The organism is Rhodococcus sp. NPDC060084 (assembly GCF_042730335.1).
Taxonomy (GTDB): domain Bacteria; phylum Actinomycetota; class Actinomycetes; order Mycobacteriales; family Mycobacteriaceae; genus Rhodococcus.
In genome coordinates this window covers 1-56,453 of record NZ_JBHWWX010000013.1, presented here as the reverse complement: position 1 = coordinate 56,453, position 56,453 = coordinate 1, and the positions used below count along the sequence as shown (strand labels likewise).

General features: G+C 66.7%; 55 protein-coding genes and 1 tRNA gene (1 of these 56 running past the window's edge). 28 read left to right on the top strand and 28 right to left on the bottom strand.

The window, feature by feature from the left end; genetic code table 11:
* Positions 1–470 carry the 3' portion of a DUF1206 domain-containing protein gene (locus tag ACFWBU_RS09995; protein WP_346765192.1) on the top strand. It extends 361 nt beyond the left edge of the window, so 470 of the gene's 831 nt are visible here — the last part of the coding sequence; its start codon lies beyond the left edge, outside the window; its stop codon occupies positions 468–470.
* A 117-nt stretch (positions 471–587) separates the two neighbouring features.
* Here ACFWBU_RS09995 and ACFWBU_RS09990 read toward each other — a convergent pair whose 3' ends face one another.
* The gene (locus tag ACFWBU_RS09990; protein ID WP_169622171.1) at positions 588–1,043 is read right to left on the bottom strand and encodes a tellurite resistance TerB family protein; all 456 of its coding nucleotides are present in this window, start codon (positions 1,041–1,043) and stop codon (positions 588–590) included.
* A 136-nt stretch (positions 1,044–1,179) separates the two neighbouring features.
* On the opposite strand from ACFWBU_RS09990, the gene ACFWBU_RS09985 reads away from it, so the two are divergent.
* Complete coding sequence (locus ACFWBU_RS09985) at positions 1,180–2,118, top strand: zinc-binding dehydrogenase (protein ID WP_296550466.1); 939 nt, start codon at positions 1,180–1,182, stop codon at positions 2,116–2,118.
* Between the two features lie 39 nt (positions 2,119–2,157).
* On the opposite strand, the gene ACFWBU_RS09980 is transcribed toward ACFWBU_RS09985, so the two are convergent.
* Positions 2,158–2,853, bottom strand: coding sequence for a GAF and ANTAR domain-containing protein (locus ACFWBU_RS09980; RefSeq protein ID WP_296550467.1), 696 nt, complete (start codon positions 2,851–2,853; stop codon positions 2,158–2,160).
* A 228-nt stretch (positions 2,854–3,081) separates the two neighbouring features.
* On the opposite strand from ACFWBU_RS09980, the gene ACFWBU_RS09975 reads away from it, so the two are divergent.
* From ACFWBU_RS09975 to ACFWBU_RS09945, 7 genes are all read left to right on the top strand, one after another.
* Positions 3,082–3,423 (top strand): helix-turn-helix transcriptional regulator, encoded by a 342-nt coding sequence (locus ACFWBU_RS09975; RefSeq protein WP_169622174.1) that lies wholly within the window; start codon positions 3,082–3,084, stop codon positions 3,421–3,423.
* A 3-nt stretch (positions 3,424–3,426) separates the two neighbouring features.
* A complete protein-coding gene (locus ACFWBU_RS09970) occupies positions 3,427–3,912 on the top strand; it encodes an SRPBCC domain-containing protein (protein WP_296550468.1) in 486 nt (161 codons plus the stop codon).
* Between the two features lie 208 nt (positions 3,913–4,120).
* Positions 4,121–5,494 (top strand): bifunctional lysylphosphatidylglycerol flippase/synthetase MprF, encoded by a 1,374-nt coding sequence (locus ACFWBU_RS09965; protein ID WP_378528161.1) that lies wholly within the window; start codon positions 4,121–4,123, stop codon positions 5,492–5,494.
* Between the two features lie 133 nt (positions 5,495–5,627).
* The gene (locus ACFWBU_RS09960; RefSeq protein WP_378528160.1) at positions 5,628–6,479 is read left to right on the top strand and encodes a formate/nitrite transporter family protein; all 852 of its coding nucleotides are present in this window, start codon (positions 5,628–5,630) and stop codon (positions 6,477–6,479) included.
* A 71-nt stretch (positions 6,480–6,550) separates the two neighbouring features.
* Positions 6,551–7,000, top strand: a complete 450-nt coding sequence (gene cynS, locus ACFWBU_RS09955) for a cyanase (protein WP_169651459.1) — start codon at positions 6,551–6,553, stop codon at positions 6,998–7,000.
* Between the two features lie 229 nt (positions 7,001–7,229).
* Positions 7,230–8,645, top strand: a complete 1,416-nt coding sequence (locus ACFWBU_RS09950; RefSeq protein WP_169622178.1) for a glutamate decarboxylase — start codon at positions 7,230–7,232, stop codon at positions 8,643–8,645.
* 247 nt (positions 8,646–8,892) lie between these two features.
* Entirely contained in the window at positions 8,893–9,906 is a 1,014-nt protein-coding gene (locus ACFWBU_RS09945; RefSeq protein ID WP_169622179.1) for a zinc-dependent alcohol dehydrogenase, read from the top strand.
* Positions 9,907–10,004: 98 nt separating this feature from the next.
* On the opposite strand, the gene ACFWBU_RS09940 is transcribed toward ACFWBU_RS09945, so the two are convergent.
* Both ACFWBU_RS09940 and ACFWBU_RS09935 read right to left on the bottom strand, forming a co-directional pair.
* Positions 10,005–10,075 (bottom strand) — tRNA-Gly (locus ACFWBU_RS09940).
* Between the two features lie 83 nt (positions 10,076–10,158).
* Entirely contained in the window at positions 10,159–10,980 is an 822-nt protein-coding gene (locus ACFWBU_RS09935; protein WP_296550472.1) for an oxygenase MpaB family protein, read from the bottom strand.
* Positions 10,981–11,063: 83 nt separating this feature from the next.
* Here ACFWBU_RS09935 and ACFWBU_RS09930 point away from each other — a divergent pair, with 83 nt between their 5' ends.
* The 10 genes from ACFWBU_RS09930 to ACFWBU_RS09885 all read left to right on the top strand — a co-directional run bounded on the left by ACFWBU_RS09930 (position 11,064) and on the right by ACFWBU_RS09885 (position 21,992).
* Positions 11,064–11,699, top strand: a complete 636-nt coding sequence (locus ACFWBU_RS09930; RefSeq protein ID WP_169618871.1) for a TetR/AcrR family transcriptional regulator — start codon at positions 11,064–11,066, stop codon at positions 11,697–11,699.
* Positions 11,700–11,744: 45 nt separating this feature from the next.
* Positions 11,745–12,335 carry a dCTP deaminase gene (dcd, locus tag ACFWBU_RS09925; protein WP_378528159.1) on the top strand — a complete coding sequence of 197 codons (591 nt, stop codon included), beginning with the start codon at positions 11,745–11,747 and terminating at the stop codon, positions 12,333–12,335.
* A 171-nt stretch (positions 12,336–12,506) separates the two neighbouring features.
* Positions 12,507–13,652: a glycosyltransferase family 4 protein gene (locus ACFWBU_RS09920; protein WP_378528158.1), complete on the top strand. Its 1,146-nt coding sequence runs from the start codon at positions 12,507–12,509 to the stop codon at positions 13,650–13,652.
* Positions 13,649–14,740, top strand: a complete 1,092-nt coding sequence (locus ACFWBU_RS09915; RefSeq protein WP_378528157.1) for a glycosyltransferase family 4 protein — start codon at positions 13,649–13,651, stop codon at positions 14,738–14,740. Before ACFWBU_RS09920 ends, ACFWBU_RS09915 begins: the two co-directional genes overlap by 4 nt.
* Positions 14,741–15,423: 683 nt before the next feature.
* Positions 15,424–16,167 carry an N-acetyltransferase gene (locus ACFWBU_RS09910; RefSeq protein ID WP_378528156.1) on the top strand — a complete coding sequence of 248 codons (744 nt, stop codon included), beginning with the start codon at positions 15,424–15,426 and terminating at the stop codon, positions 16,165–16,167.
* Between the two features lie 96 nt (positions 16,168–16,263).
* Positions 16,264–17,940 (top strand): hypothetical protein, encoded by a 1,677-nt coding sequence (locus tag ACFWBU_RS09905; RefSeq protein ID WP_378528155.1) that lies wholly within the window; start codon positions 16,264–16,266, stop codon positions 17,938–17,940.
* A 348-nt stretch (positions 17,941–18,288) separates the two neighbouring features.
* Complete coding sequence (locus tag ACFWBU_RS09900; protein WP_169618883.1) at positions 18,289–18,942, top strand: PhoU domain-containing protein; 654 nt, start codon at positions 18,289–18,291, stop codon at positions 18,940–18,942.
* A gap of 74 nt (positions 18,943–19,016) precedes the next feature.
* Positions 19,017–19,481, top strand: a complete 465-nt coding sequence (locus ACFWBU_RS09895; RefSeq protein WP_378528154.1) for a DinB family protein — start codon at positions 19,017–19,019, stop codon at positions 19,479–19,481.
* Positions 19,478–20,695, top strand: a complete 1,218-nt coding sequence (locus tag ACFWBU_RS09890; protein ID WP_378528153.1) for a MalY/PatB family protein — start codon at positions 19,478–19,480, stop codon at positions 20,693–20,695. The genes ACFWBU_RS09895 and ACFWBU_RS09890 overlap by 4 nt, the downstream gene beginning before the upstream one ends.
* 214 nt (positions 20,696–20,909) lie before the next feature.
* Positions 20,910–21,992: a GNAT family N-acetyltransferase gene (locus tag ACFWBU_RS09885; RefSeq protein WP_169651448.1), complete on the top strand. Its 1,083-nt coding sequence runs from the start codon at positions 20,910–20,912 to the stop codon at positions 21,990–21,992.
* On the opposite strand, the gene ACFWBU_RS09880 is transcribed toward ACFWBU_RS09885, so the two are convergent.
* Genes ACFWBU_RS09880 through ACFWBU_RS09860 form a run of 5 tightly spaced genes read right to left on the bottom strand, consistent with a single transcriptional unit; the run spans position 21,993 to position 28,910 of the window.
* Positions 21,993–23,078: a cellulase family glycosylhydrolase gene (locus ACFWBU_RS09880; RefSeq protein ID WP_378528152.1), complete on the bottom strand. Its 1,086-nt coding sequence runs from the start codon at positions 23,076–23,078 to the stop codon at positions 21,993–21,995.
* A 32-nt stretch (positions 23,079–23,110) separates the two neighbouring features.
* Positions 23,111–24,802, bottom strand: coding sequence for an oligosaccharide flippase family protein (locus tag ACFWBU_RS09875; RefSeq protein WP_296550479.1), 1,692 nt, complete (start codon positions 24,800–24,802; stop codon positions 23,111–23,113).
* 12 nt (positions 24,803–24,814) lie between these two features.
* Positions 24,815–25,834 carry a glycosyltransferase family 1 protein gene (locus tag ACFWBU_RS09870; RefSeq protein ID WP_240954836.1) on the bottom strand — a complete coding sequence of 340 codons (1,020 nt, stop codon included), beginning with the start codon at positions 25,832–25,834 and terminating at the stop codon, positions 24,815–24,817.
* Positions 25,780–27,177, bottom strand: coding sequence for an O-antigen ligase family protein (locus tag ACFWBU_RS09865; RefSeq protein WP_169651446.1), 1,398 nt, complete (start codon positions 27,175–27,177; stop codon positions 25,780–25,782). The genes ACFWBU_RS09870 and ACFWBU_RS09865 overlap by 55 nt, the downstream gene beginning before the upstream one ends.
* A complete protein-coding gene (locus ACFWBU_RS09860) occupies positions 27,174–28,910 on the bottom strand; it encodes an alpha/beta hydrolase (RefSeq protein WP_378528151.1) in 1,737 nt (578 codons plus the stop codon). Before ACFWBU_RS09860 ends, ACFWBU_RS09865 begins: the two co-directional genes overlap by 4 nt.
* Positions 28,911–29,091: 181 nt before the next feature.
* Between ACFWBU_RS09860 and ACFWBU_RS09855 the strand changes: the two genes are divergently transcribed.
* Both ACFWBU_RS09855 and ACFWBU_RS09850 read left to right on the top strand, forming a co-directional pair.
* Positions 29,092–30,186, top strand: a complete 1,095-nt coding sequence (locus tag ACFWBU_RS09855; protein WP_240951833.1) for a glycosyltransferase — start codon at positions 29,092–29,094, stop codon at positions 30,184–30,186.
* Between the two features lie 518 nt (positions 30,187–30,704).
* Positions 30,705–32,237, top strand: coding sequence for a sugar transferase (locus tag ACFWBU_RS09850; RefSeq protein WP_378528150.1), 1,533 nt, complete (start codon positions 30,705–30,707; stop codon positions 32,235–32,237).
* 21 nt (positions 32,238–32,258) lie between these two features.
* Here the strand turns inward: ACFWBU_RS09850 and ACFWBU_RS09845 are convergent, their stop codons facing one another.
* From ACFWBU_RS09845 to ACFWBU_RS09790, 12 genes are all read right to left on the bottom strand, one after another.
* Positions 32,259–32,855: a phosphoribosylanthranilate isomerase gene (locus tag ACFWBU_RS09845; RefSeq protein WP_169618900.1), complete on the bottom strand. Its 597-nt coding sequence runs from the start codon at positions 32,853–32,855 to the stop codon at positions 32,259–32,261.
* Between the two features lie 63 nt (positions 32,856–32,918).
* Positions 32,919–33,173, bottom strand: a complete 255-nt coding sequence (locus tag ACFWBU_RS09840) for a hypothetical protein (RefSeq protein ID WP_206036410.1) — start codon at positions 33,171–33,173, stop codon at positions 32,919–32,921.
* Between the two features lie 98 nt (positions 33,174–33,271).
* Positions 33,272–34,597 (bottom strand): glycosyltransferase 87 family protein, encoded by a 1,326-nt coding sequence (locus ACFWBU_RS09835; RefSeq protein ID WP_378528149.1) that lies wholly within the window; start codon positions 34,595–34,597, stop codon positions 33,272–33,274.
* A 40-nt stretch (positions 34,598–34,637) separates the two neighbouring features.
* Complete coding sequence (locus ACFWBU_RS09830; RefSeq protein ID WP_169618902.1) at positions 34,638–35,309, bottom strand: pentapeptide repeat-containing protein; 672 nt, start codon at positions 35,307–35,309, stop codon at positions 34,638–34,640.
* 760 nt (positions 35,310–36,069) lie between these two features.
* Positions 36,070–36,516: a hypothetical protein gene (locus ACFWBU_RS09825; protein WP_378528148.1), complete on the bottom strand. Its 447-nt coding sequence runs from the start codon at positions 36,514–36,516 to the stop codon at positions 36,070–36,072.
* Positions 36,517–36,612: 96 nt separating this feature from the next.
* Entirely contained in the window at positions 36,613–37,137 is a 525-nt protein-coding gene (locus ACFWBU_RS09820) for a hypothetical protein (RefSeq protein ID WP_378528147.1), read from the bottom strand.
* Between the two features lie 135 nt (positions 37,138–37,272).
* Positions 37,273–37,626 (bottom strand): hypothetical protein, encoded by a 354-nt coding sequence (locus ACFWBU_RS09815; RefSeq protein WP_169651441.1) that lies wholly within the window; start codon positions 37,624–37,626, stop codon positions 37,273–37,275.
* The gene (locus ACFWBU_RS09810) at positions 37,623–38,327 is read right to left on the bottom strand and encodes an ABC transporter ATP-binding protein (protein WP_296550485.1); all 705 of its coding nucleotides are present in this window, start codon (positions 38,325–38,327) and stop codon (positions 37,623–37,625) included. Before ACFWBU_RS09810 ends, ACFWBU_RS09815 begins: the two co-directional genes overlap by 4 nt.
* Entirely contained in the window at positions 38,324–39,037 is a 714-nt protein-coding gene (locus ACFWBU_RS09805) for an ABC transporter ATP-binding protein (RefSeq protein ID WP_378528146.1), read from the bottom strand. Before ACFWBU_RS09805 ends, ACFWBU_RS09810 begins: the two co-directional genes overlap by 4 nt.
* Positions 39,015–41,138, bottom strand: a complete 2,124-nt coding sequence (locus ACFWBU_RS09800; protein WP_378528145.1) for an ABC transporter permease — start codon at positions 41,136–41,138, stop codon at positions 39,015–39,017. The genes ACFWBU_RS09805 and ACFWBU_RS09800 overlap by 23 nt, the downstream gene beginning before the upstream one ends.
* Positions 41,138–42,523: an ABC transporter substrate-binding protein gene (locus ACFWBU_RS09795; RefSeq protein WP_378528144.1), complete on the bottom strand. Its 1,386-nt coding sequence runs from the start codon at positions 42,521–42,523 to the stop codon at positions 41,138–41,140. The genes ACFWBU_RS09800 and ACFWBU_RS09795 overlap by 1 nt, the downstream gene beginning before the upstream one ends.
* A 338-nt stretch (positions 42,524–42,861) precedes the next feature.
* Entirely contained in the window at positions 42,862–43,536 is a 675-nt protein-coding gene (locus ACFWBU_RS09790) for a hotdog domain-containing protein (protein WP_169618916.1), read from the bottom strand.
* Between the two features lie 447 nt (positions 43,537–43,983).
* Here ACFWBU_RS09790 and ACFWBU_RS09785 point away from each other — a divergent pair, with 447 nt between their 5' ends.
* Positions 43,984–44,268, top strand: a complete 285-nt coding sequence (locus ACFWBU_RS09785; protein ID WP_169618918.1) for a hypothetical protein — start codon at positions 43,984–43,986, stop codon at positions 44,266–44,268.
* Here ACFWBU_RS09785 and ACFWBU_RS09780 read toward each other — a convergent pair.
* Entirely contained in the window at positions 44,253–45,179 is a 927-nt protein-coding gene (locus ACFWBU_RS09780; RefSeq protein ID WP_240951836.1) for a PaaI family thioesterase, read from the bottom strand. The two genes, ACFWBU_RS09785 and ACFWBU_RS09780, sit on opposite strands and share 16 nt — an antisense overlap.
* Positions 45,180–45,286: 107 nt before the next feature.
* Here ACFWBU_RS09780 and ACFWBU_RS09775 point away from each other — a divergent pair, with 107 nt between their 5' ends.
* Together ACFWBU_RS09775 and ACFWBU_RS09770 are read left to right on the top strand one after the other, a co-directional pair.
* Positions 45,287–46,354 (top strand): potassium channel family protein, encoded by a 1,068-nt coding sequence (locus ACFWBU_RS09775; RefSeq protein WP_378528143.1) that lies wholly within the window; start codon positions 45,287–45,289, stop codon positions 46,352–46,354.
* Positions 46,341–48,326, top strand: a complete 1,986-nt coding sequence (locus ACFWBU_RS09770; RefSeq protein ID WP_378528142.1) for an APC family permease — start codon at positions 46,341–46,343, stop codon at positions 48,324–48,326. Before ACFWBU_RS09775 ends, ACFWBU_RS09770 begins: the two co-directional genes overlap by 14 nt.
* A 10-nt stretch (positions 48,327–48,336) precedes the next feature.
* On the opposite strand, the gene ACFWBU_RS09765 is transcribed toward ACFWBU_RS09770, so the two are convergent.
* Complete coding sequence (locus ACFWBU_RS09765; protein WP_169618924.1) at positions 48,337–49,215, bottom strand: alpha/beta fold hydrolase; 879 nt, start codon at positions 49,213–49,215, stop codon at positions 48,337–48,339.
* Between the two features lie 54 nt (positions 49,216–49,269).
* Positions 49,270–50,046 carry an alpha/beta fold hydrolase gene (locus ACFWBU_RS09760; protein ID WP_378528141.1) on the bottom strand — a complete coding sequence of 259 codons (777 nt, stop codon included), beginning with the start codon at positions 50,044–50,046 and terminating at the stop codon, positions 49,270–49,272.
* Positions 50,047–50,119: 73 nt separating this feature from the next.
* On the opposite strand from ACFWBU_RS09760, the gene ACFWBU_RS09755 reads away from it, so the two are divergent.
* The gene (locus tag ACFWBU_RS09755; RefSeq protein WP_378528140.1) at positions 50,120–50,845 is read left to right on the top strand and encodes a helix-turn-helix transcriptional regulator; all 726 of its coding nucleotides are present in this window, start codon (positions 50,120–50,122) and stop codon (positions 50,843–50,845) included.
* On the opposite strand, the gene ACFWBU_RS09750 is transcribed toward ACFWBU_RS09755, so the two are convergent.
* The gene (locus ACFWBU_RS09750) at positions 50,842–51,624 is read right to left on the bottom strand and encodes an enoyl-CoA hydratase (protein WP_378528139.1); all 783 of its coding nucleotides are present in this window, start codon (positions 51,622–51,624) and stop codon (positions 50,842–50,844) included. The genes ACFWBU_RS09755 and ACFWBU_RS09750 overlap by 4 nt on opposite strands.
* Before the next feature lie 174 nt (positions 51,625–51,798).
* Between ACFWBU_RS09750 and ACFWBU_RS09745 the strand changes: the two genes are divergently transcribed.
* Entirely contained in the window at positions 51,799–52,077 is a 279-nt protein-coding gene (locus tag ACFWBU_RS09745; protein ID WP_169651430.1) for a hypothetical protein, read from the top strand.
* A gap of 55 nt (positions 52,078–52,132) precedes the next feature.
* Positions 52,133–53,269: a Rieske 2Fe-2S domain-containing protein gene (locus tag ACFWBU_RS09740; protein ID WP_169618934.1), complete on the top strand. Its 1,137-nt coding sequence runs from the start codon at positions 52,133–52,135 to the stop codon at positions 53,267–53,269.
* 35 nt (positions 53,270–53,304) lie between these two features.
* Here ACFWBU_RS09740 and ACFWBU_RS09735 read toward each other — a convergent pair whose 3' ends face one another.
* Positions 53,305–53,892, bottom strand: coding sequence for a TetR/AcrR family transcriptional regulator (locus ACFWBU_RS09735; RefSeq protein ID WP_169618936.1), 588 nt, complete (start codon positions 53,890–53,892; stop codon positions 53,305–53,307).
* A 110-nt stretch (positions 53,893–54,002) separates the two neighbouring features.
* Between ACFWBU_RS09735 and ACFWBU_RS09730 the strand changes: the two genes are divergently transcribed.
* Entirely contained in the window at positions 54,003–54,791 is a 789-nt protein-coding gene (locus ACFWBU_RS09730) for an SDR family NAD(P)-dependent oxidoreductase (RefSeq protein ID WP_169618938.1), read from the top strand.
* 20 nt (positions 54,792–54,811) lie between these two features.
* Here the strand turns inward: ACFWBU_RS09730 and ACFWBU_RS09725 are convergent, their stop codons facing one another.
* Entirely contained in the window at positions 54,812–55,570 is a 759-nt protein-coding gene (locus ACFWBU_RS09725) for an IclR family transcriptional regulator (RefSeq protein WP_378528138.1), read from the bottom strand.
* A 106-nt stretch (positions 55,571–55,676) separates the two neighbouring features.
* Entirely contained in the window at positions 55,677–56,342 is a 666-nt protein-coding gene (locus ACFWBU_RS09720; RefSeq protein WP_169618942.1) for an IclR family transcriptional regulator, read from the bottom strand.
* Positions 56,343–56,453: the final 111 nt, after the last annotated feature.

Genomic DNA, 56,453 nt, shown 5'->3' with positions numbered 1-56,453 from the left:
TCGCTCTCGTGTACTTCGGTCTGGCCTTCACGGCATTCGGGTATGCGCGTGGTAGCGGCAAGTCGAGCGGTGAACAGAGCTCCGGTATCACCGCGCGTCTCCTCGAGTCCGGCGGCGGAAAGTTCCTGCTCGTCGTTGCTGCTCTCGTGATCATCGGTGTCGGCCTCTACCACATCTACAAGGGCGCGACGAAGAAGTTCGTCGAAGACCTGAAGGGCAACACGAGTTCGTTCGTCCGCGGACTCGGGATGGCCGGTTACATCGCCAAGGGTGTCGCCGTCACGCTGATCGGCGGTCTCGTGATCGCCGCGGTCTTCCAGGCCGATCCGGAGAAGGCTTCCGGTCTCGACGCCGCGTTGAAGACGCTGGGTGCGCAGCCGTTCGGGGTGTTCCTGCTCATCGCGGTGGGCCTCGGGCTGATCATGTACGGCATCTACAGCTTCGTCCGGGCACGCGACGCGAAGATGTGATGCGTGCGGCGGCCGAAGCCGCCACGAACGAGAACGCTCGACCGGGTCGGCCCGGTCGAGCGTTCTTTTATGCGTGCGCCCGGATCGAAGGGCGGCGGATCCGCAGGTGTACTGCGGTCAGAGGTCGAATTCTGCCGGGTTGATGCCGACCGCATGCGCAGCGCCCCGCACCGCGGCCTTCTCATGATCGTCGAAGAATCCGTCGGCACCGCCGATGATGATTCCGATCTGGATCACGGCACGCGCTTGATCCTGCTTGGCCTTGAGCTTCGCGATGGTGGCTGTGGCCTCCACCTTCCCGAAGTCGAAGTCGGACTCGAGCTTGCTGCAGTACCAGTCGAACTTCTCACGAAGTTCGGAGGGCGGGAAGACCGACAGGACGTCGTTGCTCATGATGAGCGCGGCGGTCTTCTGCCGCTCGCTCGGATCGATACTGCCGTCGGCAGCCGCGATCAGCGCGCACATGGCCATGCTCGCGTTCGCGAATTCCTTGTTCCGGAACTGATCGCTCTTGGTCTTGAGCTGACCGCTCAGTTCGGTGGTCTTGGCTTTGAGTTGATCCCAGAACGCCATCGTTGCCTTTCATAGATGAAACCGTCGAAGTCCACTCTGCCATCACGGCGAACGCCCCTGCTCCAACGAGCGGATGTCTACGGTGGAAAGAAGTCGGGCGCACAGCTTCGGCCCGATCCGACGGAAAGGTGCAGCAATGAGGGCATGGCAGTTCGAAGGATCCGGTAAACCGATCGCATTGAACGAGGTACCGGAACCGACGCCGGGTCCCGGAGAGGTCGTCATCGACGTCAAGGCTGCGGGCTTGTGCCACAGCGACATCATGTACATGGAGGTCGGGGAAGGGACCATGCCGTTCCTGCCGATGACCCAGGGGCATGAGAATGCCGGGGTCATCAGCGCCGTCGGTGACGGGGTCGAGGGCTGGAAGGTCGGCGACGTCGTGGGCGTCTGTTCCTCCGGAGTGCGCCCGCCGCTCGGGATGTTCACGCCCGGTGGGTTCGCCGACAAACTCGTCGCCGATGCCCCTGATCTTGCCCGTGTGCCGGAGGGGCTCGACCTGTCGCTGGCGGCCCTCGCGACCGATGCGGGAATGACGTCCTATCACGCGATGATCAAGGTCGGCCACGCCAGCACCGGAATGAAGGTCGGTGTCATCGGGTACGGAGGACTGGGCCAGATCGGTACTCGCGCTGCGGTACTCGCGGGCGCCGAGGTGCATGTCGCCGAAACCAAGGAATCCGTGTGGGATCTGGCCCGGGCGGCAGGCGTCGCCGATGTCGTGGGCGATGCCTCCGAATGGGCCGGCAAGGGTTTCGATCTCGTGGTCGACTACGCGGGCTTCGACACTACGCAGAAAGCTGTCGACGCCGTGAAACGAGGGACCGGAACAGTCGTCCAGGTCGGCCTTGGGCTCCCGACCTTCACCATCCAGTCGGCGTCGATTCTCGGCAAGACCCTTGTCGGCTCGCTGGGAGGAACCGTTCAGGACATCGAAGAGGTGTTCGGCCTGTTGCTCGATCGTGAAATCGAACCGGCCTACACGGACATCGCGTTCGAGGAGATCGGCGCGGGCCTGGAACGGCTGCGTCGCAACGAGGTTTCCGGCCGCCTGGTCGCACGTTTCGGCGACTGAACCACTCCGTGACGGCCGATGCGGCCGGGTCGGGGAATGTCAGCGGGGCTCGGGGCCGAGATCTACTATGCGCTGGGAGATCTCGGCCACGGGTACGTTGGATTCCTGCGACAGCGCAACCATCATGTCGAATGCACGCTCGGCGTCGACGGCGTAGCGCTCCATGAGCATCCCCTTCGCTTGACCGATCAGATCTCGTGATGCGATCGCCGAGTGCAGTTGCTGCCGACGCTGGGCTCCGACGATCGCGATGGCGGCATGAGCGGCAAGTACCTCACCGAGGTAGATCGACTCGGCGCCGAAGACGTGCGGGCGTCCGGCGAAGAGGTTCAGAGCACCGGCTTGATCGTTGCCGGTGTAGAGCTTGAACGACAGGACGCTCGATACACCGGCTTCCACTGCGGCAGGAGCAAACTTCGGCCATCGCGAGTCGACGGCCAGATCGTCGGCCCGAGTGAGCAGTGCATCGTGCGCGGCGTCGACGCACGGCCCCTCACCCAGTTGCGCTTGGAGCGAGTCCATTTCGGCTGGCATCCCCGACGTGGCAGCCCGCGATTCGAACTTCTTGCGACCGGTGATCGTCAGAATGTCGGCGCTGTCGGCGCCTGGGACCAACTCCACCGCGGCCGTGGTGACGTGTCGCAAAGTGCTGTCGAGGTCGGTACCTCCGGTGTCGAGTGATCGCGCGAACTCTGCCATCGCCCGGCCGAGGCTGTCGTGATCGAACGCGTTCATCTCAATGCCCCTGCCCGATCGGCGGCCTCGGTGTGCACGGATGCGCATCGAGACGCCGCAGCGCCCGCGCAGCGCGCGTCGTCAGGTCCACACTAGCCCCGCTCTTCGGCTGCGACCCTCGAGTTCCTGTATCCCTTTCTGCCGAAAGAGAGAAACTGCTGGCAGTGGCCGCAAGAAAATCGCGCCGACCCATTGCACCTACAACCAGATGGTTGTACGTTTGGAGTCGTGAACGGAGACGACGAGGACCGGGCCGACGCCCTGTTCCACGCGCTCGCAGACCGCACCCGCCGCGACATCATGCGCCGGGTGCTGGCAGGAGAGCGCTCGGTCTCCGCACTCGCGGCGCACTACGACATGAGTTTCGCCGCGGTCCAGAAGCATGTCGCCGTGCTGGAGAGAGCCGGTCTGCTGACCAAGCGTCGCAGCGGCCGGGAGCAGCTTGCCAGAGGCGACGTGGAAGCGGTGCGGTCGGTGGCCTCGATGCTCACCGAGCTGGAACAGATCTGGCGTGGCCGTATCGCGCGCATCGACGAACTGATCGCGTCCGACTCGACCCAGGAGGAATGAGTCATGCCTGTGACAGACATTCGCAAGGACACCGAGAACCTGAGCCTGACGATCACCGCGGACTTCGCCGCACCGGTGGAGCGCGTCTGGCAGATCTACGCGGACCCGCGTCAACTGGAAAAGGTCTGGGGGCCTCCGGAATATCCCGCGACATTCGTGGACCACGACCTCTCGCCCGGGGGACGCATCACCTACTTCATGTCCGGCCCGGAAGGGGAGAAGTACCCGGGATACTGGGAGGTCACCGCGGTCGACGAACCGACGAGTTTCTCCTTTTCCGACGGATTCGCCGACGCGGATTTCAATCCCGATCCCACCCTGCCGGTGTCGGTGAACGTGTACACCTTCACCGAGCACGACGGAGGCACCCGGGCGACGTACGTGAGCACCTACGAGTCGGCGGAAGCACTCGAGAAGGTTGTGGACATGGGGATCATCGAGGGCTCCTCGTCGGCGATCGGCCAGATCGACGATCTGATAGCTGCCTGAACCAGCGAAAGGCAGTGCGCCCGCTCGAACCGGATCCGGTTCGAGCGGGCTGCTGCCGTGCTGAGCGAGCACAACCCCCGGCGTCGCGCCGGATACGCCGTGTCGGCGCTGTCGAGCGCTCCCTCTTCATCCGAAACCGCGGAGCGGGGGATTCATCCGGCATACGGTCGTAGGGGCGCCCGATGTCCCGGAGAATCGAGAGACACCCATGACGACCCTGCAATCCGCCGCTTCTTCTGCGACACCCGGCGCGCAGCGTGTCGGACTCCGTTTGTACCTACTCGCGATGATCCTGGTCGAGATCTCGGCGTATCGGACAGGTAGGGGCACAGCGCTGATCGTCGCCCTCGCGGTGGCGATCGCGTTCGTCGCACGCGGGGTCTGGCTGCGCCGTCCCGTGACCCGTATGCACGCGGCAGCGGCCTTGCTCTGTCTGCTGGTGGCGGGTCTCGCGTATGCCTGGGGACACAGTCATGTCGCGTTCGTCGCTATCGCGGTGTCGGGGCCCGTGCTGGTGCTTCCCGTGGCGAGCAAGCCGGAGCCGGAGGAGGAGGGTCGGATCGCCTCGCTCGTGCGGGAGTCCAGCGGCGACCCTTTGGCGCCGTTCGCGCTCAATTCGACCAAGTCGTACTTCTACAATTCCGGCCGCACCGCCGCGATCGGGTATCGGACCCGCGCCGGCATCGCGGTGGTGTCGGGCGACCCGGTGGGCCACGCGCCGGCGTTCGACAACCTGCTGTCGGATTTCTCGCGCTTCGCTGCCGACCGGGGATGGCGGGTGGCTGTTCTCGGGGCCAGTGAGACCACCGCCCGGTTGTGGCAGGCGGGCGGTCGGGGTCGCCCGCGCCTGAGGTCGGTGTGTATCGGGTGCGACGTGGTCGTCGACGTCGGACACTTTTCCCTCGTCGGCAGGCGTTTCCGCAATCTGCGCCAAGCGGTACACCGCAGCGAAAACGCGGGAGTCACCACCGAGATCGTCGCGGAGAGAGACCTCTCTCCGGAAGTGCGCAGTCAACTGCTCGAGATCGTGTCCCACGCTCGCTCCGGTCACCAGCGCCGGGGCTTTTCCATGATCCTCGACCATCTTCTCGACGGGACGTACCCGGACATGATGATCGTCATCGCACGCGACCGGGACATGGTTCCCGTCGGGTTTCAGCGCTACGGTCTTGCGCATCACGGTGACGAATGGAGCCTGGACGTACCGTGGCGCAGTCCGCGGGCACCGAACGGCACAGACGAGCGGATGGCCGTCGAGGTCATCGACCACGTCCGGAGCGCTGGCGGAACGTCGGTGTCGCTGGCATTCGCCCCGTTCCCGGACTTGCTCGGCCCGAACGGCACGGGCCGGTGGCGGGCGGCGGTGCGCATGGTGCTCCGCCTCGGAGACTCGGTCATCGCACTCGAGTCGCTGTATCGGTATCTGGACAAGTTCCACGCAGGAGCGGACCGGCGGTTCGTCCTGTTCAAACTGCGGTACCTCCTGCCGGCAGCGTTCGCGATGCTGACCTTCGAATTCGTTCCTCACCGCGAATACAGCGCCCCCGCGACACCCGGCCGTAGTCCCGGCCTACCGCGCTAGCGGACACGCACGGGCTCACGCTGTGCCGGACACCCGTGCGAGGAAAACGTAACGCCGCGTTTCTCCGATCGGCACCATGCCGGACACACACTGCCGACACGCTTGCCCGGCACTGTCCGACCAGGAGGTTGATGTGTCCTACGTTCCCCCCGCCGAACTCGCTCGCTCGATGGTCGACGCCGGCCAGAGCAAGGTCCTCATGTCCACTCGGGACACGCTCATCCGTTCCTACATGGGCGGTGCGATCCTCGCGCTCGCGGCCGCCTTCGCTGTCACGGTCACCGTGCAGACCGGCAACGCACTGCTCGGCGCGGTTCTCTTCCCGGTCGGCTTCTGCATGCTGTATCTGCTCGGATTCGACCTGCTCACCGGGGTATTCACGCTTGCTCCGGTCGCCTACATCGACAAGCGTCCCGGCGTGACGGCAGGTGCGGTCCTCAGCAACTGGGGTCTGGTGTTCCTCGGTAATTTCGCGGGCGCGTTCACGGTCGCCGTGATGATCACCTACATCCTCACCTACGGGTATTCCATCCCGCCGAACGATGTGGCCCAGCAACTCATGCACATCGGTGAAGCGCGCACCGTCGGTTACGCCGAGCACGGCGCGGCAGGCATGATGACCCTGTTCCTGCGCGGCGTGCTGTGCAACTGGATGGTGTCCACCGCTGTGGTTGCCGCGCTGATGTCCAAGAGTGTTCCGGGCAAGGTCCTGGTCATGTGGATGCCGATCATGTTGTTCTTCTACATGGGCTTCGAGCATTCGGTGGTCAACATGTTCCTGTTCCCCTCCGGATTGCTGCTCGGTGGCGAATTCTCGCTCGGCGATTACCTCGTATGGAACGAAATCCCCACGGTCATAGGTAATCTCGTGGGAGGCATCGTTTTTGTCGGCGCCGTGATCTACGTGACCCACATGCGCACCGCTCCCAAGCGGGGAGCCGGAACCGACACAGAAACCGCCGAATCGGAACTCACGCCGGCCTGAGCAGGCATCCGTCCCGACAGCAGCGGGCACTACGCCCGCTGCTCCGACAACGACATCGACAGGGAGTACCCATGAACCCCATCCTTCCGAAGGCCGACGCTGCCGCAATTGTCGACGCGGCCAGAATCCGGCAGGGACTCACGTGGGCGGACCTCGCCGAACACCTCGGCACCCCGCTGGTGTGGACGACAGCCGCCCTCCTCGGGCAGCATCCGCTCAGCCCGGACCAGGCGCGGCTCGTGTGTGAACGACTCGAGTTGAACGACACCGTCGCCGAAAGTCTTGCACTGCAACCGCACCGCGGTTCCTCACCCGAGGTGATGCGCGATCCGACGATCTACCGCTTTTCCGAAGCGCTCTCGGTGTACGGACCGGCGCTCAAAGCGCTCATCCACGAAGAGTTCGGTGACGGCATCATGAGCGCGATCAACTTCACCGTCGACATCACGCGACGTCCCGATCCGGACGGCGACCGCGTCGTTGTCACCTTCGACGGGAAGTTCCTGGACTACCGCTGGTAAGCCGCCCCAGGAAGGTTCGCCAAACAGCTAGGGAGTCTGCACGTCTGTCATCTCGGACGCTTTGCCGGTTCGGTCCGTTTCGGTTTCGCTGATTTGGTTCTTTCCCGATTCTCCTGTTTCCCGCCGCGATACGATTGCATGCCATAGGTGCCTGGAACTGTAAGGAACAGGTATGGCTGTCCGGTCGAGGTTCGGTCGTACTGTCCCATCCGCATTCTGAGGGGGAGTCATGTCCGAACCGGCCGATCCCACCGACTTCCGCGGACGCGGTGTCGGCACCAGCGATTCGATCTCGGCCAATCCGGTGTTCGAGCGGCCAGGAGAGGCCACTGAACTCCCGAAAAACCGTATGCCGCAGTCGGAGTCGTATCCCGACACCGCCTACCAAATCGTGCACGACGAGGCGATGCTGGACGGCAACGCGCGCCTGAATCTGGCCACGTTCGTCGGCACGTGGATGGACGACTTTGCCGTTCGTCTCTACACCGAGTCCGCCGACAAGAACATGATCGACAAGGACGAGTATCCGCAGACGGCGGCCATCGAAACACGGTGCTGGACAATGCTTGCCGATCTGTGGAGCGCGGCCGATCCCGACAACGCCATCGGAACGTCCACGATCGGTTCCTCCGAGGCGTGCATGCTCGGCGGGCTGGCACTCAAGCGGAGGTGGCAGAAGCGCCGGCGCTCCGAGGGCAAATCCACCGAGGCGCCGAACCTCGTGCTCTCGAGCGCTGTTCAGGTGTGCTGGGAGAAATTCTGCAACTATTTCGAAGTCGAAGCACGGTATGTACCCATTACCTTGGAGCACAGAACCCTCGACGGGCACGAACTCGACAAGTATGTGGACGAGAACACCATCGGCGTCGTTGCCATCATGGGCGTGACCTATACCGGAGCGTACGAACCTGTTGCCGAGATCAGTGCGGCACTGGATCGCATCGCCGCCGACACCGGCGTCGATGTCCCGATCCATGTCGACGGCGCGTCCGGAGCGATGATCGCGCCCTTCTGCCAGCCGGACCTGGTGTGGGATTTCCGGCTCGACCGAGTGGCGTCGATCAGCACGTCGGGCCACAAGTACGGCCTCGTCTATCCGGGTGTGGGCTGGGTGGTCTGGCGGGACAAAGCGGCGCTACCGGACGAACTGATCTTCTACGTCAGTTACCTCGGCGGCAGCATGCCGACCTTTGCGTTGAACTTCTCACGTCCGGGTGCGCAGGTGCTGTTGCAGTACTACATGTTCCTTCGCCTGGGGTCCGACGGTTACACGCGAGTCCAACAGGAGTCGCTGGCAGTCGCGCAGTATCTCGCGCAGGAAATAGCCAAGCTTCCGGCATTCGAACTGTGGAACGACGGCTCCGACATTCCGGTGTTCGCGTGGATGCTGAAAAAGGGTTACACCGACAAGTGGACCCTCTACGACCTGTCGGACAGGTTGAGGATGAAAGGGTGGCTCGTACCCGCGTATCCCATGCCCGACGACCTCGCGGACGTCACGGTGCAGCGGATTGTCGTCCGCAACGGTTTGAGTCACGACCTCGCCACCGCGCTTCTGGCCGAGATCAAGACCGAGGTCGACTTCCTCGATCGGCTGGAGACTCCGATTCCACGTGAAGGTCAGCCGGTGCTGTTCCACCATTAGTCGGCCCGCTCGTCGCTGCGGGAGCGATGCACCATGGGCGTAGAGCGGTCCGTCGTCGCGAACGGGGAGGGTGCCAACTGCATACCGATCCGTGACCGAGAAGCCTGATATCCCGACACCTCGTGGTCGAGGATGGAGACACGACGCCGGGAGAAGGATGCACGCTCTTCGGGTTCGGGGAGCATGCGGGCTCTCGGGGTCGAACGGCTCGTGGATGTGCGGGCCCGCCCACCACAGGAGAATCGCGATGAAAGCAGCAGTCGTCACCGATTTCACAGCACCGCTCGAGATCCAAGATCTGCCCGTGCCGGATCCCGGACCCACCGACGTGCTGGTGAAGATGGAGGTCAGCGGTCTCTGTCACACCGATATCCACGCCGCACACGGTGATTGGCCGGTGAAGCCGTCGCCGCCGTTCGTGCCCGGCCACGAGGGCATCGGCCGTGTCGAGGCGATCGGGTCGGAGGTGACCGATCGCGCGGTGGGGGACCGGGTTGCCATCGCCTGGCTCGGATATGCGTGCGGCGCCTGCCGATACTGCATCTCCGGCTGGGAGACGTTGTGCGAGAACCAGCGCAACTCCGGGTACTCCGTCAACGGTAGTTTCGGTGAGTACGCCGTACTCCCTTCTGCTTTCGCGACCCCCGTTCCCGATGGCGTGTCCTCCGTGGACGCGGGTCCGCTCACGTGCGCCGGAGTTACGACCTACAAAGCGGTGCAGGTGGCGCAGGTGCGTCCCGCCCAGACCGTCGCGGTCTTCGGCATCGGCGGACTCGGCCACCTGGCGGTGCAGTACGCCAGAATCGCAGGTGGCTTCGTGATTGCCGTGGACGTCTCCGACGACAAGCTCGAGATGGCGCGGCGTCTCGGCGCAGACCACGTTGTGAACGCCAAGGCAGAGGACCCGGTAGAGGCGATTGCCCGGCTCGGTGGAGCGGATGTGGCTCTTGCGCTGGTGGCCTCGGCCGCGTCCTTCCAGCAGGCCTACGCCTCGCTGCGTCGAGGCGGGCGCCTCGTGTGCGTGGCGCTGCCGGCCGGTGATGCGTCGCTGCCGGTGCCGATCTTCGACACGGTCCTTGGCGGAAAGTCCGTCATCGGTTCGATTGTGGGGACGCGCAACGACCTGGCCGACGTCTTCGCGCTGCACGCAGCCGGGCGCACCCAGGTCATCTCCGAAACGCGTCCGCTGGAATCGGTGAACGAGTCCATCAGCGATGTGCTGAGCGGAGCCGTGCCCGCACGTGTGGTGTTCGAATTCTGACCGCGCGCTGCCCACGCGCTGAGCGGGTGCAGCGTTGAAGGCCTGAGGACGAAGACGGCCCCGGCGACGCGATGCGTCGGCCGGGGCCTTCGTTTCTGAGCCGATGACGGGAATCGAACCCGCGTATTCAGCTTGGGAAGCTGATGTTCTACCATTGAACTACATCGGCACGCTGGGCTTTTGCCGGTTTTCACCGGCTCCGCTCAAGCTAGGAGCAAACTTTAGCAGACTCCCCGATCGGTCGCTGCACCCCTACACGAGGGTCTGTCCCTTCCTGATCCGCCGGCGCATATCGGCGAGAAGGACGCGGTACGGCAGTTCGCGCAGCGCGACCGGCAGTCGCTTGTTCACCGCGCCGAGCGCCTTCATGAGACGTTCGAAGCGCCGTTGATCGCGGGGCGTCCACGCCATGAGCATCTCGTCGCGGAACCGCTGCGGCAGGTAGCCCGCGGTGAAGAACAGGTTGAGCCGGCCGAACAGGAACGGGATCGGCTGCGGCAGGAATTCCATGCGTGCGATCGACAGCAGGTGCTCCCGCACGACCGGATCGATGCGGACGTTCTCGAGCCCTTCCTTCCAGTACTGCTCGAAGGCGTCGCGGTCCTTCGGCCACTTCGACCGAGGGACCTGCAGCGTGGTCCCGAAGGCGGCCCCGCGCTGGTAGAAGTAGTCGACGGCGTCCTCGGGGATCGGCCCGTAGAGGGAGCGGTGGACGTCTTCGAAGCCGCGGTAGATGCACGCGGCGACCCACAGCTGCAGTTCGTGGTCGAAGGCGTTGTATTTCACGGGACTGGCGGCGGTCGACCGGACCTGCGCGTGGGCCTTGTTCACGCCGTCGCGGAAGAGCCGCTTCTCGTCGTCGGTGCCTCGTGCCGCGACCGCCAGGTAGGTGAGGGTGGTGCGGGTGCGTTTGAGGGGGTGATCGAACAACCGCCCGGATTCGACGCGGCTCTCGAAGACGCCGTAGCCCACCTGGGGCCAGGAGAGTTGCATGATGATGTTCGCCGCACCCGCGGCGAGCCCGAGACCGTCCATGGTGTCGTCCAGACCTGCGGGTTTCTCGAGGATCGTCATCGTGCTCCTTGTCGGCCGACTCAACTGAACACGAATGTACTCAGATATGCGCGTCGCGTAAAGAGGTCTGAGAAGATGGGCGCATGGCAACAGGACGGCTCTACGGCGGACGCGCGGGTGAGGAACGGCAGGCCGATCGCCGGGCTCAGCTCATCGAAGCCGCGCTCGACATCCTCGGTGGAGCCGACGGCGAACCCGTTTTGTCGGTCCGCGGCGTCTGCAAGCGGGCAGCCTTGGCATCACGGTACTTCTACGAGAATTTCGCGGACCGCGACGAGCTCACCGGAGCGGTGTACGACTACGCGGTGCAGCGGATCGCGGAAAGCACTCTTGCCGCGGTCGTCGGTGCGCAGCCCGGCGACGACCGCGCGATCGTCCGCGCCTGCGTCGAGAACATCGTCCGCGAGATCGGCGAGGACCCGCGGCTCGGGCGGATGCTGTTCTCCGTGAGCCAGGCCAATCCCCAACTCGCCAAGCGACGCCTCGCTTCGACGCGAATGTTCGCCGGGCTCGTCACCGCCCAGGCCGAGAACATCTACTCGATCACTCACACACCCCGCCTCGACCTGGCCGCGCACTATGTCGTCGGGGGGCTCGCGCAGGCGATGACCGCGTGGCTCGACGGCACGGTTCCCCTGGACGCAGACGACGTGGTCGAGCAGTGCACCGAACTGCTGCTCACGATGTCCGCACAACTCCGGCAGGACGCGGAGAGCTGACGACGTCTTCGTCGCCGATCTTCGGTGGTTGTTAACCTTTACCCCGTGCTCCTCTCCGATCGTGACATCCGCGCCCAGGTCGCCTCCGGGCATCTCGGTATCGACCCCTACGATCCGGAGCTCGTGCAGCCGTCGAGTGTGGACGTCAAACTCGACAGCCTGTTCCGTGTCTTCAACAACACCCGCTACACCCACATCGACCCCGCCAAGCAGCAGGACGAGCTGACGACGCTCGTGCAGGTGCCGCAGGGAGAGTCGTTCGTGCTGCACCCCGGCGAGTTCGTGCTCGGATCCACCACGGAGCGGTGCACCCTGCCCGACGACCTCGCGGGCCGCCTCGAGGGCAAATCGTCACTCGGGCGTCTCGGGCTGCTGACCCACTCCACGGCCGGCTTCATCGACCCCGGATTCGACGGTCACATCACCCTCGAACTGTCGAACGTCGCGAACCTGCCGATCACGCTGTGGCCCGGGATGAAGATCGGCCAGCTGTGCCTGTTCCGTCTGACGAGCCCCGCCGAGAATCCCTACGGCAGCGCAAAGGTCGGATCCAAGTATCAGGGGCAGCGTGGCCCGACGCCGTCGAAGGCGTATCTGAACTTCGTTCACGAACATCCCGACGCCCGTCCCAGCTGAGCGCGGCGCGAAATCGCCACGCCGCCGCTTCCCGTGGACGACAGGAATGCGATCGGAGAGGCGGGCTTCGCGGTCGGCCTTCGCCGCACCATGTCACGGCTGTAACGGGCAACCTCCCGATTTCGATGGCTCGATCGGGAGGGAACGGACGAAACGGAAGGTCGTGAGTGCGTGGGAGCACCGCTGAAAGCGCTGTTCGTGAACGAGAACATCGGTGGCCATGCAACTGTGCACTACTCCCTGCGCCGTGCCTTCGCCGAGCGCGACGATGTCGAGGTCGAGTTTCTCGACGCGGGCGGGCCTTCTCTGCTCGGCCGGATCATGCGCGCGCCGATTCCCGGCCTCGGACGGCTCGATCTCGACCTGCAGGCGTTGCGGGGACAACTCGTGCATTCGCGCGGACTGCGCCGCCGGCTACGGGAACGCCTTGCGGACGGCGACGTCGATGTTCTGCACGTCTACACACAAAACTGCATGCTCGGCTCTGCCGACATGGTGCGTGGACTCCCCACTGTGGTCACGACCGACAGCACCAACGAACTCAATGCCTACCTCCTGCCCTACCGCGCGGCGACCCGGTTCACCCGCCTCGCCGTTCGGGCGGCGGTGCGTTTCGAGCAACCCGTCCTCGACGCGGCGCTGACCGTTGTCGCGAACGGCCGTCGTACCGCGGCGTCGCTCACCGGGCCGACGTACGGCCTGTCGGACGACAAGGTCACGACGATGGCCCCGGGAATCTGGTCGCCGTTTCTCACCGGCGAGAGAGCGCTCCCCGATCGCACGGGGCGAGCGCGACCGACCATCGTCTTCATCGGCACCAGCATGGAACGAAAGGGTGGCAACACCCTGCTGCGCCTGCACCAGAAGCACCTCGCCGACGTGTGCGATCTGGTTCTCGTGACCAAGGATGCCGTGCCGGCCGGTCGCGCCGTGACCGTGATCGACGACCTCACCAGCGGTGACGACCGGTTGTGGGACATCCTCGCCGACGCCGACCTCATGTGTTTCCCGTCGGGAATGGATCAGGCTCCCAACGTGATTCTCGAAGCGGGCGCCGCGGGACTGCCCGTGATCGCCTCGACGGTGGGATCGATTCCGGAAATGGTGGTCGACGGCGAAACCGGCCTGCTCGTCGACCACGACGACGAGGACGCGCTCCTCGCCGCGATGCGTCTGCTGCTGGCCGATGGAATCCGCCGTCGCGAGATGGGCGCTTCGGCCCACGAGCGCATCGCCGAGCACTTCGATATCCGGACCACGGCCCACCGTCTGACCGAACTGCTGTACGAGGCGCACGGGTCGGTCGCTGCGCGGTGACCGACCCACTGCTTTTCGTCGCACACACCGGGCAGCGATCGGGCGCGGAGAAGGTCATGCTCGCGCTGATCGACCACGCACTGAGCGAAGGACGACGCGTGATCGTGGCATGTCCCGACGGGCCTCTCGCCGACGCTCTGCCCGGCGAGGTGGCGCGACTGGTGGTACCGCTGCTCGGGATGCAGGGACAGCAAGGTGTCCGTCGTGTGCTCGGCCTGGCATCTCTTCCCGTGAGGTGGGCGAGGGCTGGAGCCCGGATCCGCCGCGCACAGTCCACGGAACATGCTCGAGTCGTGTGTAATTCGTTGTTCGCGCTGCCGGCGGTCTCCCTGGCCGTCGCCGGAACCCGGCGCGCCGGACGCGCGGCATGGCTCGTACACGACACCCTGTCGTCTCGACGTCAGATCCTCGTCGCCCGACTCGGCCGACCAGGCGTCGGCACCGCTGTCGCCGTGTCGTGTGCGACGGCAGAACCCGTCCGGGCACTGGGATTTCGCACGGTCGTCGCTCGTAACGGTGTATCCGTCGGCGAGCGTCGCCGCGACCTGGCGGGCCCAGGCGCATCGCGCGTGGGCATCCTGGCCTCGATCACCGAGTGGAAGGGGCACCGGATTCTTCTGGAAGCGGTCTCCCGCATTCCCGATGTCCGGCTGGATATCGCGGGCACGCCGTTTCCCGGCGACGAGGCATTCCTCGACGAGTTGCGCACCCGTGCTGCGATGCCCGATCTGCGTGGACGCGTCGTTTTCCTCGGGCATGTCCCTCCCGCGCAGGTGCTCGATACGTGGGACGTCCTGGTCTCGGCGAGCACGTCACCGGAAGCGGGGCCCCTCGGAGTGTTGGAGGCCATGGCGCACGGCGTGCCGGTACTGGGCACCGATCACGGCGGCACGGCGGAATATCTCGCAGACGGCGCCGGTGTGCTGGTGCGGCCCGGTGATCCGGAGGCTCTCGCCGAGGCGCTGACGCGCCTCCTCGACGACCCGGTAGCGCGACGCGAGATATCCGATATCGCCCGGCAGCGCGTCTTGTCACTGCACGATATCGACCGAACGCTGCCGGACATGGCGTCCGCGCTGTGGGCATGAGTGCGGCCCGGCGCTCCGAGCAGGGGTACCGGCTCACGGAAGGCGCTCGCGCAGCGTGTCCTGAACGAGGCACTGTGCCGTCACACGCTGTTCCTGCCCTTTTCCGGTGTACTCGCGAGTAGCAATCGCATCGGGATAAAGTCTCTTCCGTTGCCCTCACATCCCATCGTGCGGGCGACTGCGCAGGCCGGTAACCCCCATCGCCGGCCTACGCAGAAGCCCCGGTCTACTCCACCAGAGTCGCCCGGGGCTTCACTCTTCCCGCCGGCATTTCCGGCATACCGAACGTCGAAACAAGTTCTGCCAGAACTGTTGTCGCGACAGCACAGCTCGGGCACGGTACCGTTTCCGGCGTACGTCGCCGACGGGACCGTCCGGCAGAGGCGGATCCGAGGCAGCAGGCCTTCGATCTGAGCGCGCCAGAGGTCGACCGCGGGACCGGGCGCGATCCCGGCGGTTCCGGGCTTCGAGTTGCCCAGCGGGGTCGTCGAGTTTCTTCGCGACCTGATCGGCACTCCTTCCTGACGTCCCCTTCCGTCGCACATCGGCGGCACCCTTCCAGGGGTGCCGCCGATGCGTGTGCGAGGTAGTGGACGATAACTTCATCTCGTACCGGTCGAACTCGGATGTGCCGAGAAGCAGGAGGATCACGAGTGACACCCGGCTCCATCTCAGGTACCACCGTGACGCTCGACGTCCTGCGCCGCGCCTACGGACGCAGTATGCGGCCGCTCACCGCTGCGGGGTCGTACCTGGACGGTGACGGATGGTGGGCCGGGATCACCGGAGCACCGGATCCCGACTACAACCTCGCGCTCGTCCACAACGGCGACGTCACCGCGCATGCGCAACACGTATACGACATCGTGACCGCAGCCGGCTTCCCGGCGATCGTGTTGCTCGCCGGACGAGGCCTCGCCGCCGCACAGGTGCTCGTCGACCGCGGCTGGGTGTGCGCGGGGGCTCTCGACCTGACGGTGTTCGTTCCGGTCCTCGCACCCGAGGACGACGCGTTGCGGGTCCTGGGGCGTGAGGACATGTCCGACGCGCGCGACCTGGCTGCGGGTGCGTTCGGGGTGTCGCCGGGGACCGCGGCGATTGCGTACGCCGACACCGTTCCGGAAGCACCCGGCCTGACGGCGACGGGCATCTTCGACGACGCTCGCTTACAGTCCTGCACACTGATTTCGGACGGCGGCGAGATCGAAACCGTGTGGTCGCTGGGGACGAGGAAGGGACGGCAGCGTCGTGGCTACGCGCGGCGTCTCGTGGATGCGGCGGCAGCCCGCACGTTCGCACTGCGTGGTCCGGTGCCGATGTGCGGTCTCACCAGCCCGCAGGTGACCCCGCTGTATGTCTCGGCCGGTGCGCAGGTGGTCGAGAACTGGCAGATGTGGTCGCGCCCTCGCTGGCTCCTCGGCGTGTAGCCGCGCGCTCCGGAGTGAGGTAACGTTCGGCCGGATTTTCGCGACCTAAAAGCGACATTTCCCCCCATACGGCAGTTCCGCGAAAGGGTCCGCGACGTGCTTGAAGGAAACATCCGCGACGCCGAGTTGCGTCGTGAACTCGGCGTCCCTCCGGCCGTCGATCTCCTCGGGCACGCTCGCGAACTGGCGCGGGTCGCGCTTCCGGCGGCCGTCGCGGCGGCGGTGGTGGCACTCGCGGTGTTCTTCGTCCGCGACAGCGGACCCGGCGTCTACGAGTCGACCGTCGTGGTGGAGATTCGCAGCAGCGCAGCGGTGTCGGGCTCGGACGCGTCGCTCGGGCAGCTGATCGCTCCCTACGTCGCGCTGTCGGAGGATTCCCGCGTGGTGGCCGCCATCGCGGCGGAGGTCGGTGAGGATCCGGCTGCGTTGTCCGGCAACATCTGGGTGGACTACGGAACGTCGCCGACACTGCTCACGGTGACGGCACGCGACGGGTCCCAGGAGGAAGCGGACCGGCTCGCTCAGGTGGTCGTTGCTGCGCTCGACCAGGCTCAGAGCACCCGGAACCGCACCGCACTCGAATCGCGCATCGCGGATCTCGACGGAATCGTCGCGGGTCTCCGTGCCGAACTCGCGGCCGGTGCCGACGACAGCACGGACGACGGCAGCCCGGACCCGGTGTTGCAGGCCGAACTGGATTCCCGCCTCGACCAGCTTCGTGCCGTGCGCTCCGGTGCCGGTGCCGAACACCTCCAGGTGCTGGCCGCGCCCGCCGGAAGCGGCACGAAGGTCTCGCCGAAACCGAAGGCAGAGGCTGCGGTCGCATTCCTGTTCACGCTGATCGTGGTCGCGGAGCTGCTGGTCGCCCTCAACGGCCGGTTCGGCAGGACCGTCACGCCGGCATGGGCGCGGCGGACTTCCCGCCGGTATCGGACGGCCCTGCAGGTCGATACCTCCGGCACCCCACGCCTGCCGCTCGACACGGTGGTGATGCTGCAGCAGCGCGCGTCGCTCGGCGAAGCGATTCTCGTTCTGAATGGTTCCGGGGTGGAGGCGGACCCGGACATCTTCGGCGACGACGCCGCCGAACGCATCATCCGGTGCGGTATGACGGAGCAATGGTGGAAGCAACTGCGTCAGGAGAAGGTCGGGCTTGCCCTGATCGTCGTCACTACGGGTAGCGAAGACCGGGCTGTAGTGGAGAACAGTCTTCGTGCGCTGGCCGAGATCGATGTCCCCACCCGGCTCGTCGTCTTGTCCGTCGACAAGCCGCCGGCACCCGAGAAGGATAAGCCGGTGGCTACCCCGACGACGCCCGAGCCGAGCAGTGTCGCCGTCTCCCCGCAACCGGGCCCGTACCCGCCGCCGCACCCGCACCGACCGCACCCGCGCTCGCAAGCGCCCGTGGATCCGCAGCGCCGGCCTCCCATGCCGGCCCCTGTGCCTGTGCCTGTGCCCGCCCGCGACCCGTCGTCCGGGCCCGTTCCGTTCGTCGATCCGGCACCGCCGACCCGGCCCATCGCGGCGCTCTCGAAGTCGCTCTTCGAGCCCCAGGAAAACACCCCTCATCCCCGCTACCGGAGCGGGGAGGGGCAGGTCGACACGCCGCAGGGGCACCCGCCGCGTGCGGAGGAGACATATGCTCCGGTGAGCGAGTCGGTCAACCGCGAGTACGCCCAGGAGATCGTCCGGAACCGAGACGACCAGGGAAATCGGCCGCCGTCCAGCGATTCGGCTCCTGCACCGGACTCCACACCCCGAGCTCCGGACTAGGCCGAGTTGTATCCTCGCGGTCTCGCTATATAGTGATGGCGGTCACTCCGGGGGTGTGGGGTGGCCTGCGAGCCGAGCAACGTCGGCACATTACCTCGAAGGACTGCCTTGACTACCCGCATCGCCGGTACAACGCATGAGCACGTCGCGACACCGGGAAGTACAGAATGGATCAAAGCTCACCTTGCGCGCATGGACGATCTCTCGCCTGCCGACACCCGGAGTGACACCGAGCGCAAAGAAGTGAATCATCAGCCTGTGTAGAACGTGGGGGGACGGGCATTCAGCTTGTGGTGGCACCCACCGCAGCAGAATGGGACTTCCGCACGCTACCGAGAGGAGTGCTGCATGAGGGAAGTGTTCAAGGGCGAACTGAACGAACTGCTCGAACGGCTGGGGGAACTCGGCGCTGTGGCCGCGGAGGGCCTCTCGTCGGCGACCGAGGCGCTGTTCCGCGGTGACCTGCTGGCGGCGCAGAGCACGCTCGACCTCGACGCCCGCCTCGACGAGCTGACCACGGACTGCGCCCATCGGGCCATGAAGATCCTCGCCTTGCAGGGGCCTGTCGCCGCGGACCTCCGACTCGTGTTCTCGGCAGTCAGGATCAGCGGTGATCTGAGCCGGATGGGGCAACTCACGCTCCACATCGCGCGCGTTGCACGCCGTCGCTTCCCGGACCTGCTCGTGCGAGGTGCCCTGCACGACGACCTCGCTGTGATGGCTGACGTCGCAGCCCGGATCGCAGCCGTGCTGCGCGATGTGTTCACTCATCTCGACCTCGAGGCGATTCAGAGTGTCCGTGCGCTCCAGCGCGAGTTGGACGCGGTGCACTCGCGGATCCTCGCCACCGTCGAAGGCAAGAACTGGGACGGTGACGTTCCGACGGCCGTGGACACCGTTCTCGTCGCGCGCTTCTACGGGCGGTTCGGAGACCAGGCCGCCGACGTGGCCGATCGGCTCATCTTCTTCGTCACCGGCGAAAGACCCGCGGAAGTCGCCTGAGTTCGCCGCGCGGATTTCCCCGAACCGTGTCATTCTCAGCTCACTCGAACATGAGGATGAACGGCGGTAGGGCGATGAAAACCGACGAGTACCTCTACTTCGTCGATCGTGCTTTCGACGGGATGCTGTCCGCGTCGACGAAGCTCGGCGACGCCGGCGCGAACACGGCACCGCCGCTGCCGGGCGCCAACTCGGTGTGGGCGATCACCTATCACTGCTGCGCGCTCGTCGAGTTCTGGGTGGGCCACATCGTCCTCGGCCGTGAGAGCAACCGCGACCGCGAGTCGGAGTTCGGTGCATCGGGCACCGTCGCGGAGTTGGCGCGGATGGTCGCCGAGCAGCGCACCCGGCTGGCCGAGGATCTCGCTGCGGTGGACCCGTCCGCCCGGCTGGCGCATGCTGTACCGGAGAAGTACCGGGGTGACGTGGTGTCGGTCGACGGGGTCCTGCTCCACGTCCTCGAAGAGCTTGCGCAGCATCACGGTCAGATCGAGATCACGCGCGATCTGCTGCTCTCCGCATCCGAGGAGGCCCGATGAGCAGGATTTCTTTCCCAGGATTCGACGACCTGGACATCGCCGAGTTGTCGGCTCGCGCGGGGGCGAAGTGGGCTCGAGCCGTCGACGAAGGCCTGTTGCCCGCGTGGGTCGCCGACATGGACTTCCCCGTTGCACCGGTCATCCGCAGTGCGCTCCACGAACAGATCGAGACCGACCTCGGCTACCCGAATTGGGTGCACGGCACTCCGCTGCGTGAAGAATTCGCGACGCGGATGCGCGACCGGTACGGATGGGAACCGGACCCGGGCTCGGTCCGCGAGCAAACGGACTTGATCCAGGCCCTGCAACTGATCCTCCACTTGAGCACGCGACGCGGTGACTCGGTCGTCGTTCAGACCCCGAACTATCCGCCGTTTCTCGCCTCCATCCGCCGGATGGGCCTGCAGCAGCTCGATTTCCCCTTCGTCGATCGGGGCGACGGGTGGGTGCTGGACATGGAAGCCTTCGAGCAGCGGGTTGCGCGCCACCGCCCCCGCGTACTGGTGCTCGTCAACCCGCACAATCCCACCGGCCGTGTTCACACCCGCGCGGAGCTCGAGCAGATCGCAGACATCGCCGAACGGTTCGACCTGCTGGTGGTCAGCGACGAAATCCACGCCGAAATAGTCTTCGAGCCCCACGTGCACATCCCGTTCGCATCACTCGGCCCGGACGCGGCGAAACGCACTGTCACGATCACATCCGCGGGAAAGTCTTTCAATCTCGCCGGGTTACGGTGCGCGGTGGTGCATTACGGATCGGAACGGCTACTGAGACGGCGTGACGCCGAACCGTTCGACCTGTACGGCGCGGTGTCCGTGCCCGGAGTGGTCGCCACGCTCGCCGCGTGGCGGCACGGTGACGCATGGCAGCGCGACCTCATGCAGGTCCTGGAACGGAATCGCAGGCACGTCGACGCCGTGCTTCGAGAAAGAATCCCCGCTGCGCGGCACCACCTCCCGGAGGGAACGTATCTCACCTGGATCGACGTCGGTCCGCTCGGATTCGATGATCCGGTCGAACGGGTGCGGGAGCGCGGCAGGATCCTCGTCGAGGGCGGGTTGCGGTTCGGCAGCGGATGCCGCAACTACGTGCGCATCAACTTCGCGACATCGGCCGAGCTTCTCGACATGATCCTCGAGGGCATCATCTCCGCGCTCGGCAGCGGAGCCGATGTACCCGCGGCACCGTTCGCGGCGCCCCGAGTCCGGTAGACGCGTCGACTCGGCCGGGAGCCGAGAGGTGTAGCTCGGTGCGGACGCCGTAACGGTGAGTCGTCCGCCTACGATCGTTCTCGGGGGGCGCGACACGGCGCGTCCCGTGCGGCCGGTTTCGCGTCGCGCACTCCCGAGAAGGAGCTGGGTACATGCGAGGCCGGCACACAGAGCACCGGCGGTCCGAGCCGGAGCGCGGACGCCGCCCCGGACAATGACCTTCGACATCGTCGAGGGCAGTGCAGTCGACGCCCTCGTCCCGGAATGGTCCGACCTCACGCGGCACGTGGGCACACGTGTCGCCGCGCGACCGTCGTACGCGCTGAACTGGCACCGGAACCTCGGGCGGGGACGACTGGCAGTGGGTACGGCACGCCGCGGTGGCCGGCTCGTGGCGGTGGCTCCGCTCCACCGGCGCAATCGACTCGGCGTACAGACCCTCCGCTTTCCGGGGCACGGCCTCGGCACGATCGGCACGTTCGTCGCAGCCGACGATCACGCTCTCGCCGAGTTGGTGGACGGGATCGCCGCAACCGGGATGTCGCTGCAACTCACCCACATCGACGTAGCGGATCCCCTGGTGGAGGTGTTGCGTACATCGCCGCTGTGGAACGTCGGCGTCGAGGTGGACGATCGATGCCTCACCATCGATCTGCCGAGCGGCGCCGGTGCGACGACGCTGCGCGGCAGTCGTACGCTCAAGACACTGCGCCGTGCCGAACGAGCACTCGAGGGTGCCGGTACACCCGCGCGAGTCGAGGTGATCCGCGATCCGGAACACCTCGAGCGACGCTGGGACGACATCGTCGCCGTCGCAGCGGCAGCCGACGAGCACACCGACCGCGACAATTTCTTCGGGCCGTCGTTCGCGGCGTTCACCAAACCTCTGCTCGAGGCCGAAGCGCGGGCGGGAACTCTGCTCGTGGTGGGCTTGGTCGTCGGAACACGGTGGTGCGCACACGAAATCATGTTCCGCACCGGCGACGTGGCCGAGATGTGGATGGCCCGCTTTCATCCCGATGTGCGCCGGTACCAACCCGGTCAGCTGTTGCAGCGATGGCTCGCCGACCATCACGACGCCCTCGGCATCGCGAGATTCGACTACATGGTCGGCGTCTCGGAATTCAAATCGCATTGGGCGAACGGCGAATACCGGGTCGGAACCGTCGTTGCCACACCCGTCCGCCGCCGCCGCGCCCGATGGATGCTCCAGCTCGCCGAGCGCGGCAGCGACTGGGTGAGGCCGGTGCGTCGCGCCGCACGCGACGTGCTCCGGCCCGCAGGTGAATCCGTCTGATCAGAGGCATCCGGGTGTCGTTGCCGCCGTGCGCATCACGTGCCAGGCGGGTTTCGGTGCAAGGGCATGGTCGACGACACCGAAATTCTGTTCGCGATCGGATTCGTCGGTGCCACGATCGACGAGGCTGTACACGAACAGCTTGTCCACGAAACCGAGGCGCCGCTGCTCGGTGATGCCGTCGCGCAGTATCTCTGCCTGCCGCTCCGCATCCACCGCATCGGTGCCGGTTCCGGTAGGAGATCCGAATTCGGTTGCCCATATCGGCTTTCCGTCGTCACCGTGCCCGATCATGATGTCGCGCATGTCGCGGATCCGGTAGAAGGAGTTCCAGCTCTTGGTCGAGGCGTCGGAGGGCAAGGCGGGGTAGCTGTACGGATGCATGCCCACCACATCGAAACTCTCCGCCACACCCAGTTCGTAGAGTTCCGAGAGGAAGGTCGTCGGAGCGATATCCGTCCCGTTGTCGGTCGCCGGGGACAATCCGCCGCTCACGACCACGGCGCCGGGCACCGCCGCACGGATACGACTCGAGGCGGACTCCAGTAGGGCCGCATACGCCACCGGGTCCGGCTGCGGTCCGAAGAACACCGCGAGGTTCGGCTCGTTCCAGATCTCCCAGTGGGAGACCCGGTCCCGGTACCGCTGCGCGACATCCGCGCCGAACCGCCCGAACTCGTCCGGATCGGCGGGCCGGCCGTGCGTATCGTCTGCGTCACCGGCGCGTGCCCACTCCGGGGTGTGGGTCAGCAATCCGAGGATCTGCAGTCCGTGCGCGCGGGCCGCATCGACGACCCGGTCGGTTCCGGACCAGTCGAATTCTCCCCGGCTCGGCTCGAGAATCGACCAGTCGAAGTCGAACCGGACCCACGCCGCACCGCTGTCCGCGGCGGCGCCGAAGTACCGGTCGAGATCCGCATCCCCGAGAGTGTCGAGCCCCGAACCCGTGGCCACACCGAGGCTGTCGGCCGACAGATCGGTGCGGCACCCGGCGGGCTCGGTACTTCCGCACGCGACTGTACCGAGCACGACCAGCACCGCCACTGCGCTCAGCAGTCGTCTCCGTAGCACCGTTCTCCGTCTCACTGTTTCTCCGTACTGCTGTGCCCGGCGCGGACTCACCGAGACTTCACGAGCCCGACGAGTCCCAGCCCACCGGTGATGGGAAGGAAATGAACACCTGCGAACACACACAGGGGAGCAACGACGGCGGTGATCGGCCACGGCACGTCGAACTGCTCGGCGAGCAGCGACGCCCATACGGTCACTGCTACACCCAGCATGGCGATGGCCGACGCCTGGGCGAACGGGAACAGCCGCCGGACCGCAACCGTCCGGGCGACCACGACCCAGATCGCCACCACCATCACCGCCTCGGTGAGGACCGTCGCGAGGGCCGCGCCCTCGAACGACATCCGGGGGATCAGCACCAGGTTCGTGGCGACGTTCGCGGCGAGCGCGGCGAGCGCGACCCAGGGGTAGACGCGGTGCCGACCGGTCGCGACGAGAACCATCAGGCCCAGTTCGGTGAGCATCGACAGTGCGCTGCCGGCCACGAGCATTCGGGACGCATCGGCACCTTCGGCGAATCGCTCCCCGTAGAGCAGCGCCAGCACACCGTCCGCGGTCGGCCAGAATGCGGCGGTCGCCGCCGCGCCGAGGACTGCGAGCAGCATCGCCGCTTCACGCGTCCGCTGCCGGAACTGCTCGCTCTGCGCCGGCCACGTCGCGACGAGCAGCGTGGTGACGGGCCCGACGACCGTGGAGGCGACCATCGACAACAGGTCGGCGAATTTGTACCCCACCGTGTAGAGGCCGACGGAGTCGAAGGTGTCCATCCGGCCGAGCATCAGCACGTCGACTTTCGACAGGACGGTGAGCAGCGCGAAACCGATCGTCAGCGGCACCGCCTCGATCAGCATTTCGCGCCAGCGCCACAACTGGGCACGCGCGGCCGGTAGCGGTCCGGCTTTGCCGGCGCGGACGCCGCGAATCTTGAGTGCGGCCGCGACGACTTCGTTGATCACCGCGGGTGCGACGACCACCAGCAGGACCGGATGCCACAGGACGGCCGCAATGGTGCAGACCAATTGCGCGAGCTGGCCGAGTGTTTCGGCCGCGGCCACCGACGCCATACGCAGACGGCTCTGGTACATCACCGACAAGGCGTTGCTGGGGGTCGCCACCACCACGACCAGCCCTGCCACGACCGTCGCCCACACCACGTCCGACGAATAGCCCAGCAGCACCACGTATCCGACCGCGAGGGCGTAGCCGATGAAGCCGAGCACCCCGCGCAGCGCGATGAATGCCGTCGTGACGTAGGAGACCTCCCACGGATTGCATTCGACGAGTTTGGCGAGCACGACGCGGCCCACGCCCAGATCCGTCACCACCGACAGCACTCCGAGCAAACCGAACACGAACGAGAACTTGCCGAAGTCGTCGGGGGCGAGCACCCGTGCCAAAATCATCGATCCGGCCCAGCCCATCGACGCGATGGCCAGACGGCTCCCGAGCATCGCCACGGTATTGCGCCGCGCCGCGCGTCCGTCCAGTTGCGGCTGTCGCGGTTCGTGCAGGGTGCCGTCGCGGTCCTCGTGGACCTTGGCGACGATCCGTTCCATCAGGACGGTTTCGGCGACGAGGTCGATGTGCAGTTGCCCCGTGTTGGTCATCGAGGGATGCGCGTAGCCCGACAGTGACGGGGAATCCCAGATCTTCGCGTGGCGACCCGAGGGAGCGAGGTCGGCGGGAATGTGGATGCTCTCGTCGTCGTCCACGTCGTCCGGACGTGAATGCCTACCCACCGGGAGTCACCTTCACAGTCGGAGGCCGGCGGTGCGGTAGGCGCCGACGGTGAGTTCCGCCGTCCGAGTCCACGTGAGGGTCGAGGCGACCTCCGGGGCGCGTCGCCTCAGTGCCTGGGCGGTGTCGAGGTCGAGGAGAGTGGCGCGCAACGCCGCCGTCCATGCCGGCACGGTGTGCTCGGTGACGAGCAGTGCCCCGTCGTCGGCGAAATCCGGCAATGCGCCGACGGCACTCGAGACGACAGCACCGCCGCACGCCATCGCTTCGAGGGGTGGGAGACCGAAGCCCTCGTAGCGCGAGGCGTATGCGACGACACTCGCGGCAGCGTAGAGGGCAGGCAGGTCCGCGGTGGCGACATAACCGAGCCCGTGGGCCCCGGACGGTGCGTCGCGCCCGGTCGAACCGGCGCCCGCGAGGACGAACGGCACGTCGAGGTTCCGGCACGCTTCGGCCACCAGCGCGACGGACTTGCGCGGTTCGACGGTGCCGACCTGCAGTACGAAGCGGTCGGGCAGTCCGTAGCGGGCGCGCACCTCGGCAACCTGGCCGGGCGACGGGGGCGTGGCCCACGGGGCCGGCGCCAGCGGGGTGACAACGGCATCGCGGCCCGACAACGCGTGGATGCGTTCGGCGGTGAACTCGGAGACGGCCACGAGGACATCGGCCCGGCGCATCGCGTCGCGCAGCAACCGGCGTTCCCCTGTCGCCCGGAACCGGCTGAACGCCCACGGTGCGTCGAAGACGGCCAGATCGTGAAACGTCGACACCGTCAGGCTGCGCTGACCGAGAGGGAGATCGACGTCGAGGCTGTGGAACAGGTCTGTGGAGGGGAGGGGCACCGCGTTCCACACGGCGCGGCGCACACCGCGTGCCACGGGGCGCCGCGAGGCAGAGACCTGTGGTGGCAACTCTGCCACCGCGTCGCGCTGAACTGTCGCGCACAACTCGGTCCCGGGGAGAAGCGCGGGCAGCGCCCTCAGCAGTTCACGGGCGTAGGTCTGGACTCCGCTGCCGGCAGGGCGGAGCGCCATGGCTCCGAACCCGATTCGGTATCCGGTCGATGAAGCTGCGAACGGTGCTGTGTGAGCGCACATCCCACGATTCCTAAGAGTAACCAGAAGTAGACGTCGAGCGGGAAGATCTCCAGATAGGTCGACACGGTGGACGCGACCGCCACCGCCACCACCGACGCACTCACACCGAGCGCGAGCGCGGCGTCCTGGCCGCGCATGATCCGCGAGGCGCGAAGGGTCGACACGGCGGCGCAGACCAGAACGAGGACGAACAACCACACTCCGATCGGTCCGAGTTCGACGGCGAGTTTGATGTAGTAGTTGTCGGGTTGGTACGGCATGAATCCGAAGGTCACCGCAGCCTGCAACGACATTTCCGAGAGCATGGGGTTGGTTTCGGAAGCGGCCTTGGCGGCGGCGGAACCGGTTGCGCCCAGTCCCTGACCGAACGGATGCACCCACAGCGAGGCAAGGGTCTCCGACCACCCGTCGCCGCGTTCACCGAGGCTCGACGACGACAAGAGCGGAGCAAGCAACGAGCCCGGTACGACGAGGAGAGCGATCGGCGCGGCGAGGGCGGCGGCACCGAATCCCAGCAGCAGCGCGCGGTGGCGGTGGACAGCGAGCCACAGCAGTGCGACCGCAAGACCGATATAACTGGCACGAACGATCGTCACGCCCATGCCCAGCAGCATGATCGGTGTCGCGCAGAGAAACAACCGGTTGCGGAGCCGGGTGGGATCGGCGAGGGCGATCGCGCCGCCGACGACGAGGCTGATCATCACGAACAACCCGAATGCGAACGGGGTCGTGAAGGTGCTGAAGCTACGGAGGATCCCGCCTGTGGTGCGGAGATGGTCGTCCCAGCGGTATCCGAGTGCCGCGAGACGCTCACCACCGATCACCTGCTGCGCCAATCCGACGACCGCTGTGAACACCCCCATGCCCATCAGGATCGTGACGAAGGTGTCGCGGTCGCGGGCGTCGAACGGTGCGCGCCACAGGATCACGGGAATGATGAGATAGAAGAAGGTGATCTTCAGCGGGGTAACGGCTCCCGGTCCCGACACGAGTATCGCCGACACGACACCCAGGACCACCCATGCCGCCACTGCCGGCCACCACGGAAACGCCGGCGCGGGAGTGCGTCTGCGGTAAGGGCTGACGAAGGTCGCCGCCAGGGTCAGCAGGAGGACCCCCTCTTTCCAGGGGGACAGCGCCGAACCGCCGGGCACGATCACGAGCAACCCGTGCAGAGGTGTGAGCGCGGCGATGAGAAGCAGTCCACGCTGCGGCCGCCGATAGAGAGCAAAACCCAGTGCGGCCGCGCACGGCAGCGCCAGGACGAGCAAGGCCGTCATGACACGCCCGGCTCGGCAACGGGTTCGCGTACCGGGTCGGTCCGGCCGAACGACGAGAGCACGGCCGCGGTGATCTCGGCGCGAAGGAACTCGCGCCCGTCACGCTGGTACGCGCCGTGGTCCCCGGTCACACCGGCGCGGATGCGTCCCGTGAATCCTCGTCGCTCGACTCGCCGCAGTCCTTCGTCGCCCCGCTGGTAGCGGAACGACGCGTAGTCCTGTGCGGAGAGCACGACGGTGACATCGACACCTGCGCGGCGCAGCGCTTCGAGGATCACCTCGGGGACCTGGGTGACGCCGAGCCGGCCCAGCAATCGCCATGCGGGGTAAGGCAAATGCTTCTGTGCGAACGGTTTGATGCGCGCGCGCAACGGAACCGAGGCGGGTCCCGGCTCGCGATCTCCGCCGCCGGGTGCAGCGGGTACCGGCGGGCGAAGCTGTTCACGCAGAGACTTACGCCGGTGGGTGGACCACAGGATCATGTTCACCAGGACCACTGCGCGGGTGCGTAACCGGAGAGCGACGTACGAGGAGTACCACGCACCGGAGCACAGTCCCGTCACGATCAGGTCGCCCGGTTCGGTCCCCAGCGCAGTGGCGGCGTCGATCGCGTCCCGGTCGGACACCTCGGAGTAGAGCGACGCGGGCCGGCCGGCGTCCACGGTTCCGGTGTCACCGACCCCGGTGCGGTCGAAACGGACGGAGGAGACGCCGTGCGCGGCCAGGCTGCGGGCGAGTTCCACCCAGAGCCGGCTCGGGCCGATGCGGTGCTCGTAGGCGGTCCCGAAGAACAGCACGGTGGGTCGGTGATCGTCGCTGCCCGCCGATTCGACCGCATGGGTCCGCACCGCGAACAGCGCATTGGGTCCGAGCGATTCCACCGATTCGTAGACGGGAGAGCCGTCGGTCGTGGTGGCCACCGCCGCGCGATGCCGGAGCGACAGCACCACTTCGTGGGTGTCGGTGGGCGACCCTCCGGCGATCCAGTCGGCGATCTCCCGGATACCGCCGAACGGGATGTCGGCGTACAGAGCTGCGGGGGCGGTGAACGCCTCGTGGTCGACGAGGGGCAGTTCGTCGCACACCAGCGCGTCGGCGAGCGCGGACAGTGCCGGGGTGTCGCGCGCCGCGGGGCGCGTCGCGAGCATGGTCCTGATGCCGGTGAACACACTCGCGTCGATGCGCAGCGTGCTCAGCGCGTGCGCGGCGTCGGGGGAGAGGGCCCCGCCGATGATCGAGATGCGGGGATCGGCCGGATCGTCGGTCCCCTGGGTTACCCGGTACAGGGCGCGTTGTTCGCGCAGGGCGCTGCGGCCGGAAAGGAGGGGATCCCACAGCACCACGGCGTCGACCGGTCCGCAGCCGGGAAGCGCGGTGGCCGCGAGAAGTGCTCCGGCGCGCAGACCGACCACGGTGATGTGCGCTGCTTCGCATGCGCGCGCGAGTGCGGTCGCCGCAACGACGCTGCGCTGCCAGGCCGCTACCGCGTCAGGGGAATCCTGGTCGCCCGACGAGTCACCGGCACCGGAATAGTCGAACCGCACCGACGTCAGGCCGCGGTCCGCGAGCTGCTCGGCGAGTGCTTTCATGCCGCGGTAGGTGTCGAGGTGTTCCTTGCCCAGCGGTGGACAGAGCACCACGGCGCCGCGGGACCGGCCGTCGTCGGGAACGTGAATGTGCGCGAGGAGTGGTGCGTCGGCGGGCCCGAACCACGACGAGTGCTGCACGCCCACGTTCGAACCTCCAGATCATGCGGGTGACCCAAGGCGGCGGACGGCGCACCACGCGCCACCTCTTGAATCGGGTTGTTGCTACGACACATTCGAATCGGGCCGTCGACACCCGGCGGTACCGGTGCGCAACCTGTGCCATAAACTACCGTGCCCTACTGCTCGGGCGTTCGGAGGGATGGTCATGCCGGGAGTGCTCGTGCACGAGTGGATCGCACGTGACGGCGGTTCGGAGAAGGTGCTCGACGAGTTCGTGCGGTGCTATCCCGATGCCGACGTCCTCTGTTTGTGGGACGACGCCGAGCGTTACCCGACGCGGACGGTGCGCGAGAGCGGACTTGCGCGCACCCCCCTGCGGCGCCACAAGGCGCTCGCGCTCCCCGCGATGCCCTACGTGTGGCGGCGGAGGACCGGGGACTACGACTTCGCGCTGGTCAGTTCGCATTGCTTCGCCCACCACGTGTCGTTCCGCGGTGCCGCACGCGACTTCCGCAAGTTCGTCTACGTGCACACCCCCGCCCGCTACCTGTGGAACCCCGAACTCGACGATCGAGGTGCGTCGACGGCGGTCAAACTGGCATCGCCGCCGCTCCGGCGTCTCGACCGCCGGCGGGCGGCAGAAGGGGCACAGTTCGCTGCGAACAGCGATTTCGTTCGACGCCGGGTGGAACGGGCCTGGGGCGTGGAGGCCCGCGTGATCTTTCCTCCGGTCGACACGACACGGATCTCGTCGGTCCCGGAGTGGAGTGCGGAACTCTCGGAGCCGGAATCGGCGCTCCTCGAGAGCCTTCCGGACACGTTCGTCCTCGGGGCGTCGAGGTTCGTTCCGTACAAGCGGCTGGACTGGGTCATCCGTGCCGCTGATCTCGCGGGTCTGCCCGTCGTCGTCGCGGGGTCGGGTCCGGAGGAAGCGCGGCTGCGGAAGCTGGCCGACGAGGCCCGTGTGCCCGTGCGTGTGCTTGCGCGTCCGTCGGACGAGATGCTGTACGCCCTGTATCAGCGCGCGCATGTCTACGTCTTTCCCGCGATCGAGGACTTCGGGATCATGCCGGTCGAAGCGCGCGCTGCCGGCGCGCGGGTGATCGTCAACGAACTCGGCGGAGCTGGGGAGACCGTGGTGGAAGGGGTGGACGGCTTGCACTTTCGGGACGATTCCGTGGAGTCGCTCGCGGAGTGCATCGCGGCCGTCGACACGGTTCCCCGACGGGGCCGGAATTCGGTGGCGGAGTTGTCGTCGGAGAGATTCCGTGCGGACATCCGGAACTGGGTCTCCTCGTGAGCCGGAAACGGTGACGTACGACGGCTCCCGCCCTCGCTGAGTCGATCTTGTCTCGCTTCGTGCCCTGAGGTAGGTTCCACGCGGGTCGCGGGCCTGTTCGATGGGGGACAAGTGGGGGTTCGGCATGCACTTCGGTACGACGGTTGGCCTTCTTGTGGACCCGCTCCGGATGTTGGCGTCGCCCGAATCCTCTGCGCCCCTGGCACCGGAACGGCTGTAGGGTCGCCGGCCGTTCTACGGACGGAACCGGGTGTCGCCGCGGTTACGAGGGCCGAAACACGCCGCACGTGCACTCAACGGATCGCACGCTTCCGGACGGTGCTGTCACCCCGCGGCCGGACATTCTCGCACGGACAGGCTTCCGTTCCGGTGTGACCTAGAGCACTGAAACACTTCTCGGCAGGAAAACGGTAATAGCGGCATAACGGTCATAGCAGTCGGGCAGGGCGAAACGGTCGGGACCGACCGAGCCGTCACACGGTCGGGGGGCGAGGGGTAAGCCGAAGCATGGGGCGTAAATGAGCATCGAAGCCGGGCGAGCGCGAAGACTGCGCGCCCTACCCGCCCCGAGCCCGGACACGACGCGGGAATCCACCGAGAGGCACGGCACCCGCAGGCAATGGCAGACCATCCATACCCGGCTGTTGTGCCTGACCGACGCCGCAGTCGTGTGTGCGGTTCTTGCACTTGCACAGTGGGTTCGGTTCGCTTTCGGTGAAGTTCCGGAGGCCGGTGTTCCGAGCTCGATGCTGCTGGCGGTCGCCGTTGCCGGCTGCTGGCTCGCCGCGTTGTCGCTGGCTCGCACCCGCAAACCCACGGTAATCGGCAGGGGCGAAGAGGAATACCGTCTGGTCACCAGGGCGACGCTCCAGTGTTTCGGATTCATCGCGATCCTGTCGTTCCTGATCGAGTCGTTCGTGATCGACCTCGACGCGGTCCGCATCTATCTCGGAGTCGCCCTGCCCCTCGGGCTGGCCGGCCTTCTCCTCGGGCGGCATCGGTGGCGCCGGGAGATCGGCCGCAGGCGTGAACGCGGCGAGTTCCGCACCTCGGTACTCGTGATCGGCGGTGACCAGGCGGTCAAGGCGATGGTCGAATCCTTCACTCGTGACGCCGATTCCGGTTACCGGGTGGTGGGAGTGTGCACCCCGGGATACACCGGTGAGCAGATCCGGACGCTCACCGCGGGCGGGCTCGACATTCCGGTCCTCGGTGGCGAGAAGGATGTGCTGCACGCCGTCAAGCTCACGGGCGCAGACACCGTGGCGGTGGCCACGAATGCGCAGTGGGGCAATTCCGATCTCGCAGACCTCGCGTGGGACCTCGAGCCGTACCGGGTGGACCTTGTGGTCGCGCCGGGTGTCACCGAGATCGCGTCACCCCGGCTGTCGATGTACCCGGTGGGCGGTCTCCCTCTCGTCCACGTCGAGGAACCCCAGTACCGCGGGTCCAACCGGATGGCCAAGACCGTCTTCGACCTCGTGAGCGCGACTCTCGCTCTCCTCGCCTTCGCACCCGTCATGCTGTGTGTCGCGGCTCTGATCAAAGTTCAGGATCGGGGGCCCGTCTTTTATCGCCAGGAACGCGTCGGGCTGAACGGAGCGACCTTCCGCATGTGGAAGTTCCGGTCCATGGTGACGGACGCGGACACGATGATCGATGAGATGCGACGCGAAACGGACAGCAGTCGCTCGGTGTTCTACAAGTCGTCGTCCGACCCGCGGATCACCCCGGTCGGACGGTTCATTCGCCGAACCAGCATCGACGAACTGCCGCAGTTGTTCAACGTTCTGACGCGCGATATGAGTCTGGTCGGTCCGCGCCCCCTCACGGTGGGGGAAGGACGGGAGATTCCGCGCTTCGTCGACCGCCGAATGCTGGTGCGCCCGGGCATGACCGGGCTGTGGCAGGTGTCGGGACGGTCGAATCTCTCGGAGGCCGACCGTGTTCGGCTCGACCTGTTCTATGTGGCGAACTGGTCGATGGTGCAGGATCTGCTGATCGTCGCGAAGACGGTGCGCGCTGTCCTCGCGAGCGTCGGCGCCTACTGAGGCGCGTTTCGGCCCGCCGGCTCAGGCTCCTCGCACCGCGTGTGCGAACGCCGTCATCAACTCCGCACTCTTGATCCCGCGACCGGACTCGATGCCGCTCGAGACGTCGACGCCCCAGGCTCCCGACGTGGCGACCGCTCGCGCCACATTGTCCGGGGTCAAGCCGCCGGCGAGGATCCAGCGCCCGTCGGGGACAGCGCTGCGATCCTGCCAGTCCCACGTGACCCCGGCGCCCGCAACCGCACCGTCGACGAGCAGCAGATCGGCGCCCAAATCCTCGGACACCGACGCGGCGCCGCTCTTGTTCACCGCACGGACGACAGTCAGTCCCGCCTCGTGGAGCACCCGGACGTCGTCCGCCGAACGCAAGTCGTGCACCTGGACGTGGTCGAGGCCGGCCGCACGGGCTGTCGCGACGATCTCGTCGAGAGCCATCTTCACGTAGACCCCCACCGCGAGTGTTCCGTCGGGCACCCGCGACCGCAGTCGCGTCGCCTCTTCGGCAGACACCCGGCGCGGACTGTCGGCGAAGACGAAGCCCACCGCGTCGACACCCAGTTCGACGGCCAGGTCGACCGTGGCCTCGTCTCGAAGCCCGCACATCTTGATGAACGTCATCGCCTGCCTTCCGTCCTCATTCCCTACGAGGATATGGGTACGGCAGGGAGGCTTTTCGACCCGCTATGCGGCGAGGGAGAGGGCGACGCTGGCGCACCCGGGGCACAGCGCGGTGGGGTCCACGACCCAGCCGTTGGCGCGGGCTGCGAGCGCGGCGACGGTGTAGGTGTGTGCGACAGTCCGGTAGGAGTGGTCACATCGCTCGCACCGGAACGACCAGCGCTGGGCACCGAAATGCTCGGTGCCGCGTGTTGCGACGTCCTGCGTGGCGATGCCCTGCGTCGGGGTGACCATCCGAAGATCTGCCTTCTGGCGCACAGGTCTGCACCTTTCTCCTTCTGCGCGTCCCGCGCGGTGCGGACGCAACTTCCCACCGTCAGGTACCCGTTTCGGTGCCGGAAAACGTGAGATCTGCGTCACACGCCTGGTGTGTCGTCGGGTGGGGAGAGCGTTCCCACCCGTGGGGCCGGGTCGGAAGCTGCGCCCGGAAGACGCCCGAGTTCGGCACCGGACGCGGTGTCCTGACGCACTGTGTCCTGACGCAGCTGTGCGAGCCAGATCAGGAAGCCGACGCCGATCATCACGTACGCGCCGCCTACCAGGTGTTGCGGCAGCGCCCACTCGAGTTCGCGTCCGTCGCCCGCCGGCAGCAGGTGGTGCGGCCCGATGAGGAAGACCGCACCGATGGCGACAGCAACGGCGACGTTGCGCCGGCTGGGTGCACGCAGCACCTCGAGTGTCAGCACCATCAGTGCCGGAGCGACCCAGACCCAGTGGTGCGACCACGAGACCGGCGAGGCGAGCAGCACCGCCGTCGCGGTGGCGAGCAGCGCCGTCACGAGGTCTCCGCGCGACAGGGCGAGGCGGATTGCGACGACGGCGACAACCAGCATGACGGCGACGGCACCGAGCCACAGCGCCGACTCGAGCGGGTCGGGCGGAGCGAACCGCGAGACGACGGCCTTGAAGGATTCGTTGGCCGCGTAGTACGCCGAGCCGATTCGCCCGGTGTCCGGAAGCGTGTGCAACCAGTACCGCGTGGACGCCTCGGGCAGGAGGACGAACGCCGCCGCAGAGAAACCGAGTGCGGAGACGACGATGCGTGCGCTGGTCCGCCAATCGCGCGCGAGCAGGAACAACAGCAGGAAACCCGCGGGTGTCAGCTTGATGGCGGCGGCAAGACCGATCAGCACACCCCGGGGCCATTTGGGTTTGGAGGCGAGTACGTCGACGGTCACCAAGGCCATGAGCACCAAGTTGATCTGGCCGAAGCTGATGGTTTCGCGGACCGGTTCGAGTTGGAGTGCGACGGCGACGGTGACCGCAGTGACGACCCAGGATGTGCGGTTCTCCAGGTCGGGACGCACACGTCCGAGCACCATGCGCACCGTCACCACGAGTGCTGCGACGGACACCGCGGTGAACACGAACTTGGAGAGTGTGACGGGGATCAGTGCGAGCGGTACGAAGAGGATCGCGGAGAGCGGGGGGTAGGTGAACGGCAGTCCGAAGTCGTCGACGACCGGAGGGATCGCACCGTAGAGGTCTCCGCCGTCGAGCAGCACGTGTGCGCCCATGCGGTAGACCAGCAGGTCGATGTAGTCGTTACCGACCAGAAAGGCGATCGTCGCGGCGATCGAGAGACCGAAGATCACCGCGATCGCGGTGGTGTGTGCGCGGAGGTCGAGGGAGAGTTCGGTCGATGGGCGGTCGTCGTCTCGCTTCAGCCATAAATGTCGCACTCGATGACTTTACTGATCTTTCCTCGATCTTCGGGCAACCTCAGCTGTCGATCCGGATTCCGAGGTGTGCGGCGAACATGCCTGCGAGTGCGACGGCCTGATGGCCGCTGATGGTCGATCCCCTCAATCCGTCCAGATTTCTGATCACTCCGATCTCCGCGCCCCGGAAGTCGACGTGCGCGAGAGTGGCGCGGTTCACATCGAGGTCGCCGATTCGGCTGTCTTCGAACGCCACCCGCGTGAGGTTCGCTTCGGCGAGGTCGAGTTCGTCGATGATGCATCCCCGGAACAGCACGTCACGCAGGTTCCCTGCGCGCAGGTTGATCAGGCTGATCTTCGAATCGGTCACCACCACCGAGCGCAGTCCGGAGTCGTACAGGTCGAGCGCGCCGATCCGGCTGCCGACGATCCGCACGTTGTGCAGGGTGCTGCGGGAAGCGGAGAACTTCGGTGCGTGCATCCGCTCGATGCGGGTGTCGACCATTCGTGCGCTCGTGAAGTCCGTGCCGTCGACGGACACCCCGGTGAGCTCGCACTCGGACAGCGTCACACCCGCGAGATCGAGTCCGGACAGGTCGACGTCCGAATACCGCATTCGCTCGACGGTGGTGTGCGCCGCCAGGTCGCCGGCGTCCCCGTCGTCGAGTTCGACCGGCCGACGTCCGTCGATCTTCGGGGGCTTGGTGGTGGTCCGGGAGGCGCGAGTGGTCATGCGACCAGTGTCGCCCGTACGGGTGCCGCGCAGATCCGGACCCTCCGCGTGATCGGGCGACCGCAATCTGATCCTTCCCCGCCGGAGGGGTCGAACAGGTCATGCATTCGAACATATGATCGAACGGTGAAGCTGTATCGAATCCCGTCCGGCTGGGCCGAACCTGCTCCCGCGCGCTGCCCCAACGGGCATCGGCTGGGACCGAACCGGACGCTGGTGGGATCGCAGGTATGCGACTGCGGCGTGATGCACCGGACACATGCGTGCCGCGTGTGCGACGCCGTGGTCTACAGCCCGCCGCTCGGGGACCGCTGTCGTGCGCGTGCATTCGACGAGCGGTGATCAGTGAATCCTGACACAAGCGTGGACAAAGAGATTTATCGTGGGCGCGGGAGGAAGTGAAGTAGGCAGTTGTAGCGCGAGGGGTATCGCAACCGCGGGAGCGGGTGCGGTATTGCTACCGGTCACGCCGGACGCCGTCGCTGCGGAACCCGGCGGGGCGGGTCGAGTGCCCGTCGGAGTAGCTGTGAACCCAGGAGTGACGGGAGCAGGGAAGCCCCGCCAGCGAAATGAGGGGGAGGAGCCGGCGGGGCCCTGCGCTGTATCTCCATGTGTGTCGGGGAGGACTTCTGGAGACACGGCCACCTGAATGTGGCCGTCGGGGAGTTTAGGTCAGGTGCGCGCACCCGGTCCAGCATCGAGACGAAACCGATACCCAAATCGGTTGCGGGGATGTGGATCGCAGGGTCGGCAGCCTCGCCTAGTGCTGATTCCGAGGTCCGCGCGCGCGTACGTTCACGTCGTGCTGCCCGGGCAGGATCTGCTGCGGCATCGCGCGTGTCTCGTCGACGTGGATGCTGCGGGGCGCCGGTCGTGCCCGGCGCTCGCGTCTGCGCCGGTTGCGGGCGGTCGCCCGGAACCCCCAGGCCGAAATGCCGAGTGCCGCCGCGGAAAGCAGGTCCGCTTCGGTGAGCCCGTGGTCGGGGGTGACGGAGTACAGCACCCGGCCTTCCAGCATTCCGTTCATGAGGAACCAGAGTGCGGCGGCTACGGCAGCGGCAAGGCTCGAGAGGGCGTGCGGCCTCGCCAGGCACCATGTCGATGCCGCGAACAGCGAGCACATGGCGACGAGCGAGTAGAACAGGGCGTGCTGCATGGGCTCCCTCTCGTTGCCGGCGGCGGTGCCCCACTGTACTGGGGAGGGCATCTGCCGATGCAACGACGGCGTGTCGGCGCTATGCCGGCAGCAACCGGAATGGCGCCGACCGCCGAGTCGTTCGGGCAGCGACGGTGATTCGCTGCGTCAGCAGCCCGGTACGGCGCTGCCGTCTCCCTGGATGGCCAGCAGCGCGCAGAACGTCGCGGCACTGACCTTCCACGTGCCATCCTCCTCGATCGCCTCGCCGGACTGATCGGGAAGTACGGGGGCACCGTTCATGAGCAACGTCCACGAGACCGTGGCGGTGCCGTCATCCGCGACCGTCACACCCTCGACGGTTGCTGCCGTCGCGGAGGCCTGGGGGTCGGTGGTCATGCCCTCGAGGGCGGGAAGGAAGTTCTCGCCGTTCTCCACCACGCCGGCGCGCGTGGCCGCCGGGGTCGTCCCGTCGAAGAAGGTGACATAGGACGCGGTCACCGCCTCCGTGGTGGCAGTGTCGGCCGAGGCTGCTTCCGCAGTTGCAGTGGTAGTGGTGGCGACGCTGGACGTGGTGGAGGTGTCGTCGCCGGACGTGTCTTCGCTGGAATCGCTGCAGCCTGTGACGACTGCGGCGGCGACGACCATCGAACCGCAGACGGCGAGCGCACGACGGGTGATCGAGACGCGCATATGAGTCCTCTCCGGGTGCCGGACGTTTTCCGTCACCCTGTTCGACCGGCAGTGGAATCCCGCTACCGGAGATGTGGTCGTGGTCGTGACGAAGACGCGGTCGCGACCTCGAGTCGTTACGGCGAACCGTGTCGTCTAGGACGATCCGTCCCGGTGGGGCAGACCGTCGGAGAGAACCGCCAGATCGAAGGCTTGGCGGGCCATCCAGAACCGGAGAAAGCCGGTGAGCGAGTACCGTAGGAACACAGCGGAGCCCACCACGGCCACCGCAACGCCGACGATCGCCAGCACGATCGCGTCGCGTTGCACGAGAGCGTCGGAGGTGTTGTGCGACAGGAAGTACGACGCCACGCCGAGCACGGGACCTGCCACCATCAGGATGAGGCCGAGGCGCAGCCAGAGGTCGTGTCGCCCGGCCGCCGGATCCGGGATCTTCAGTTGGGCGAGTTCGCGGGTGAACCTGTCGGCGCGGTCTTCGGTCGAGGTCATGGCGCACTTCCTAGGTAGAGGGATGCGAGTTCGGTGCGTAGGTCTTCCGGATGTCCCTGTTGCTGGATCCGCCCGCGGACCAGCACCGCGGCGTGGTCGGCGAAATCGAGTACCGCGTCGGCGAACTGCTCGACGACGAGCACGGCCACTCCGCTCCGGGCGATCTCCGAGACGTGGTCGTAGAGCTGGGCAACGATCATCGGTGCCAGCCCCATGGACAGCTCGTCGAGCAGGAGCACGGCGGGGTCGGTGGCGAGACCGCGGGCGAGCGCCAGCATTTGCTGTTCGCCCCCCGACAGTGTTCCCGCGGTCTGCGCCGCTCGCTCGGCCAGAATGGGAAAGCGCGAGAACGCGATCTCCTCGACCTCGGCTCGTGGACGACCGGTGAAGGTCATCATCAGGAGGTTGTCCCGAACCGACATGTTGGGGAACACCCCTCGGCCTTCGGGGATGAGGCACACTCCCGCCCGTGCCAGATCCCGGGGCGCGACTCCCGTGGCGTCACGGCCGCCGAGTAGTAGCTGCCCGGACGAGACGGGATGAACGCCGGCCGCGACCCGCAGGGTGGTGGTCTTGCCGGCTCCGTTGGGGCCGAGCAACGCCACCACCCGACCCGCAGCGACCTGCAGGTCGATTCCGTGAAGAACGGTGATGGCGTCGTATGCGGCTCGGACACCGCGCATTTCGAGTATGGCGCTCATGACTTCCCCAGATAGGCTGCGAGCACGGTCTCGTCGCTGCGGATGACACCCGGTGGCCCGGACGCGATGATCCTCCCGAGATCGAGCACGTACACCGTGTCGCACACGCTCATGACGAGTTCCATGTCGTGCTCGACCAGCAGGACGGCGGTCCCGTCGGCGGCGAGCGCGCGCAGGAGCGCGGCGAACAGTTCGGTCTCCTGCACGTCCTGGCCTGCCGCCGGCTCGTCGAGGAGGATGAGAGACGGACGCACCGCAAGTGCCCGCGCCACCTCGACGAGGCGTCCCATGCCGGTGGACAGTGAGTCGGCGGTGGTGTCGGCGAGATGTTCGATACCCAGTCGGGCGAGTATCTCGTCGGCGACGCGCCCAGCGTGTCGTCGCTCGGGTCCCAATTCTGCTGCTACGCGCAGGTTGTCGCGCACGCTGAGCCGGCCGAACAGTTCGAGCCGTTGAAATGTACGGGCGAGCCCGTGTCGTGCGCGGCGAGCCGGACCGGCGCGTGTCACGTCCCGGCCGTTGAGGGACACGGTGCCAGAGAGGGGTTTCCGGAGTCCGGAGACCACGTCGAACAGAGTGCTCTTGCCCGCACCGTTGGGGCCGATCAGTCCGGTTACCTGTCCGCGTTCCGCGGTCAGCGCGACCCCGTCGAGCGCGCGGTGGCCGCCGAACGCGACCGAGATGTCGTCAACTGCGAGTTGTGACGGCACGATCGAGCACCTCCTCGTCTTCCGCAGTCCAGGGACGTTTCACGCCCCACCACTCCACGGGGATCTCCTCGGAGTGCGGAACCGGCCTGTGGCGGGCGGCAGCCCAGCTCCGTGCGGCCAGCGCTCCGGCGACGATCCCGGCGATCAGCACGTATCCGTTGATCACGTCGATCAGTCGCAGTAGCCAGAGCAACACCACCCAGGTGACGACGGCCGCGATCACGAGTGCATCGTGGAAAACCGGTTCCCAGCGCCGCCGCAGCGACGGGACCACACCGTCGTCCACCGCGCCGGACCCGTACGCGAGACCAGCGGCGGCCGGTGCGACCTGGACGAGGTTCTGCGCGGCGGGCCACAGTGCGACGATCGCGTTGAACGGTCCGGCGAGCATCGACCCGGTGAACAGTCCGTTACCCACCACCCCGAGGCCGCCTACGACCGCGATGAGGAAGATGGACAGTCCGGCAACGAAATTGAATTGGTCGGCCGCGACGGATTGCAGTTGCATCCCGTACAGTGCACCGCCGAGACCGGCGATCCCCGCGGAAATCGCGAAGACGACGATCTTCGTCAGAAGCAGGCTGCCACCGAGCGTTGCGTATGCGGCTTCGCTGTCGCGCAAAGCGATCAAGCGCCTGCCGAGCCTGCCCCGGCGCAGTGCCGCGATGCCCGCAGTGACCAGCGCGAGGCAGACCGCCGAGAACACCGTCAGTTCGGCGGGGGTGTCGACCTGCATCCCGAACAGGGACGGGCCGACGAGTTCTACCGACCCCTGGTCGAACAGCGCGATGTCGATGCCGAAGAGTTCGAACGACGGCAGCGAGAAGATCCACCGGTCGAGCACGACGGCGATCGCGGCCGTGCCCAGTGCCAGGTACACCCCCGACAGCCGGAGGGCGGGTACCGCGACGACGGCTCCTGCGACGCCCGCGACCACCACCGCCGCGATCAGCGCCCACCACTGTCCGTCGCCGCCGAGGTGTGCGCACGCGATCGCACCGATGCCGGCCATGCTGAGCTGGCACAGCGAGATCTGGCCGGCGTACCCGACGAGCGGGACGAACGACAGCGCGATGACACCGAAGGCGAAGATCTGTCCGTAGGTGACGAGATCGCCCGCGCCGAGCACGGTGGCGAGGAGGAGCCCGAACGCCACGATGACGCCCGCGAACGCGAACGTTCCGCGCACCGACGGCAAGGGAACCGGGCTGAGGTGACGGTCTCGCCCGCGCAACCTTCCGTGCGGGAAGAGCAGCAGCGCGAGCAGCAACACGATCGCGGGTGCGGCCAGCCGCAACCCCGGGAGGTACTCGTTCTGCGGCAGATAACCGGCAAGGTAGGCCTCCATGCAGCCGATCACGATCGCGCCGACGAAGGTCATCGGCAAGCTCTTCAGCCGCCCGAATATCGCTGCGGCATAAGCACTGACGATCAACAGCGACAATTGGGTGGCATCGAGCGCCACCATCGGCGCGATGAGGATCCCGCCGAGGGCCGCCAAGGTGGTGCCCAGGATCCAGGCGACGCAGTTGGCGCGCACCGGGTCGGCGCCGGTGAGCCCGACGAGGGCCCGGTCGTCCACCGTCGCCCGCATTTCCGCGCCCGTGCGGGTGTTGAACATCAGCAACCGGAGCCCGAACGCCACTGCGACCGCGACGACCATCGTCAGGGCCTGATGCCACGAGACCGTGGCCGCGCCGATGTGGAAGGAGTCCTTCTCGGCGAAGAACGCCGGAAGCGAACGGGACTTGTTGGGATCCCAGATCCACCGGGCGACGGCGATCAGGCCGCTGAGCATCGCGATTGTCATGACGAGCCTCTCGGCTTCCCCGAGACGCTGTACGGGCCGCATCAGGTGCTCGACCAGTAGCCCGAACGCCGGTGCCAGCACGAACAGCACCGTGATCACCGACAGCCATACCGGCCAGCCCCAGCCGATGCTGAGTTGCCAGTACGCGAACGCGGCCATCATTCCGGTGGCGCCGTGCGCGAAGTTGAACACCCCGGTGGTCGTGTAGGTCACCACCAGCCCGCTGCTGATGATCGCGTAGATCGCAGCGGTGCTGAGGCCGACGATCCCGAAGGTGACGAACTGTTCCATTACTGGATGTCGCCCATGCTCTTGCCGACGTCGGCGAGTGTCATCGGCACGCCGTAGTCACCGGGGTACGCGAACGGCGGAGTGTTGCATCGATAGAGCCCGTTGTCGGCTCCGAAGTCGGCCGCGACCCAACCGTCGGGTGTGGCTGCCTCGACGTTGAAACACGGCTGCGGGGGAACAGGATTCGCGAGGTCACCGGCGGCGTGGAGGCCACCGCCGGTCCATGCGCCTTCCTGCAACGCAGCCTCGTAGACGCAAGAGCGGGTGAGGTCGTCGCCGCAACTCGTCGCGGCTTTCGCGAACAGCGCCCACGCGGACATCGCCCGTAGCGCCGGGAAGGTGATCTCGGCATCCGGCGCGTATTCGGCGTACATGTCGAGGACCTGCTGGACGGCGGGCTCGTCGTCGGCGCTGCTCAAGGGAGCGCTGCCGCCCAGATCGACGTAGTTGTTCTGGAATTCGGCCGACTTCCCGAGAAGTTCGATGAACGAATCGTTGTATGCGTTGTTGTTGGCGTCGATCCAGTCGAGCTTGTAGTTCATCCCCGTGAGCACTTCTTCGAGCTTGGCGAGTTGCTTGAAGTCGCCGTAGAAGACCAGTCCGCGAACGTTTTTGCTCTTGATGGACTGTGCATAGGGGGTCCAGTCGGCGACGCCCATCGCGGGGTAGAGGTCGTTGTAGGTGAGGGTGCCACCTGCTGCGGTGATGCTGTCGACGGCTTGTTGCCCGAGGTCGCGGGTGACAGGCGAATCACCGTTGATGATTCCCACCGAACCCGCGGACTCCGGGTACTTCTCGGTGATGAGCCATTCGCGGAAGCCGTAGTAGGGGTCGTAGCCCGGAACCCGGCTGGGGGAGGCGCTGATCTCGAGATCGGCGCCCACTGCCTGCGTCTGCGAGACCTGGGCGGGGTAGCTGGGCAGCAGGCACGACAACCGTTCCTTGACGCCGAGACCGTCGAGCGCGGCGCCGCCGCCGACGAGGGCGAAGTCCTCGCGGCAGGCTTCGATCATCCGTTGCCGGACTTCCATCAGTTTCGCGTCGCGCGTTTCGGCCACGAGTGTGCGGCCGTTGATGCCGCCGGCGGCGTTGCACCATGAGGTGAACACATGTGCGGCATCGACGAATTCGGAGTTCTTGGTGAAGCCGACATCGGACAGGACGCCGACTCGGATCTCGTCGGCGGTCACGCCCTGCGCGGTCGCAGTCGTGGCGTCGCCCGGCCCGCAGAGACCGCTCAGGTCGCCGAAGTCGCCCGAAGCGGATTGCGCGGTACCGCCGCGCGATTCGTCGTCTCCGGACCTTTCACTCTCGCTGCGCCCGCTGCATCCTGCGGCGAGCACGGCGATCGCCGCCAGTGCGACGAGCGTCCGTTGTGCTTTCACGTCTGCCTCCTTCACCGGGCCGTTCGGCCAGCGCTGTGAACGGGTGACCCGGCGTCCGAAGCCCCCACTTCGCCGGTGTCGGGCATGATGCTTGCACAGGAGGGGAACCGACTTCTCGCTTTTGGAGAATCAGACAAAAGATTTTTCCGTGCTCGACGAGACACGCGTCGTGCGACGTGGTAAGGGTCGTTCTGTCCCGGAAGCAACGATCGTCACGGAACAGGTATTACGGAACTGTTCGGCCCGGTCACGCCCAGGATGGGTGAATACGGCGGACGGCCGTGTCGCTCCCGGCACGACCGGCGGTCTCGACGGCCGGCACGCGGCGCGGCGTGCTGTTATCCCGCGCGGTGCCGGTCGCGGCCGTTGCCGTCAGGCCAGTTGGGCCTGATGAAGATGCCCTCCGCTTCGACGCAGATCCCGTGCGGCCCCGCGATGTGTCCGGTGACGAATCCCTTACGCCCCTCGATCCGGTCGAGTTTTGCTTCCCCGTGCAGATCGCCGAGAGGGGTGGGCCTGCGATAGCGCAGCGTGAGCGTGCCCGTCATTCCGGGTGAGCCGCCCACCCGGGCCGCGTCACCGAGCAGCTGGTCCAGGATCAGCGCCGAGACTCCGCCGTGGGTATGTCCCGCGGGCCCTTCGAAGCCGACATGCAGATGGAAGTCGGCCCACACGCGACCGTCGGGATCCTGGTTGATGCGGGGCAGTGGCGCGATCGCGTTCCGCAGTCCCATGGCGGCGTTGCCCCACACCCGGAAGTTGCCGGCGTCGTTGAACCGGGTACCGAAGGGGTGGTCCTCCTTCCGGCGCCCGAGCAACTCCCTCGCGGCTGCCAGGTGCTCCCGGGCCCGTCGCACGTCGTCGTCATCGGCTCGGCTCTGCACGGCAAGCGGGATCAGTGCGCGGACATCGTCGGCGAGCGGACCGTACAACGCGGCCTGACGAGCGATTTCGTCTTCGGAAAGCCCGTCGTTGACGAAAAGGCGGGCGGCAGCGTCGAGAGCATCGGTCATCGCGGGGTCTCCGGGTTCGTGTGAGGGGCCACCGCTAGTCGACCGTGTCCGTGCCCGCGGGTCAAACGCCGGTGCCGACGTACGGGACGGAGGTGCCGGTCCGGCGTGCCTGGAGCGGCGGCGACCCCGTCGGCGAATTCGAGGGGAGGGGCCGACGGGGCCGACCGCAGCGCCGGAGGGGAGGAGGCGCGTGCAGCGTGTTGCCAGAAGCAACTCCGAAACACGCTATACATCCTTCAGGCACGCCGCCGGCGAAATGCAGGTGACCCGGGGGTGAATCGAGGACTCGGCGGCGGAGAAACGGCGTGTGTGCGACCCTCACCGGTCGGTCGAGTGCCGAAAGAGGACGGCGCCCCACGTCGAGCACGGGCGTCGTCCTCCGAGACAGACCCCCGTCGAGGGTGCAGGATGTACCGATATCCATCCGCCGAACTCTTGGGAGTAGGCATGTCGGCGACACCGCCCACCGAGTTCCGCGATCGCAACGGACTGGGAAACACTGCGCTGATCGCCGGCATCGTTGCCGCGCTGACCGCGTTCGTTCCTGTCGTCGGCGACTTCGTGTCCATCCCCGCCGGCCTGCTTGCCGTGGTGTGCGGTTGGATCGGACTTCTGAGGATCGAGAAGGGTCTCGCGACGAACTACGTCGAGACCGTCGTGGGCACGGTGCTCGGAACGGGTGCGCTGTTCGTGGTGTTCATCGTCTTCGCGGCCACTCACAGTTCGGGCTGACCCGACTCGGCCGCCCTCGCCGGCGGACGCTGCAGTGTCACCGTGGTCAGGGCGAGCAGCTGGTCGTCTGCGCCGGCATCGACGAGACGGACGTTGATCACCGAATGGTCGGCCCCGTCACGAACCACCATGCCGTACGACCGTGCCGGACCGACGCGCACCTGGGACAAGAAGTGCATCTGAATGTCGGTCGCCACAAGATCGGGTCGCATCGCGTGTGCGGCCGACTCTGCGAGGAGCGCTTGCGCACCGCCCTGAATGGTCCCGATCATGTTGGCTACGAAGGGCGTTCGGTCGAGCTCGAGAACCCCTTCGTCCGGATCGAGGATGCGCATGCCGAGTCGGGAGTAGATGGTCCCCTCGACCGGCACGACCGGGTACTCGCGGTCCACACCGACCCATTCGCCCGGCGTGTATTCGTCCGCCCTCGGCGCGGCGGCGCGCGGCAAGCGCGCGAACGTGACCAGCGCGCGGGCCGCGAGCACCGGACCACCCTCGCTGCCCGTATCGAGCGCGGCGATGAGCTCGTCGAGATCGGTTGTACCGCGCGCGTCGTACACGTCTGCCGACACGTGGATCATCTTCTTGCCGATGCGCACGAGCTGTGCGTCGATGACGACGGGACCTTCCGTCAGCGGGCCGGTCGCGTGGAGGGTGAGGTCCTGGGTGGCGACCCAGTCCTGCCCGCAGGCGGCGAGCGCCGGACTCGAGGTGACGATGTCGACCAGCGTCGTCAGCACTCCGAGCGATGCCGAGCCCGCGTCCGAGCGCAGTTTGTCGGTCAGGACCGAACGCATCACCGCGCGTTCTTTCGTGACGAGCCGTGAGAGCAGGCCGAAGTCGGACGAGAAGGTGTGCTGACTCATCACCAGCAGTGACGAACCGTCGCTAGAAATTCCATTCTCATTCATGAGAATCATATTGCCATCATCTCCCGGTCGAACGCTATTGCGCCATCCGTGGACGGGCGTACTCTGCAATTCTGCATCCCCGCGCGAGTGACATGACGGGAGCCGGAGTGGCCGGAAGCCTGCGTGCTCGGCCGAGCCGATCGGGACGAACACCCGAGCGACCGGCGTTCACATTGGTCGGTACCGTGCGCGTACCCCACGTCTTCGTGAGCCCGACGTGGGAGATCGCGCGCCGGATCGCCTACGCGATCGTGGTGCTCACGGCGGCGGTCGTGGTGGTGTACATCGGGCGGAGCGGTTTCCAGGACACTCAGGGCAATTCTCTCTCGTTGATGGACTGCATCTACTACGCCAGTGTGTCGCTGTCGACCACCGGCTACGGCGACATCTCGCCTGTCGCCCCTGGTGCGCGCGCGCTCAACGCACTGGTGATCACACCATTGCGCATCCTCTTCCTCATCATCCTGGTCGGTACCACGCTCGCGGCCCTGACGGAGAACTCCCGTCAGGTCCATCGCATCCAGCGGTGGCGACGCCGCGTGCGCAACCACTACGTCGTGGTCGGCTACGGCACCAAGGGGCGCACGGCAGTCGACGCGATGATCAGCGACGGGATCGCGTTGTCGGAAATCGTGGTGGTGGATGTTGCCCGCTCTGTGATCGATGCTGCCGGCCGACAGGGCCTGGTGACGGTCCAGGGCACGGCGAGTCGCTCGGATGTGCTGCGCCTGGCCGGAGTCCAGCGAGCCTCGGCGGTTGTCATCGCGACCGACCGCGACGACACCGCGGTCCTGATCACCCTCACAGCCCGGCAACTGTCCGGCACCGCGCGCATCGTCGTGGCGGCCCGCGAGGTCGAGAACACCCACCTCCTGCGGCAGTCGGGCGCCGACACCGTGGTCGTCTCGGCCGAAACCGCCGGGCGGCTGCTCGGCGTCGCCAGAACCACCCCCAACGTGGTGGAGATGATCGACGATCTGCTCACGCCCGAAGCGGGATTCGCGATGGCCGAACGGAACATCACGCCCGAGGAAGCGGGAGTGTCACCTCGTAGCCTGACCGACCTCGTCGTCGGCATCGAACGCGACGGGCGGCTGCTGCGGGTCGGCACGGCCGACGTCGACGTCCTTCGCGGCGGCGACCGCCTGTTGTATCTGCGTCATGTCTCCGGCTGACCACACGCGGAGCGTCGCGAACCTCCACGCCGCACCCTCCGGCACCGCCAAGCGGGTACTCCTGGGACGGCCGCTGCGCAGCGACGCCCTCGGTCACACGTTGTTGCCCAAGCGGATTGCGTTGCCGGTCTTCGCCTCCGACGCATTGTCCTCGGTCGCGTACGCGCCGGAGGAGATCTTCCTCGTCCTGTCCGTCGCCGGGTTGTCGGCCTACGCGTTCTCGTCGTGGATCGGCATCGCGGTCGCGGTCGTGATGGCCGTGGTGGTCACCAGTTACCGGCAGAACGTGCACGCCTATCCCTCCGGGGGCGGCGACTACGAGGTTGCCACGAAGAACCTCGGGGTCGCGGCAGGCCTGACAGTGGGAAGCGCGCTGATCGTCGACTACGTGCTCACCGTTGCGGTCTCGATTTCCTCCGCCGCACAGAACATCGGTTCGGCCGTGCCCTTCATCGACCACCACAAGGTGCTGTTCGCGACGGCCGCCATCGTGATCCTCACCGCCGTCAACCTGCGAGGACTGCGGGAAGCCGGCGTGGCGTTCGCGATACCTGCCTACGCGTTCATCGTGTGTCTGGGCGCGATGGTGCTGTGGGGCCTGATCCGGATCTTCGTCCTCCACACCGACCTGCGCGCGCCCTCGTCGAACTTCGAATTGCATGCGGAGCAGTCGCACCTCGCCGGCCTTGCGTTCGTGTTCCTGATCGCGCGGGCATTCTCGTCCGGGTGCGCCGCACTGACGGGTGTGGAGGCGATCAGCAACGGGGTCCCCGCGTTCCGGAAACCGAAGTCCCGCAACGCTGCGACGACCTTGCTGATGTTGGGCGCGATCGCGATCACGTTGTTCATGGGCATGATCGTGCTCGCGGAGCGGCTGGGCGTGGTGATCGCCGAGGATCCCGCGACCCAGCTCACCGGAGCACCGGAAGGCTACCGGCAGAAGACGATGGTCGCCCAGATCGCCGAGACGGTGTTCTCGGGGTTCCCGATCGGTTTCTACCTCGTCACCGGGGTCACGGCACTGATTCTGGTGCTCGCCGCCAACACCGCGTTCAACGGGTTCCCCGTGCTGGCGTCGGTGCTCGCGCAGGACCGTCACCTTCCGAGTCAGCTGCGCACCCGCGGGGACCGGCTCGCGTTCAGTAACGGCATCGTCCTGCTCGCCGCCGCGGCAATAGCCCTGGTGTGGGCATTCGACGCCGAGGTCACCAAGCTAGTCCAGCTCTACATCGTCGGGGTATTCGTCTCGTTCACGCTCAGCCAGATGGGCATGATCAAGCACTGGACCCGGCATCTGGCCACCGAAACCGATCCACAGGAACGACGCCACATGCACCGTTCCCGGATCGTGAACTCGGTGGGTCTCGCGATGACCGCGACCGTGCTCGTGATCGTGCTGGTCACCAAGTTCGTGGCCGGCGCATGGATCGCCATCGTCGCGATGGTGGCCGTGTTCCTCGTGATGCGTGCGATCCACCGCCACTACGCGCGGGTCGCGGTGGAACTCGAGCGCGGTCAGTGGGACGGCGTGCTTCCCAGCCGAACTCATTCGATCGTGCTGGTGTCGAAACTTCATCGGCCCACCCTCCGCGCGCTCGCCTACGCCCGTGCGACGAACCCGGACACGCTCGAAGCGGTCACCGTCAACGTCGACGACGAGGAGACCCGCCGGCTCGTCCACGCCTGGGAGGAGAGCGACATCGATGTGCCGCTGAAGGTCATCGAGTCGCCGTACCGGGAGATCACCCGGCCCGTACTCGACTACGTCAAGCGGCGGCGAGGCGATTCACCGCGGGAAGTGGTCACCGTCTTCGTTCCCGAATACGTCATGGGGTACTGGTGGGAACAGTTGCTGCACAACCAGAGCGCGCTGCGGATCAAGAGCCGGTTGCTGTTCCAGCCCGGCGTCATGGTCACCAGCGTGCCGTGGCAGCTGCGGTCGTCGTCCCGCCTGTCCGACGACCGCAACTGACGCAGAGCGCCTACACCCGAGCGGGCTGCAGTACCTCTCTGAGCACGGCGGCGAACCCCTCGGGTTCACCGGGCATTCCGTACTCGTCGCCGAGGAACCCACCGTGGTTTCCGGGGAACCACGTCACCTCCGTTCCGAGTCGTGCCGCGAGGGCTGCCCCACCCCGCCCTGCCATCTCCTCGGCGGACTCGCGCCCGGCTGCGGGGACGATCCGGGTGGACGCGGCGGAAAGAACATCGAAATCCGGTTCGTAGCCCGTGCACGAGAGGATGTTCTGACCTACCAGCGGGTCGTCACGCGTGCCGTCGTCCTCGGTGGGGAGACCGAAGGCGGACGGATCAGGGGCGGGCGCCTCGAAGTAGGCGTCCGACAGTTCACCTTTCCACCCGACCAGCGTGATGAACTTCGCCATCGCCGGCCCCATCCCGCTGCGCAGGTAGGTGTCGTGGATGTCGGCGCACGCCGCCACCAGCCCGTCGCGGTCGGGGAGGATGCCCGCAATCGGGGGTTCGTGTGCCACGAGGGTGCGCACGAGTTCGGGGTTGCCCGAGACCAGTTCCAGCGCGTTCACTGCGCCACCGCTGGTCGCGAACAGGTCGACCGGTCCGGTTCCCAGCGCGTCGATCAGCGCAACCAGATCGTCGGCGTGCAGCCGCGGCGTCGAGTCGACGGTGGTGTCGGTGCGCACGCCACGCCCGGTGCCGCGCGGGTCGTAGGTCACCACCGTCCGGTCGGGGAAGTACGAGGCCAAGGTGCCGAACGCACCGGCATCCATCGGCGATGCGGCGAGGATCAGGGTGGGAAACCGCTGCTCGCCGGACGCGGGTCGCACGTCGTAGACGAGCGATGCTCCGGGGACATCGAGCGTGCGGGTGTCGGGCTGGGTCATGGGAGGCTCCTTCGATCCGGATGTACCCGTGTCGACTCGGTGCCGCCCGGAAACTCATCGACGTGTCCGGTTCCGCTGTGCTGTGTGGTCGCCTGCCGGGGAAGTCGCTGCTGCGGCGAGGATATGCGCGAGATCGCCGGGGCGGCTCCACATGGGCCAATGCCCGGTCGGAAGATCGACGACATCGACGTGGCCGAGCTTCGACACCTCGGCGAACATGGGATGACCCGCGTCGGCCAACTTCATTACCTGCGCGCTCGGGATCGAACAGCACACCAGAGTGGTCGGGACCGCCCGACGCGCATCGTTGGTGAGCGTCACCAGCCCGCGTAACACCGGACCGGGTTCCGGAACGGCCTTGGCCCGAAAGCGTTCGAGAACCTCGGCGGTCAGGCCCTCGAGGCTGGCCTGCTCCCCGAGCGCGTCGAAGGGAGGTAGGGGAAATTCGTCCAGATCCTCGGGCGCATCCGGGGCGAAGACACTGCCGGACGCGACGGGCCCACTGTCGACCCACACCACTCGGCGGACGAGCTCAGGATGCCGATCGAGCACCAGGCTCACCGGCGCGTTGGCTCCGCTGTGCGCCACGATCACTACCGGCTGGGCCTCGGAAGCCCCAGCCCGAATCATGGTCTGTTCGATCGCGGCCGCCTGGTCGTCGAGCGTCCTGGACGCCCTCTCGGCGTCCCGCTCATCGAGGCCGGGGAGCGTCATCGGGATGGATCGCAGGCCGTCGGCGCTCAGATGTTCCAGCACCTCGTCCCATGCCCAGGCCCCCAGCCAATGGCCGGCGATCAAGATGATGGTCGGGCTACTCGCATTGTTCGTCACACCACGATGCTCTCGCGCCGGCAGGACAACGGTGTGTCACCATTTTTGACATGATTTTCTGCCGGGGTAGGACGTGAAGAGGGCGGAGCGACTCCACGCCCTGTCCGAGATGCTGCGACGCAGCGGACCGCGTGGATGCACTGCCGACCGACTGGCACAGGAGTTCGGCGTATCCGTGCGGACGGTCAAAAGAGACCTCACCGCACTCGAGAACAGCGGCGCGCCGATCTGGTCGCGCCCGGGCCCCGGCGGCGGCTACGGGCTGGTCGCCCGAGGCACCCTGCCCCCGGTCAGCCTCACCCCCGTGCAGGCCGTCGCGCTCCTCGCGGCAGTCTCTGCCGCACCCGATGCCCCCTACGCCGATCTCGCCTCGGCGGGCGTTCGAAAGATCATGGACGTACTCGATCCACAGACCCGGACGAAGGCCGATGCGCTGGCCGGTCGCGTCTGGGTCAACTCGCCTCCACCGCCACTTCGCGCGGTCAAGTCGGCGCTCGAGGAAGCGATGGCCGAGCAACGGGTGGTGCGTATCCGCTACACCGCGCGTGACGGCGACACGACCACCCGGGATGTCGAGCCGGTCATGTTCGCCTCCACGAACGGCCAGTGGTACCTGATCGGGTGGTGCAGGCTACGCAGCGCCATGCGGTGGTTCCTGGTGTCCCGTATCGAGCACGCCGCTGCAACCAGGATCGCCTGCAGCGGCCACCACCTCGACGAGATCGGCGTTCCCCCAGCAACAGCCAGGCCCGTGAACGGACGAGGCGAGACGACCGACGTCTCCGGTCGGTACGGCTAGGGAGCGTTCTGAGCGCGCCCGCGTCCGATGACACCGTCGCGGCGCTCGGCGACACGTTCCGGCGTGAAGTTCTCCATCCACTGCCGCGACGTCTCGTTCTCCACCCGCAGTGCCGGAGCGACGACGTGCTCCTCCGCTCGGCGGTACGACGCGAGCAGTGTCCGCACGCCCGCCCGGTCGTTGCCCGCGATGGTCGCGGCCAGATCCAGGGCGGCGCCGAGAAGCCGGTCGTGCTCCACCACCTCGGTCACCAATCCGACTCGCAGAGCTGTCTCGGCGTCGACGAAGTCTCCCGAAAGGCTCATGCGACGTGCGAACGCGCCGCCCACGGCGGCGGGAAGCCGGGAGGTCAGTCCCCAGCCGGGAAGCACCCCGACGCGCGCATGAGTATCGGCGAACCGTGCGCGTTCGGAGGCAATGAGGAAATCGCACGCCAGTGCCATCTCGAGCCCGCCGGTGATGGCGGCACCGTTGATCGCGCCGATCACGGGTTTCGACAGTGGTCGCCACGGATGGCCGACGGGGATGCCGTCGTCCGACAGGCGGCCCAGGTTGCCGCCGGAGCCGCCGAGTTCGCGCAGATCCAGTCCCGCACAGAACGCGGGGTCGGTGCCGGTCAGGACGACGACGTCGGTCGCCTCGTCGGCGTCCGCCGCCGCGAGTTCCGTGCGCAGTACCTCGATGAGGGCGGAGCTCAGTGCGTTGCGCTGTTGCGGGCGGTGGAACGTGAGCACACGGGTGGACCCGTGTTGTGCGGTGAGCAGGATCGGCTCGGTCATGTTCGTTCCTTCGCGGAGACGAGTTCGGCTGGCCTGCGGAGCGTAACGATCGCCGGGTCGTCCCGTCACCGATGACGTCCTGCCCGGCGTGGCGTTCCACTGGGCTGAATCGATGTGGCCGCCGCCACAGCTGCCTTCCTACTCTCGCGGTATCCGAGGAAGGGAAACGCCTTGATGCAGTCGCTCGACTGTCGCGCCTGTGCGGCCCGCGTACACGTCGCGAAATACAGCCCCGCTCATACGAGCATCCAGTGGACCGACTCCGCCCGCGCGGCCTGCCACGAAATCGCGGCAGCTCGTGATCTCGATCCCGCCGCATACGTCATGCGGTGTGCAGCATTGGATTGCACGGTCGACGAGGCGGTGTCGGAGGGAAAGCTCCGCGCGACCACGAGGGTCGAACCGTCCGTCCGGCCCCTCGCTTCCGAGGACACCGTCACCGCAGCCCGGTGACCACCGTGTCTGTCAGATTCCGCTCGCTCCGCCCGTACACCTCTTGGAGACCAGAATGACCGTCCAGCAGGATCGTATCGAGATCCGCAATATCGACACCGGCACCAACCCCACCCGATTCGCGCGAGGATGGCACTGTATCGGCCTCGCCAAGTCGTTCCGCGACGGAAAGCCGCACCAGGTCAAGGTGTTCGGCACCGACCTGGTGGTCTTCGCCGACACCTCCGGAACACTTCACGTGCTGGACTCGTACTGCCGGCACATGGGCGGCAATCTCGCGCGCGGCGAGATCAAGGGCGACACCATCGCCTGCCCGTTCCACGACTGGCGCTGGAACGGTGAAGGCCGCTGCGAGGCAGTGCCTTACGCGCGCCGCACCCCGAAGGTGGCGCGCACCAAGAAGTGGACGACGATGGAGCGCAACGGCGTGCTCTTCGTGTGGAACTGCCCGCAGGGCACCGAGCCGACGCCGGAACTCGCGATCCCCGAGATCGAAGGCTACGAGGACGGGCAGTGGTCCGACTGGACCTGGACGACGATCCACGTGGAGGGCTCGCACTGCCGTGAGATCGTCGACAACGTGGTCGACATGGCGCACTTCTTCTACGTGCACTTCCAGATGCCCGAGTACTTCAAGAACGTCTTCGACGGCCACATCGCCGGCCAGCACATGCGTTCGTACGGGCGCGACGACATCAAGACCGGCGTCCAGATGGATCTTCCCGAGGCACAGACGATCTCGGACGCCTTCTACTACGGTCCGTCCTTCATGCTGGACACGATCTACACCGTGTCCGAAGGTAAGACCATCGAGTCCAAGCTCATCAACTGCCACTACCCGGTGACGTCGAACTCCTTCGTCCTGCAGTTCGGCACGATCGTCAAGAAGATCGACGGTATGACCGACGAGCAGATGTCGGAGATGGCGACGCTGTTCACCGACGGTCTCGAAGAGCAGTTCCAGCAGGACATCGAGATCTGGAAGCACAAGACGCGTATCGAGAACCCGCTCCTGACCGAAGAAGACGGCCCGGTGTATCAGTTGCGGCGCTGGTACAGCCAGTTCTACGTCGATGTCGAGGAGGTCACTCCCGAGATGACCCAGCGCTTCGAGTTCGAGGTCGACACGAGTCGTGCCCTCGAGTCGTGGCACAAGGAAGTCGAGGAGAACCTCTCCGCCACAGGGGAGTAACAGCCGGAGCCGTCCCACCCGCCGGGTGGGACGGCTCAGTTGTGTCGACGTCGCAGGCCGTCGACGAATACCGAGATCACGGTGCGCGCCAGATCGGCTGTCGTCGCGTCGGGACCGGACCGGAACCAGCGCGACGCGTGCCAGACGGCGTCGTAGAGCAGTTCCCGGAACACTTCCGGGTCGATATCCGAACGGAACGTGCCGTCGGCGACGCCGTCGGCGATCGCCTCGCGCCACGCGACTTGCATGGCGTCGGCCGTCTCGACCATGTCGGCTTCGACGACGCGTTCGCGCATGTACTCGCCTTCGCGTCGCCAGATGGACGTCGCCCCGTGGTACTGCTCGCTGGTCGCCAGTGCGATCTCGGCGAGTGCTTCGAGTCGTTCGACGGGGGGCAGGTTGCGCTCCGTCACCTCGGCGCAGCGCGCCGTGAGGTCTTCCAGATACTCACGGATGAGTTCGGTGACGATCGCTTCCTTCGACGGGAAGTAGTGGTAGAGCGCCCCGGAGTACACACCGACAGCGTCGCCGATCTCGCGAATCGTGGTCGCCGTGACACCTTTCCGGGAGAAGATCTCGGCCGACCGGTCGAGGATCTGCCTTTTGCGTTCGTGTGGATCCACTTCGAGCCTCCTGCCGTCGGGCACCGGCGTACCTCGGCAGGCCATTGTGCCAGACCTCATTGATCAAACGATCAATGAGGTCCCATCCCTCACGCTCACCAGGAGTATGTATGACAACCTCGCAGACGGTCGCACCGGTCCCGAACACGGTTCTGGCCGGCGAAACAGCTCTCGTCACGGGTGCCGGGCAGGGCATCGGCCGCGGCATCGCCCTTGCACTCGCTGCCGCCGGTGCGCAGGTCGCCGTGGTCGGGCGCACGGCACGAACACTCGAATCGGTCGCCGACGACATCACCCGCCGGGGCGGTGTGGCGCAGCCCTACGTGTGCGACGTGACCGACGCCGAGGCGGTCGCGCGGCTCGTTCCGGCTGTCGCCGAACGTTTCGGCGGAATCACCGTGCTGGTCAACAATGCCCAGACCCCGGCGCCCGGGCCACTGCTCGACCTGGACGAAGCGACATACCGGGAGTGCATGGAGTCGGGTCCTACGGCGACGTGGCGGATGATGCGCACGTGCCACCCCTACCTGCGCGGGCACGGGGCCGTCGTCAACCTCGGGTCGGCGGCCGGAATCCGGTGGAACCCTTCGGGCACCGGCGGATACGCCGCGGCGAAGGAAGCCGTCCGGGTACTGACCCGCACCGCGGCGTGCGAATGGGCCGGCGACGGTATCCGCGTCAACGCGATTCTGCCGCTCGCGAATTCGCAGCCGATGGAAGAGTGGGCCCGCGCTGATCCCGACGCCGCCGCGGGGTACCTCGACACCGTGCCCCTCGGCCGGCTCGGCGACCCGGAAACCGACATCGGCCCGGCGGTGGTGTTTCTGTGCAGCGACGCCGCGCGATACATCACCGGTCACTCGCTGCCTGTCGACGGAGGGCAAGCGCTGGTGCGGTAACGGCGCGGTGTGCCTCGCATTCACCCCACGCGGCGTTGTGGGGTGGTGGTCCGGGAGAGGCTGCGCCAGATCGTGCGGGCAGCCACTCGAACCGGCGTCGTGAGGTGGACGGCGTCCACCTTGTCGGCGGCACCGGTGACGGACACGGCACCTATGTAGGTGCGCCCGTCGCCGATCGGTGCTGCGACGCACGCGATTCCGGGAATCGATTCGCCGCGCTCGTGGGCCACGTGCCGCTCCCGGATCCACGCGATCTCGTTGCGCAGCCGTGCTGCGTCGATACCCACCGGCGGAGCGAGTTGCTCCGCGGTGGACGTCCCGGCGGGGTCGAACCGGGTGTGCGCGATGAGTGCCTTACCCAAGGCAGTCCGGAAAGCCGGTTGACGTCCCCCGATGCGCGACGGGACGGGTACCGATTCCCGGCCTACCTTGTCCAGGTAGCGCACTTCGCTGCCGTCGAGGACTGCGAGGTGGACCACCAGTCCCGTCACGGCGTGCAGTTCGTGGAGAACCGGGTGTGCGGCGCGGTGCAGTCCGTCGTGGTGCTGCGCGAGTGCGCCCCATTCGAAGATGGTGCGGCCGAGAGCATACGAGTGGCCCTCTCGCCGAACCCAGCCGAACTCCATCAACTGGGTGAGGAGCCGATGTGCCGACGACCTCGGTAGCCCTGTCCGAGAAGATAATTCGGACAGGGTGAGTTTGTTGTTGGTCTGGAACGCATCGAGCAGTCCGGCGACGCGGTCGACGACAGCCGCGGGGAAGCCGTCACAGTTCCTCACGAAACCTCCATATCGATAGGGCACGCCGGCCCACCGGTATTGATCGATCGATCAATCAACCGAAGAAGACAGTAGCAGGGCAGCATGTTCTCGTGAAGAGGTTTCTTCAGGTCAGGAGTGCCGACACCGCGTCGGCGGCGCTACGCACCAACCGGCTCGCACCCTCGGGAATGCGCCCCTGAGGGCCGGCCAGCGACAGTGCGGCAATCTCCCCGCAGCCCGCATCGAAGGCCGCGGCCACGCAGCGGACCGGATTCCCGCCGCGAACCACGCCCTCGGAGTACAGGAAGCATTCGGAGTGGATGTGGTCCGATGGTGCGCCGTCCCGGTGGCGCAGCAGGGCGATGCCCGCCGCCGTCTCGTGCGTCGGGCGACGTTGGCCGACGTGGGACGGTATTTCGGTGGCCCAGCGCCCGCCGATCTTCTCCAGATAGAGCAGGCTGTCGCCGTCCAGGACGGCCAAGTGGACCGCGAGGCCGGTCTGGGTCTGAAGGTCGTACATCGCGGGTAGAGCGGCTTTGTAGATCCGATCGCGTTCGCGGGCCTGGGCGCCGAGTTCGATCATCTTGGGGCCGAGGCGGTACGTGGTGCCGGTGCGGCTGATCCAGCCGACCTTCACCAGTTGCAGCAGCATCCGGTGGGTCGTCGAGCGCGGAAACCCTGTGCGCTGGGCCAACTCGGTGAGGGTCAGGCCCTCGGCGGTGCGGAACGGTTCGAGCAGAAGAGTGACTCGTCCCAGGACGGACTGGGGACTGTCGGATACGTCGGGCACAACGCCCTCCTCGGAACGGAATGCGGAGCGTGTTGATCGGTTGATCAATGGATGGGTACGACTGTAACGCGGAGGCGATCGGATGCACAGAAGCGCCGCGACGGATGTCGC

Excerpts from the sequence above, each read along its gene's own strand:
- ACFWBU_RS09990 (WP_169622171.1), bottom strand. The coding sequence starts at position 1,043 with ATGGCGTTCTGGGATCAACTCAAAGCCAAGACCACCGAACTGAGCGGT.
- ACFWBU_RS09985 (WP_296550466.1), top strand. The coding sequence starts at position 1,180 with ATGAGGGCATGGCAGTTCGAAGGATCCGGTAAACCGATCGCATTGAAC.
- ACFWBU_RS09980 (WP_296550467.1), bottom strand. The coding sequence starts at position 2,853 with ATGAACGCGTTCGATCACGACAGCCTCGGCCGGGCGATGGCAGAGTTC.
- ACFWBU_RS09970 (WP_296550468.1), top strand. The coding sequence starts at position 3,427 with ATGCCTGTGACAGACATTCGCAAGGACACCGAGAACCTGAGCCTGACG.
- ACFWBU_RS09965 (WP_378528161.1), top strand. The coding sequence starts at position 4,121 with ATGACGACCCTGCAATCCGCCGCTTCTTCTGCGACACCCGGCGCGCAG.
- cynS (WP_169651459.1), top strand. The coding sequence starts at position 6,551 with ATGAACCCCATCCTTCCGAAGGCCGACGCTGCCGCAATTGTCGACGCG.
- ACFWBU_RS09950 (WP_169622178.1), top strand. The coding sequence starts at position 7,230 with ATGTCCGAACCGGCCGATCCCACCGACTTCCGCGGACGCGGTGTCGGC.
- ACFWBU_RS09945 (WP_169622179.1), top strand. The coding sequence starts at position 8,893 with ATGAAAGCAGCAGTCGTCACCGATTTCACAGCACCGCTCGAGATCCAA.
- ACFWBU_RS09935 (WP_296550472.1), bottom strand. The coding sequence starts at position 10,980 with ATGACGATCCTCGAGAAACCCGCAGGTCTGGACGACACCATGGACGGT.
- ACFWBU_RS09930 (WP_169618871.1), top strand. The coding sequence starts at position 11,064 with ATGGCAACAGGACGGCTCTACGGCGGACGCGCGGGTGAGGAACGGCAG.
- ACFWBU_RS09900 (WP_169618883.1), top strand. The coding sequence starts at position 18,289 with ATGAGGGAAGTGTTCAAGGGCGAACTGAACGAACTGCTCGAACGGCTG.
- ACFWBU_RS09895 (WP_378528154.1), top strand. The coding sequence starts at position 19,017 with ATGAAAACCGACGAGTACCTCTACTTCGTCGATCGTGCTTTCGACGGG.
- ACFWBU_RS09890 (WP_378528153.1), top strand. The coding sequence starts at position 19,478 with ATGAGCAGGATTTCTTTCCCAGGATTCGACGACCTGGACATCGCCGAG.
- ACFWBU_RS09885 (WP_169651448.1), top strand. The coding sequence starts at position 20,910 with ATGACCTTCGACATCGTCGAGGGCAGTGCAGTCGACGCCCTCGTCCCG.
- ACFWBU_RS09870 (WP_240954836.1), bottom strand. The coding sequence starts at position 25,834 with ATGGCGCTCCGCCCTGCCGGCAGCGGAGTCCAGACCTACGCCCGTGAA.
- ACFWBU_RS09865 (WP_169651446.1), bottom strand. The coding sequence starts at position 27,177 with ATGACGGCCTTGCTCGTCCTGGCGCTGCCGTGCGCGGCCGCACTGGGT.
- ACFWBU_RS09855 (WP_240951833.1), top strand. The coding sequence starts at position 29,092 with ATGCCGGGAGTGCTCGTGCACGAGTGGATCGCACGTGACGGCGGTTCG.
- ACFWBU_RS09850 (WP_378528150.1), top strand. The coding sequence starts at position 30,705 with ATGAGCATCGAAGCCGGGCGAGCGCGAAGACTGCGCGCCCTACCCGCC.
- ACFWBU_RS09845 (WP_169618900.1), bottom strand. The coding sequence starts at position 32,855 with ATGACGTTCATCAAGATGTGCGGGCTTCGAGACGAGGCCACGGTCGAC.
- ACFWBU_RS09830 (WP_169618902.1), bottom strand. The coding sequence starts at position 35,309 with ATGACCACTCGCGCCTCCCGGACCACCACCAAGCCCCCGAAGATCGAC.
- ACFWBU_RS09825 (WP_378528148.1), bottom strand. The coding sequence starts at position 36,516 with ATGCCCTCCCCAGTACAGTGGGGCACCGCCGCCGGCAACGAGAGGGAG.
- ACFWBU_RS09820 (WP_378528147.1), bottom strand. The coding sequence starts at position 37,137 with ATGCGCGTCTCGATCACCCGTCGTGCGCTCGCCGTCTGCGGTTCGATG.
- ACFWBU_RS09815 (WP_169651441.1), bottom strand. The coding sequence starts at position 37,626 with ATGACCTCGACCGAAGACCGCGCCGACAGGTTCACCCGCGAACTCGCC.
- ACFWBU_RS09810 (WP_296550485.1), bottom strand. The coding sequence starts at position 38,327 with ATGAGCGCCATACTCGAAATGCGCGGTGTCCGAGCCGCATACGACGCC.
- ACFWBU_RS09800 (WP_378528145.1), bottom strand. The coding sequence starts at position 41,138 with ATGGAACAGTTCGTCACCTTCGGGATCGTCGGCCTCAGCACCGCTGCG.
- ACFWBU_RS09790 (WP_169618916.1), bottom strand. The coding sequence starts at position 43,536 with ATGACCGATGCTCTCGACGCTGCCGCCCGCCTTTTCGTCAACGACGGG.
- ACFWBU_RS09785 (WP_169618918.1), top strand. The coding sequence starts at position 43,984 with ATGTCGGCGACACCGCCCACCGAGTTCCGCGATCGCAACGGACTGGGA.
- ACFWBU_RS09780 (WP_240951836.1), bottom strand. The coding sequence starts at position 45,179 with ATGAATGAGAATGGAATTTCTAGCGACGGTTCGTCACTGCTGGTGATG.
- ACFWBU_RS09770 (WP_378528142.1), top strand. The coding sequence starts at position 46,341 with ATGTCTCCGGCTGACCACACGCGGAGCGTCGCGAACCTCCACGCCGCA.
- ACFWBU_RS09765 (WP_169618924.1), bottom strand. The coding sequence starts at position 49,215 with ATGACCCAGCCCGACACCCGCACGCTCGATGTCCCCGGAGCATCGCTC.
- ACFWBU_RS09750 (WP_378528139.1), bottom strand. The coding sequence starts at position 51,624 with ATGACCGAGCCGATCCTGCTCACCGCACAACACGGGTCCACCCGTGTG.
- ACFWBU_RS09745 (WP_169651430.1), top strand. The coding sequence starts at position 51,799 with ATGCAGTCGCTCGACTGTCGCGCCTGTGCGGCCCGCGTACACGTCGCG.
- ACFWBU_RS09740 (WP_169618934.1), top strand. The coding sequence starts at position 52,133 with ATGACCGTCCAGCAGGATCGTATCGAGATCCGCAATATCGACACCGGC.
- ACFWBU_RS09730 (WP_169618938.1), top strand. The coding sequence starts at position 54,003 with ATGACAACCTCGCAGACGGTCGCACCGGTCCCGAACACGGTTCTGGCC.